Origin of the sequence: Micromonospora mangrovicola, assembly GCF_047200535.1 — a bacterium.
In the GTDB taxonomy this organism is placed as follows: Bacteria; Actinomycetota; Actinomycetes; order Mycobacteriales; family Micromonosporaceae; genus Micromonospora.
The window spans coordinates 1-57,155 of sequence record NZ_JBJZOG010000026.1; the positions used below are offsets into that span (position 1 = coordinate 1).

The window sequence follows — 57,155 nt, forward strand, 5'->3', positions numbered from 1 at the left end:
TGCGCTGGGTCAGGCCGAGTAGCCGCAATCATCTGCCGGGTTTCCTCCATGACCGCCACACCACAGCAGCGAGCGAGGTTCCGCGAAGCTACGGGTTACTTTTCTGCAAGCCCTAACTCCGCCCGCGGGAGGTCGAGGTCCGCCGGACGCCGCTGCTTCAGGGAGTGAGGTTCGGGATGTCAAACCAGCTGAACGGCGGCCACGGCAGGTTGCGCAGCACGGTGCTGTAGAGCAGGAAGGCGATGCCGTAGGCCCAGTAGACACGTGGCGAGAACCGTAGCGCGGGCAACTCCCGCCCGAACCATGCGATGCCGGCCCAGCGGATGCCTGCGTAGAGGAGGAAGGGAACGGCGATCAGGGCCGCCAGGTGATGGCGGGCCGCCTCGGGGAAGTCGCCGTGCAGCAGGTAGTAGAACATTCGGGTTCCGCCGCAGCCCGGGCCGTTGATGCCGGTCATCGCGTGCCACAGGCAGGGGCCGGTGGGGTCGGCGACCCGGTCGGTGGGGTCGAAGCGAAGGACGAAAGCCGCCGCCGCGCCGATGGCGCCCGCCAGCGCCAGAGTCGCCGCCCGGTGCGTCGCGCGATAAGGGATCACCGCCACCTGTCGCATCGCCATCTCCTCGTGTGCCCGACAGCACACGTGCCGAGGCCGGCAGGAGCGACCGATCCCGACACGTATCTACTAACCAGGCATAGTAGATAACCTGCCGCAGACGTCTGCCGAGGGGGTCCCCCAAGAAGATCACCGACACGCGGCGGCTGAGCCACGGGCACGGGACGGCGGTCGACCCGTGGTCGACCCGGACCACTTCCTCGCCTCCGACCACCCGGCGCAGGGGCGGCCCGGGTCCACTCACCTCGGTCGCACCGAGCCGGAATGGCGGCCACACCGGGCAGTCCGTCTCACTGGCCGGGCACGCCGACATTTCGACCCGGACGGTGATCCCCGGACGGCACGGGTCAGGTGGGTGGCCCGCCGGTCGGTGGCGTCAACCACCCGTCGTTGACGGCTCTGGCCCGGCCGGCGTGGCGCCGGCCGGGCCAGAGCGGGGCGTGTCAGCGCCGTCCGGGGAGGAGGCGGACCCGCCCGAGCAGTTGCGCGTTGAGCGCCACCACGATGGTGGAGGCGGACATCAGCACCGCGCCGACCGCCGGGCTGAGCGCCACGCCCGCCCAAGCCAGCGCGCCGGCCGCGGCGGGGATGGCGACCACGTTGTAGCCGGCCGCCCAGGCCAGGTTCTGCACCATCTTCCGGTAGGACGCGCGGGACAGTCGGATCACGCCGGTGACGCCGCGCGGGTCGGAGGAGGCCAGGACGACATCGGCGGACTCGATCGCCACGTCGGTGCCGGCGCCGATCGCGATGCCCACGTCGGCGCGGGCCAGCGCCGGGGCGTCGTTCACCCCATCACCGACCATCGCCACCGTCAGGCCCCGCGCCTGCAGGTCGGCGACCGCGCGGTCCTTGTCCGCGGGGAGCACCTCGGCGAACACCTCGTCCACGCCGGGGCGGAAGCCGAGATCGGCCGCCACCGCGTCCGCGACCGGGCGGGCGTCACCGGTGATCATGACGATCTTCTTGACGCCCTGTTCCCGCAGCTCGGTGATCGCCTCGCCGGCTTCCGGCCGGACCTCGTCCTCCAGCGCGAAGGCGCCGATCGCCTCGGGTCGGCCATCGGCCGGCAGCCGCAGCAGGTGCAGGACGGCCGCGCCACGGGCCGACCAGCGGGCGCTGGCCTCCGCCAGGTCGGTGGGCACGGTGGCGCCGAGCTCCCGCAACAACGCCGGACCGCCGACGGCGTAGGAGGTGCCGTCGACGACGGCCTGGACGCCCCGTCCGGTCAGGGAGCGGAAGCCCTGCGCCGTGGCGGCCAGACCGCGATCCTGGGATGCCTTCACCAGGGCCCGGGCGAGCGGGTGCTCGCTGTCGGCCTCGACCGCACCGGCGATCCGCAGCACCTCGTCGTCACCGAGTCCGGCCGTGCCGGCGATGGCGGTGACGGTGTGGGTGCCCTTGGTCAGGGTGCCGGTCTTGTCGAACAGCACCGCGTCGACCCCGCGCATGCGTTCGAGCGCCATCCGATCCTTGACCAGAATGCCCGCCTTCGCTGACACCGCGGTCGAGAGTGCGATCACCAGCGGGATGGCCAGCCCGAGGGCGTGGGGGCAGGCGATCACCAGGACGGTGACCGTGCGGACCACGGCTTCATTGACGTCGCCCAGGACCCACCAGGTGCCGAAGGTGATCAACGCGGCGGCGGTGGCGAGGTAGAACAGCCAGGCGGCGAACCGGTCGGCGAGCACCTGCGCACGACCGGCGGACGCCTGCGCCTGGGCGACGAGTCGGCTGATGCCGGCCAGGGCGGTGTCCTCCCCGACGGCGTCGACGCGTACCCGCAGGGTGGAGTCGGTGGCGACGGTGCCGGCGACCACCCGGTCACCGACCGTGCGGGGTACCGGCCGGGACTCGCCGGTGACCATGGACTCGTCGAGCTCGGCGGCCCCGTCGACGATCCGGCCGTCGCCGGGGACCCGGCCGCCGGAGCGGACCAGCACCAGGTCGCCGACGCGCAGGGCGCTGACCGGCACCCGGTGCGGCTGTCCGGCGTCGTCGAGGCGTTCGGCGTCGTCGGGAAGCAGCGCGGCGAGGGCGCCGAGGGCGCCCTGGGCCTGGCCGATCGCCGTCATCTCCTGCCAGTGGCCGAGCAGCATGATGGTGACGAGTGCGGCGAGCTCCCACCAGAAGTCGAGGCTGAACGCACCCATGCTGGTCGCCAGGGAGGCGGTGTACGCGACGGTGATGGCCATCGCGATCAGCAGCATCATGCCCGGTGCCCGGTCGCGGACCTCCCGGACGGCGCCGGCCAGGAAGGGCCAGCCGCCGTAGGCGAAGACCAGGGATCCCAGGACCGGTCCGACCCAGGTCATGCCGGGGAAGTCGAGGGTGTAACCGAACCAGTCCATGACCATGTGGCTGGTGGCCACGATCGGCAGGGTCAGTGCCAGGCTCAGCCAGAACTTGCGCCGGAACTGCTCGGGGTCGTGCCCGGCGTGCTTGTCGTGTCCGCCGCCGTGGCCGGCGTGCCCCGCGTGGTGACCGTGGTGCTGCGGCGGATCCGGCGGCCGAGGCGCGGACGCGTGAGCGTCGTGCCGCTCGGCGACCCGGGCATGAGCGGAGTGCTGCTGATCCTGCGCCGCCAGGAGCGGGGCGTGGTGGGTGTCGTGGCGTGTCATGGGATCCACCTCCGCCTTGAACCTATACCCCTAGGGGGTATCTTGCAAGCATCCGGATGCTTGCCGGGACAGCTTGCCTTTTACCGCTACCGGGCTGGGGTAGGGCCTCGCCCGGCGGAGAGGGCTGGCAGGCGGTGCCGGGGAGAAGCGTCGGCCTGGGGGCCACGAACAGGGACGCCGGTGACGAGGGCGCCATCTGCCCGCTCCACGCGATCGCCTTGGCGATCCACATCGTGGGAGCGCTGGCACTCGGCGCGCCGGGGCGTGCGGTGGCCTACGGGCTGGTCACACTCGCCTGCCCGCTGATGACACCGTTCCTGCACGGTGGCCACGGTGGTCACGGCGGCCACTCTGGTGAGTGCGCGCGGCACCACATGGCGGAGACGAACTCGTCGGGCAGGTGACCCGGCAGCGGCGGCGGGTACGCCCGGCAAGGCCGCCATATCGGGGAGTCGCCGGCAAAGGGCACGGTCTCATCGCGGAAAGGACGGGATCCACATGCATGACAATGGTTGGTTCTGGCCGATGGGGTTGATGATGGTCGGCTGGCTGCTCCTGGCCGTGATCATCGCCGCTGCGGTGTGGCTCGCCGTCGGCCGCGTCCGACGCCCCACGCATCCCAACGAGTCTGCGCGGCGCATCCTGGCCGACCGGTACGCACGCGGCGAGCTGAGTGACGAGGATTACCAGCGCAGGCTGGACGGGTTGCGATGACTCGAGACTTCCTCAACGCACTGCGTCAGCTACCTTCGTCGGGGGTGGACCTGCCCCGGGCAGCGTGACGGTGAACGTCGCGCCCCGGCCGGGGCCCTCGCTGGCGGCGGTGATCCTGCCACCGTGCTGGGTCACGATCGCGCGCGCGACGGCCAGCCCGATGCCCGACCCCCCGTGTTCGCGGTCCCTGGCGGTGTCCGCCCGATAGAAGCGTTCGAACACGTGCGGCAGGTGCCGCGCGTCGATGCCATCTCCGGTGTCGGTGACGCTGATCTGCACCCCGTCGGTAGCTCGGATGACGTGCACGCTGACACGCGCGGTGGGCGGGGTGTGGCGTAGGGCGTTCTCGAGGAGGTTCCCCAGCACCTGCCCCATCCGTTCGGCATCGGCGTCGACCAGCCCCACATCCGGCGCCACGTGCTCGTACAGGGTGACGCCCTTGGCGGCGTACCGGGGCCGGGCGGCGGCGACGGCGACGCCGACGAGTTCACCGGCGGCGACCGGTCGGGGGTGCAGGTCGAGTTGGTGCTCCTCGGCGCGGGAGACGGCGACGACGTCCTCGGCGAGGCGCCGTAGTCGGGTCGTCTGCGCCCGTAGCACCGTCCAGGTGTCCTCGCCCTCGACCGCGATCCCGTCCTCGGCGGCGTCCACGTACGCCTCGATGGTGGCCAGCGGGGTGCGCAGCTCGTGGCCGAGGTCGGCCAGGAGGCGGCGGCGGGTCCTCTCCGCCTCGGCCAGGCGGGTGGCCATGGTGTTGAAGGCGGCGGCGACCGTGTCGAACTCCGCGCCGAGGCCGGGACGGTTGACCCGTGCCGCGTAGTCGCCCCGGCTGACGTCCGCGGCCGCGGTGGCCAGTTGGGTGACGGGTCGGGCGAGGCGGCGGGCCAGGTAGGCGCTGACGCCGAGGGCGGCGAGCAGCGATACGGCGATCGCAACCCCGAGGGCCAGGGCGCTGGCCGAGGCGTACGCCTGCTCGACGTGATGAGCGGTGCCCGGGTCGACCGGGCCGCCGACCCGCTTCAGGTGGCTTCGGAAGATCGCGGGACCGACCACGGCAGCCACCAGGGCGAGGGTTCCCGCACCGACGAGCACCACGAGAGCCTGGGCGGCGAGGAGCCGGCCCGGCAGTCCGAGCTGGGGCTTCATCCCCGCACCATGCGGTAGCCGATGCCGCGGACGGTGCGGATGAATCGGGGGGCTGCGGGGTCGTCGCCGAGCTTGCGGCGCAGGTGCGCGATGTGCACGTCGACGAGGTGCTCGTCCCCCACCCAGTCGGCGCCCCACACCGCGTCGATCAGCCGGCGGCGGCGCAGCGCCGCGTCGGGCTGGGCGGACAACGCGGCCAGCAGGTCGAACTCCGTACGGGTGAGGTCCACGGATCGCCCGTCGACCCACACCTCACGGCCGGCCACGTCGACCCGCAGCGCGCCGATGGTCCGGATCGGCTGTTCTGGCACTCGGGTCGCGGCCGTACGGGGACGGCGCAGCATGGCCCGGATCCGGGCGACAAGCTCCCGCGGGCTGAACGGCTTGGTCAGGTAGTCGTCGGCGCCGACGCCGAGGCCGACGAGCTTGTCGACCTCCTCACTGCGGGCCGTCAGCATGACCACGTAGCAGTCGGTGAACGTCCGGATCTGGCGGCAGACCTCGACGCCGTCCAGCCCTGGGAGGGCAAGGTCCAGCACCACCACGTCCGGCCGGTCCCGCCGGGCGGCGGCGACCGCCGACCGGCCGTCGAAGACGCAGCTGACCTCGTGACCGTCGCGCTCCAGATAGCTGGCGACGACCTTGGCCAGGCTGCGCTCGTCGTCGACCACCAGCATGCGTACACCCATGGGATCAATCCTGCCCTGACGGTCGGGCCGGGTGTGCCCAGGTCACCGGCGGCCACTCATGAAGATTCACTGAAGAAAGCGATGCGACGTGGCTGCCGGTCCGCGGCGCAGGTCAGGCTGCAGACAGGTTCCTCGTAGGCGAAGGAGAGCCATGTCCCCCACCCTCACCCGCCGGCGACTGTTGGCCGGCATCGCCGGCACGGCCGGTCTCGCCGGTACGGCCGGCGCCGCCGCGTGGGCCGGCGGGCTGTTCGACGCCCACCTCGTGGCGCCGGACGGGAACCTGGTGGCCCGGACCGAGTCGGCGCGGCGGCGGGCCGGCGCCCGCACGGTGTCGGCGACGCTGAATCCCCGACCGGTCACCCTGGACCTCGGGGGCCGGCAGGTGCAGACCTGGGGTTACCACGACTCCGTGCCGGGCCCACTGCTGCGCGCGCGGGCCGGCGATGTGCTCCGGGTCGACGTGACCAACGGTCTCGACGCCGACACGAGCGTGCACTGGCACGGTGTGGCACTGCGCAACGACATGGACGGCGTGCCCGGGGTGACGCAGAAGCCGATCGCCGCCGGCGGCCGGCACACGTACGAGTTCACCGTCCCCGACCCGGGCACCTACTTCTACCACCCGCACTCCGGGGTGCAGCTCGACCGTGCTCTCTACGGTGTGCTCGTCGTCGACGACCCCAACGAGACCGGCCGGTACGACCAGGAGTGGATCGTGGTGATCGACGACTGGGTCGACGGCACCGGCCGCACCCCCGACGACGTGTTGGCATCGCTGCAGTCGATGGGCGGCCACGGGGACATGCCCGGCATGGACCCCGGCGACATGGGCGGCATGACCGGCATGTCCATGGGCGGCATGGAAACCATGACCTCTCCGCTGCTCGGCGGTGCCGGCGACGTCGACTACCCGCGCTATCTGATCAACGGCCGGGGCCCGCAGGCTCCCGTGACGTTGGCGGGTCGGCCCCGCCAGCGGGTGCGGATCCGCCTCGTCAACGCCGCTTCCGACACCGCGTTCCGGATCGCCCTTGGCAGCCACCGCCTCACCGTCACCCACACCGACGGCTTCCCCGTCACCCCCACCACCTGCGACGCCCTCGTGCTCGGCATGGGTGAACGGGCGGACGTCACGGTGGAACTGGCCGACGGTGTCTTTTCCCTGGTCGCGGTGGCCGAGGGCAAGAACGGCCAGGGCCTGGCCCTGGTCCGCACGGGTGCCGGAAGCACGCCGGGCACCGCCGTTCACCCCCCGGAACTGGACCGTCGTGTGCTGCTGACCGGCGGGCTGAGCGCTGCTGACGCCGTCCGGTTGGAGCGCCGCCCGGTCGATCGTGTGCACCGGCTGGTACTGGGCGGCTCGATGATGCCCTACCGGTGGACCGTCAACGGCGCCACCTTCGACAAGCTCGACCCACTGCTGGTCGGCCAGGGCGAGCGGGTCCGGCTGGAGTTCGTCAACACGAGCAGCATGTTCCACCCCATGCACGTACACGGGCACACGTTCGCCGTCACCGACACCGGTGCGCGGAAGGACACGGTGATCGTCGTGCCGAGGCAGACCGTCGCGGTGGAGTTCGACGCGACCAACCCGGGTCAGTGGATGACCCACTGCCACAACATCTACCACGCCGAGACCGGCATGATGATCAACCTGGCGTATCAGGAGTAACAGCCCTGTCCATCCTTGGCGACGGGGGCTCCCACGCCGCGGCGAGGGCGACCAGTGACCACAGCGCGTCCACCGGCTCGAATCCCGCCGAGCACCCCGCTCAGCGTTTCGGGCGAAGGGAATCCACCCGCGCGACGGACTGCTCGATGCGCTCCTCGGTGAGGCGGCCGGTCCGGACGAGGTCGGCGATCGTGTCGACCGTCTGCTCGACGATCCGCGGCTCGTAAACCTGCTGGTTGGCGAAGACGAGCAGGTCGAGGCCGGCCTGCAAGGCCAGGGCGACCGCCTCGGCGTCGCCGTACCGTCGGGTGATCGCGACCGCCTGCATGTCGTCGCTGACCACCGGCCCGCGCCAGCCCAGCCGGCCGCGCAGCAGGCCGGTCACGGTCGCGGTCGACAGCGACGCCGGATACGCCGGGTCAAGCTGCCGGTTGAGCACATGGGCGGCCATGACCGAATCGGCGAGACCGGCCTGTATCAGCCGCTGGAACGGCGCCAGTTCCACCTCCCGCCAGGTGTCACTGACGTCGACGACCTCGAAATCGGTGTTTCCGGCGCCGCTACCGGATCCGGGAAAGTGCTTCAGGCAGGTCTTCACACCAGCCGCCCGGTGCGCCTGGATCTCGTCGGTGGCATTGCTGAACACCACATCCGGGTCGGCGGAGAAGCTGCGGCCGAGCTTGCCGATCGCCCGGCTGTCGGGGTTGAGGTTCAGGTCGACGACCGGGGCGTAGTTCAGATTGACCCCGATCCGCGTCAGACTCGCCACCAGTCCTCGCGCCCAGTCGCGGGTCGCCGAGGCGGAGCTCTCCGCGCCGACGTCTGCCTCCGACTTCGTGGCCGGGAAGCCGTTGCCCGGGTTGAGGCGGGAGGTACGTCCGCCCTCCTGATCGATGGAGACGATGAGCCGGCCCGGTGCGGCATCCTTCAGGGTCTGCACCAGTCTCGTCACCTGCTCGGGCGAGCGGATGTTCCGCACCGACCTGGTCTCCAGGTCCTGATCGAAGAGGATGACACCGCCGAGACCGTCCCGCACCGCCTTGATGATCCAGTTCGGCGCCTGGGTGCCACGAAAGCCGACCACGAGCAGACTGGCGATCTTTCGCCGCAACGTGGCCACGCCTCCGCGCGACGTGCCCGACGGACGTGCGCTGCTCGTGGGCGGCGGAGTCGCGGACACGACGCGGTGCGACTCGCACCCGGCCACGGCCGCCACCGCGGCTGAGCCGGCTCCGGCGAGCAGCAGCCTACGGGGCAGGTGCACGCTGTCCACTGACCGCACGCTACGACCCTTGACCCCCGATGGGCACTCACCGACGAGATGTCATCCGTTGGTGGGACCTCACTTCAGATCGAGTCGAAGCTTCCCCGTGTCTCGCCCGTCGGCGTGGGCCGGCCCGGGAGGCGCGTGCCCGAGCTCAGCCCCTGCCGCACCCTCACCCTTCGTCCCCGGGGAGGTCATTGCCCGCCACCGTGGCGGTCGGTGGGCTGGCCGCACGCGTCCTCTCAGCGGTTCCCCGGTGTGAGGTGCACCCACCGCAAGGTCTGGGCGTTGAGCGCGACGACGATGGTCGAGGCGGACATGAGTACCGCGGCGGCGGCCGGACTGAGCCCCACACCGGCCCAGGCGAAGACGCCGGAGGCGACCGGGATGGCGACGACGTTGTAGCCGGCCGCCCAGATGAGGTTCTGGACCATTTTGCGGTAGGACGCCTTCGACAACCGGGCGGTGGCGGAGATGCCGCGCGGGTCGGAGGAGGCGAGGACGACCCCGGCGGATTCGATGGCCACATCGGTGCCGGCGCCGATGGCCAGTCCGACATCCGCGCGGGCGAGGGCGGGGGCATCGTTGACCCCGTCACCGACCATCGCCACCCGATGGCCGCGCCGCTGCAAGCCGGCGACGATCTCGTCCTTGTCGGCGGGTAGCACCTCGGCGAAGACCTCGTCCTCCCCGGGACGGAAACCGAGATCGGCCGCGACCGCGTCCGCGACCGGGCGGGCGTCACCGGTGATCATCGCGATCTTCCGGATTCCGAGCCGGCGCAGCTCAGCGATGGCTTGCCGCGCCTCCGGGCGTACCTCGTCCTCGAGGGCCAGCGCGCCGACCAGCCGGGGCGGCCCGTCGAGGCGGGCGAGGTAGAGCACGGCGGCGCCCCGCGCCGACCACCCCTCCTCGGCCCGGCGCAGTTCCGCGGGGACGTCGGTGTGCAGTTCCCGCAGCAGGGCCGGTCCGCCCACCGCGTACGTCGTCCCCGCCACGGTGGCCTGCACGCCACGGCCGGGCAGGGACCGGAAGTCCGAGCCGCTCGCCGGTCCGACCCGCTGGGCGGCGGCGACGATGGCCCGGGCGAGGGGATGCTCGCTGTCCGCCTCGACCCCGGCGGCCAGGCGCAGCACCTCGTCCTCGTCGCCACCGTCGGCGGCGGCGATGCCGGTGACCGCGTGCTGTCCCTTGGTCAGGGTGCCGGTCTTGTCGATCAGGACCGCATCCACGGTGCGCATGCGCTCCAGGGCGAGGCGGTCCTTGACCAGGATCCCGGCGCTGGCCGCCACACCGGTGGACAGGGCGATGACCAGGGGGATCGCCAGGCCGAGGGCATGCGGACAGGAAATCACCAGCACGGAGATGGTGCGCACGACAGCCTGGTCGATCTGCCCGAGCGCGGACCAGACGACCAGGCTGACCAGCGCCGCGGCCATGGCGATGTAGAACAGCCACGCGGCGAACCGGTCGGCCAGCACCTGTGCCCGCCCGCCAGCCGCCTGCGCCTGCGCGACCAGCCGCTGAATGCCGGCCAGCGCAGTGTCCTCCCCCACCGCGTCGATCCGGACGCGGATCGACGAGTCGGTGGCCACCGTGCTGGCGACCACCCGGTCCCCCAACCCGCGCGGGACCGGCCGCGACTCGCCGGTGATCATCGACTCGTCCAGCTCGGCGCCGCCCTCGACGACGTGGCCGTCGGCAGGCACCCGCCCGCCGGGGCGCACCAGCGCCGTGTCGCCGACCCGCAGATCAGCCACCGCCACCTGCTCGACGGCGCCGCCCGGGCCGAGCCGCTCGGCCTCGTCGGGCAGCAGCGCGGCCAGCGCGGCCAGGGCGCCACGCGCCTGGCCGACGGCCTTCATCTCCTGCCAGTGACCGAACAGCATGATCGTGACCAGGGCGGCGAGTTCCCACCAGAAGTCCAGGTTGAACAGGCCGACACTCGTCGCTGCGGACGCGACGTACGCCACGGTGATGGCCATCCCGATCAGCAGCATCATGCCGGGCGCCCGGTCGCGGACCTCGCGCACGGCGCCGACGAGGAAGGGCCAACCGCCGTAGAGGAACACCACCGACCCGAGCACCGGGCCGACCCACGAGACACCGGGGAAGTCCAGCGAGTAGCCCGACCAATCCATGACCAGACGGCTGGTCAGCACGACGGGGACGGTCAGCGCCAGGCACACCCAGAACCGCGTGCGGAACATCTCGGGGGTGTGACCGGCATGCTTGTCGTGCTGCGGGCGCGTCTCCGCGGCGCCACCGCCCGCGTGGCCCGGCTGCCCCTCGCCGTGGTGCACCTGCCTCGCCTCCCGAACCCGACTGCGTCCGCCAGGGCGCCCCGGGGCATCGGCGGCTGGGCCCTGGCCCTCCGGCCACCGTCTCAGGCCTTCACGATCGCCTCCGCGCCTGCCCTCCGGTGCAATCTCGGCGATTCCTTCGCTGGCTGACCTCGCCACGGATAGGGTCTGGGGGAAGCTCTGCGGCTCCTACCCCGCAACAGGGCGCAGACTTCCTCAGGTGCTGGCCGGCTTACCCGGGGTTCCACCCAAGGTGACCCGATCTCCGCAGCCACGGCAACGACGCGTGTCGGTCGTTATGTCGGGATATGCACCCTCACATCGCAGCAGCCTTGAGGGCCTGGTGACACGGTCACCCGTTCCGACCTGCTAAGACGCGAACGCCTAGTAAAAGCCCGACCGCCTATGCGAGGCCCTGTCTGTACTGGTCAACGGGGGTTTTCGCGTCGCAGGATGGGTCAGCTCCGCTCCTGCGGAACGCAGGCTTACGGGCCGCGAGGCGTTCGATCACACCAGCAGCGAAGCGCTGCCGCTTCTCGATGTGAAGACCGGCCTCGGCCACGTCATGGATCGGACGCCGCCGGAAGTGTTCACCGGCCGCCGGAACGCTGACCAGTTCGATGAGGCGTTGAACCGCTCGGACGGGACGAGTGGCGCCGACCACATGGTCGGCCAGCAGAAGCAGACCGTTCGGACGTAGGACGCGGACCATCTCCTCGACCGCTCGATGATCGTCCGGGATGGCGCAGAGTGACAGGGTGCAGACGACGGTGTCGAAGGTGGCATCGGCAAAGTCCAGGCGGTGGGCGGTACCGAGCCGCAGGTCGACCTCCCGGCCCAGTTCGGCGGCTCGCTGGCCCGCGATCTCCAGCATCCTGGGACTCAATTCCACGCCGGTGATCCGTACGCCGTCCGGGTAGTAGGGCAGATTCCGCCCCGTACCGATGGCTACCTCGAGGGTGTCGCCGGAGGCCTGTCGGCAGATCCATGCCCGCGTGTCGCGCAGGAACCGGCGCTCGATGAAGGCCATCTGCCGGTCGTAGCCGCGGGCATGCCGGTCCCAGACACGGCGCTGCTTGTCATCGTCGCTCACGGCGGCGAAGATACGTCACCTGCGCCAGCACCGCCGACGTACGGACCTACCCGCCGTTGCGGGATCTGCGCCGGCACGGGCGGCGGTCCTGCGGTGCGGGCGCGGTAGACGGCCGAGGCGAAGGTGCGGGCTTTCGCCGCCTGCTCCGAGCAACCCGGGGCACCCGGTACGAAAATGGACACGGGGGTTCTCTCCGAGCCGGGCCGAGAGCAGCCGCCAGACGGCTGCGGAATGCGCGACCGCCCGCTGTCGTTGACAAACCCCAACACCCCAACGGGGTCACCTTCCCCTCGCGGTGCGCGCCCTGACTACCAGCGTGCCGCCACCTCGACGAAAGGGAATTCCAATTATCACGTTCACTCGTCGGCTTTCTGAGAAGCTGACCATCGGGATTGTTCGTAAGGGCACCCTCGGCGTGGCCGGTCTGGCCTTCGCCGGAGGTGTCCTGGCCGGCCCGGGCACCGCTGCTGAAGCGGCAGCCCCGCAGGCGGACAAGCCGAGCACCGCCGCTCAGCCCGACAAGAGCAAGACGGACAAGCGCGCGGGTGACTACACGTTCGAGGCGCAGCCGAACTTCTACTACTGCGGGCCGGCGTCGACTCGGATCGCGCTGAGCGCACAGGGTAACCTCCCGAGCCAGGACGAACTGGCCGAGAAGTTGGGGACCACCCAGGCCGGCACGCCCTCGGCGTTCGACATCACTCGGGTGCTGAACGAGGAACTAGGAGCCGAGCTCTATCGGACCGGTGAGCTGCCGACCGACTCGGTCACCCCGGAGCAGGTGCAGCGGATGAAGGCCGACCTGAAGGCCGCCATCGACGATGACCGCGTCGCCGTAGTCAACGTCATCGGCGCCGGAACGGACCTGGACGGCATCGTGCGGTCATTTCCGGGTCATTACCTCACCGTGGTCGCCTACGAGGGTGACGGGGAGAGGGTGAAGATCGCCGACCCGTGGCAGCCGGTGGGTGACGGCACGTACTGGATGGACGTCGAGGAGCTGGCGAACTGGGCCGCCTCGCGCGGCTACTCTGCCTGACCTGCGACGGCGGGAACGCGAGGCGGCCCCTAGCGAACTCCGCCAGGGGCCGCCTCGCGTTTCGCCAGCGCACTACTCCGGCACGTACCGGTCGGTCCAGCTGGCACCGGCATCGGTGGTGGCGACGACCCGGTCACCGGCGAGCGCGACGAAGAGCGTGCCCTCATGGGTGGCGATGCTGTGCGGCTGCCCCGGCACCGCGCCGCGCCGCTGCCACCGCTGCCCGCCATCGGTCGACGACCAGACGGCTCCGTCCCGGGCCACCGCCCAAGCGCCGGTGTGGTCCCAGACCAGCAAGCCGACGGCGGGAGCGCCGGCGATCGCCTGCCAACTACGGCCGCTGTCGGTGGAGCGCTGCAGCCCGCCGCGCCCCACGGCGAGGATGGTCTGCCCATCGGTCGGGCTGACCGCGAACGCGCCCATCGCCACCCGGGACCGCTCATCCCAGGTCCGCTGGTCGACGCTGACCATGAACGCGCCGTCGGTGGAGTTGTAGCCGTACACCGAGCCGTGGGCGGCCTGCAGCCCGTGGAAGTCCGCCGCGCCGGACAGCGACTTCGCCCGCCAGGTCACCCCACCGTCGGTCGACTCGATCAGGCCGACATTGGCTGGGCCGTGCTCGGAGTGTCCGGAGGCCAGGAAGTGTCCAGGGCCGACCACCGTGAAGCCCATCAGGTCCAGGGCGTCCTTCGATACGCGCACGGCGGTGTGCGGATCGTCGAGACGGAACAGCCCGACATGGGTGGCCACGTACAGCGCCCCGCTGCCCGGATCGGTGGCGACCGCGTGCACGTGCCCGAACTCCTCGTGTCCGGCACCGGCCGTGTGGTGGTCGTCCGAGGATCCCTGGTCCCGCAGGGCGAACAGCAACACGGCGGCGAGCACAGCCAGCGCGGCCAGCGCCGTCATGACGACCTTCCGGATCGGCGCGGGCTGCGGACTGCGGGCCCGCGTCTTCCCTGCGGTTCCGGATCTGCGGCTCGGTCGCGTCGGCTGCGACGTCCTGCTCATCGGCTCCGTCCACCTTCCCATCGTTGATCAACCTGCCGGCCGGTCGCTCCTGCCATCGGGGCGGTTCAGGGTGACCCTCCGTCCGCAACAATGACGCAGAATTCGGCGGAAGAGCCGTCCGGAGACCATGAAGATTCACTGAAGAACGGGCCCGAGACCCACGCACGGGCACGCTGATCGCACCGGCGACGGACGATCCGTGCCTCGACGGCCCGTACCCCGCGGCCCCGGGGCTCGTGCGCCCGCCCCACGTCAGCTTCGACGGATCGGGCTCGCGGGCAGGGTGAGGGTGAAGGTGGCACCAGCTCCGACACCGGCGCTGGCCGCAGACAGCCGGCCGCCGTGGGCCTGGGCCAGCGCCCGGGCGATGGACAGTCCGATGCCGCTGCCCCCGGTGGCCCGACTCCGGGCAGGGTCCGCCCGGTAGAACCGGTCGAAGAGGTGTGGCAGGTGCTCGGGGGCGATGCCCTCGCCGGTGTCGGCGACCGCGACGTTCACCTCGCCGCCGCGAGGGCTCGTGCTGACCGTGACCGTGACGGTTGCGCCGCCCGGTGTGTGCCGTAGCGCATTGCCGAAGAGATTGTCCAGGATCTCCCGCAGCCGGTCGGGGTCGGCGAGCACCCGTGCCGGCACCGGGCTGCTCCGGTGCCCAAGGACGACGCCCTTGTCCGCGTAGCCGGCGGCGGCCCCGCGCACCGCCTCGTCGACCACGGCATCGACGTCCAGCGGCTCCATGCGCAGGTCTGCCCTACGTTCCTCCGCCCGCGACAGGCCGTCGATGTCGTCGGCCAGCCGGTCCAGCCGCCTGGTCTGATCGCGTAGGGTGGACCAGGTTTCGGGGCCGGCCGGAATGACACCGTCCTCGATCCCCTCCAGGAAGCTGTCGACGGTGGCGATGGGGGTACGCAGCTCGTGCGCGAGGTCGGCGAGCAGCTCCAGCCGACGGCGCTCGGTGTTCTGCAGCGTGGCGGCCATGTGGTTGAACGCGTCGTCCAGCGCGGCGAGCTCGGATCCCAACCTGCTCGGTGGCATCCGCGCGGCGTAGTCGCCGTGGCCGATGCGGGTCGCGGCTGCGGACAGTTCGCCAAGCGGGCTCGCCAGCCGTCGGGTGATGAACCAGCTGACCGCCAACGACGTCACCAGGGCGGCGCCTACCGCTACCCCGAGTGAGACGAACAGCGTGGTGAGCAGAGCTGATTCAAGATCATGGGTCATGCTGGCGGACATGCCCATCATGCGGCGCACGTGACCGCGGAACAGCCCGGGCGCGACGCCGAACGCCACCAGCACCAGAGTGATCGCCCCGGCGAGCACGATCAACGACTGCGCGATGAACAACCGGGTCGACAGCCGGTCGGCCCGTAGCCTGGGCCGCATCAGCCGGGACCCATCCGGTAGCCCACGCCGCGCACGGTGCGGATGTAGCGCGGGTGGGCGGCATCGTCGTCAAGCTTGCGGCGCAGGTTACCGACGTGCACGTCGATGACGTGGTCGTCGCCGTACCAGTCGCCGCCCCAGACATGGTCCAGGAGCTGCCGCCGGCTGAACGCGACGCGAGGCTGCGCGCTCAGGGCGTCGAGCAGGTCGAACTCGGTGCGCGTGAGCTCCACGACCCGGCCGCGCACGCGAACCTCCCGCCCGGCCACGTCGATCTCCAGGTCGCCGAAGCGGCGGGTCTTCGGCTGCGGCGCGGCCACCGCCGTACGCGGGCGGCGGAGCATGGCGCGGACTCGAGCCACCAGTTCCCGTGGCGAGAAGGGTTTCGTCAGGTAGTCGTCGGCGCCTACCGACAGCCCCACCAGCTTGTCGACCTCGTCGCTCTTGGCGGTGAGCATGATGATGTAAGCGTCGCTGAAGGTCCGGATACGCCGACACACCTCAACGCCGTCGATGCCGGGCAACATGAGGTCCAGCACGATCACGTCCGGCTCGGTGTCGCGTGCCGACTTCACGGCGGCGTTGCCGTCTCCAGCGGTGGTCACGTCGAAGCCCTCCCGGGTCAGGTACCCGGAGACGACCTGCACCAGAGGTGGCTCGTCGTCGACCACCAGTGCGCGGAACCGGGCACCTCCGGTGCCCGGTTCCACCCGTTCAGCCTGCATGCCGCCTATTCCTCGCTCATGGTGATGAACTTCCCGTGCCAGGTGTGGTCCCACACGGCCCCGGTGTACGCGTTCACCGACAACATGCCGACCGGCGTCCCGTGCCGCAGCGTGTGGAGGGTGTAGTACCCGGGGAACTCGTCGGCGTTCCCGACCGACAGTCCCCTCCCCTGCCGATCCAGCCACCGTTGGGCGATGCTGGTGGCGTCGGTCGCCGACACGCGGACCGCCCCGGTCGTCGCACCGGCGTGCATCCCGTAGCCGGTGTTCCACATCATCGCCGGACCGTACTCGATGGTCACGCCGCCGTCAGCGGGATCGATCAGCACCTCCGTGGCCCCGCGCCCCGCCGTGGTGCTCAGCTCCGCGTAGTAGCCATTGTCGAACTGCATCGTCTCCCCGACGCGCAGGCCGAGCCGGTCGGCGAACACGGCCGCGCGTTGGCGGGCCTCCGCCAGCGAGTCGATCCGCTGGCCGTCACCGGGCAGGCCATAAGCACCGCCCATCATGCCGGCGTCGCCCATCGCGCTCGCGCCGCTCATCATGCCGGGGCTGGAAGGGCCGCCCATCATGTTCCACCCCGAGGGCGATGAACCGGTCGCCCAGGCTGCCCCGGTCGTGACCGCTGCCACCGCCGCGACGATCGCCGCGGCCAGCGCCGCCCGCTTGCGCATCATCGTCCTCACCTCCGCGCCGAACGGGCTGCCGCCAGGTCCTCGCGTGCCCGCCGGTACTGCTCGACGTCGATCTCGCCGAGGGCGAACCGACGGTCGAGGATCTCCTCCGGCCGCTCCGGCCGGCCGGCCTGATCCGAGCGGGTCCGCGGCAGGAGAACACTGACGCCCCAGACGATCAGCCCGACAACCACGATCCAGAACAGGGCCATGAAGATCCAACCGCCCATTCCCATGCCCCAGCCGTAGCCCATCATCGCCGTCTCCCTACCTCGCCTTTCGAGCCTTACAGCCTTCATGCTCCAGCGGGCGTCTCAATGATCCGTGAGGCCATCAGTCAAGATTTGGTCAAACCTGGTCGAGCACCTCGGCACCGCGCCGGCCGGTCAGGAAACCGACATCGCACCTCGCTCCAGCGAGGAGGAGATCATCACCATCGTCGAGGAACTCGGAGACCTCGTGAGCGCCCTGCGAGGACGCTGAGCCGGAACACAAGCTGGAGGTCTACCACAGCCTCGGGCTACACCTGACGTACGACCCGGAAACACAAACGGGTGCGGGCAAGTTCGCCGCTGGTCGTGGCTATCCTGACGCTGTTTTCCACCAGTTGGTGGGGGTGCCCCCGTCCGGCCAGAACTCGAGCAGGTCGCCCGGCGCGAGCCCGAGCGCGTGCTCGATCTCGGCAGGCGTCGCAGATGCGAGGTAGTCCGACAACGTCTCAGTGATGTCCTTCCAGTATCCGCGCAGTGTGCTCTCGGCCGTGAAGAGGCGTCTCGCGAGTTGGCCGTAGCTGAATCCACGCGCGCGACCGTGCAGCACCTGCCGCTGCCGATCGGTGAGCACGGTGATCGCCTTGCGCCGCACCAGCACCTCGAGGAGCCCGATGACCGATTGCGGGATCACCGTTCCTCCGCCGGCGACGTCGAGAAATTTCTGCTGTGCCGCGGCGGCCGACAGCGACTTCGACACGATCCCGTGTGCGCCCGCCGCGATGCAGGCCGCCAGGACGAACCGGCGCTCCTCCTGGCTGTAGACGCAGACCCGGTACCCGCCGTCGGTCAACGCGCGGATCGCGGCGATGCCCTGCCGCACGTCGGGCTGGGTGGCGTTGGCGAGGTGCAGATCGAGGACCACCAGATCGGCCGGGGGCCTTCTTCGCACGAGCTCCTCCACCGTGGGAACGGCCGCCACGACCTCGATGTCGGACATCAGTAGAGCGATCGACTCCCGGATGACCGAGGCGTCGTCGACCACGGCGACGGCTGGCCTCATGACGCCGCCCGCGCGCGCCTGGCGAGCGGCGGTGGACCAACCTGCGCCGCGTAGGTGATCGTCACCGTCGTCCCGTCCCCCACCTGAGAGGCCACCGCCACGGAGTACCCCCTGCGTTCCAGTTCGCCGACCACGACCTCGCGCAGGCCGACCCCCTGGCTGGTCGAGGTGGAGTCGAAGCCGGAACCGTTGTCGTTGACCGTCAGGATCCACGACCCGTCGGGTTCGGCGTCCAGGTGGACGACGACCATCTCGGCCTGTGCGTGCTCGCGGACATTCAGCAGAAGGGTGTCCAGTGCTCGCGTCACGACTTCGACCTCCGCCGAGGTCATCCTGATCCCCGTGCCGAGATCGAGTGCGAGCTCGATCGGCAGGTCCCTGAACCTGGCACAGGTTTGGCGGACCGCGCCCGCGAGTGAGATCGCGCCCACCTGCGACTGATGTGGGTCGGGACGATCGGCGGGTTGCGTCGTCGTGTCGGGCGACGACTGGCGGCTCAGGTAGGCACGCATTCGCTGTAGTTCCACCTCCGCATGCTCAAGCAGGCGTATCCGGGTCGCGTCCGGAAGGTTGGGCTCGGTGAGGAGGCGCATCACGGCCACGCCGTTGTGCATGAGAACCTGGGCGTGGCGTTCCTCCTCACGACGGGCCAGCTCGGCCGCGATGGCGCGGGACGCGTCGGCGTCCCGCGCGATTCGCCGCATGTACGTGCTGAACATGCGGCACACCAGCGCGTAGACCACGAACGTCAGCTCGTTGCCGATGACCGTGGTGAACCCCGGCCCCTCAAGGGTGGCGCCGGACACATGGACCACGTAACTGCCCGTGACGGCGAGCAGGCCGGCCGCCAGCACGAGCGGTGATCTCGCCCCGACGGCGGTGATGATCACGGACAGTGCGTTGCCTGGCTGGAATCCCACCCAGGTGCCGACGCGATTCTCGGGGCCGACGACCATGGGTCCCACGAGCATCACGACGCTCGCGAATGCGAAGTCCGCGAGAATGTAACCGGCACCCAGCGCCCGGCCCTTCACCAGCGATGCCACGCTCACCGACAGCGCGGCGAGCGTCGCGACCAGCCAGGTCGTGAGGTACAGACCTGGCCGTGGGGATGACTGCATGCCCGGATAGAGGGTCGGGACCATCTGAGCGACGGTGCCCAGGCGGACGCCGGCGATGAAGATGGTGAACGCACGCTCCACACCGGCCGTCGTCGTGGGCAGCGCGCCGAACCTGTTCCGGGCGACGTACCCCCTCATGGCCCTCCTGACTCCCTGCGCGGCCGCGCAGCCGTCCGGCCGATCCCCGGCGGTGCCAAGATAGCTGCGCGGCCGTGGCATCACGAGCCTGGGCTCGGCGGGACCGGGTTCCACGGCACGTTGGGCACCGGGGCGGCCAGGGCCGCGTTGATCCCCGCCGCGTAGGCGGTGGTGCCCTGGTCGTTCGGGTGGAACGAGGCCATGCTCGGTGAGTTGTCGCCGTCGCCCTGCTTCGCCAGCGCCAGTCCGTTGATCCAGTTGAACCCGAGTGGCTCGCAGGCGTCGTGCCGGAGGAACCAGTCGTCGACGGGGGCGAATGTCACGTTCAGCCCGTCGGTCGCCCACAACTTGAGGACCAGATCCCCCTGGCTCCGCGTCAGATACGTCTGCAGCGGAAGGATCGCATTCAGCTCCCAGGGTTCGACCCAGCAGGCCTCGGCATCGTCGATCCGGAACACCGTCGGATACGTCGCGAGCACGATCCTGGCATTCGGCGCCTGCACGGCGATCTTGCGTAGGAGCTTCTCCGTGTCGGGGATCGTGCGGTCGTCCAGCTGGTCGTACACGGTGTCCCAGATCGAGGACTCCTGACACAGCGGCAGGCTCACGCAGGTGGTGAGCACGTTCGAGAAGAGGTCGCCGTCGTTTCCGCCGATGGTCAGGATGACGTAGTCCGTGTCCGCGCTCAGGACCCCGGAGTAGACCTGCGGGAACTCCGACCACTGCCCCTTTCCGCGATATCCGTCCTCCTCGTCCGTGACCCGGGAGTACCAGGGCACGGTCAACTGCTCGGTCACCGCGCCGGAGCACGCGACGAAGCCCAGTTCGACAGCGGAACTCCACTGGTCCTCCAGCGTGCCCACCGACTGGCTCATGCCCGGCATGACCAGCTTCCTCGCCCACGCCTCGGGGCTACGCCGGCACGAGTTCTGCCATTTCAGATCGCCACCGTCAATGTTGGTCTCGGCGTAGTAGCCCGCCGGCCCCGAGCCGGCCGGGTCGCCGGTCCCCTCGCCCGACGAGTAGGAGTCACCGAGCACGGCCACCTTGACGGGTTCGCGGGTCAACGGCTGGAACGCGACCGCGTCCCACGCCACGTTCTCGGTGCCGTCGCCGTCGAGGGTGACGTTGGTGAGGCTCACGCTCGGCACCCCGTCGAACGCGAACGCGCCCAGCGAGACCCAGTTGTTGGCCTGCCGCTTCTGGTTGAGGTAACGCACGGTCGAGCGGCCGTCGCCCAGGTGGATCGTGTACTTGGCCTGCTGGGTCCGCGCGCCGTGGTCGGGCAGGTGCACCGCCACCCGCATCCAGCCGTGCACCGAGCGGTTCAGCGTCCAGGTGCCGACCACTTCGAGCCGGTCCTGGATTCCGCCGGGGCTTCCCGACCGGGTGTGGCCGAAGATGAAGCGCCCGCCGAAGCCGGCGCCGAGCTGGTGGATGTCGACCTTCGACGGCATCGTGCCGTCGGGGTCGCTGGCGAAGCTCATGGTGAAGGCGCCGTCGCTCGCGATGTCCGCGCATGGCCGGACGGAGGGCACCCCGTCCACGTCGTTGTCGACGATGTACGCGCCCGGCGGCGCGGCATTGCCCGACGCCGACGCGCTGCGGCTGCAGTTCGGCGGGTACGCGGTCCCATTCGCCTCCTCCGGCCAGTCCTCGGGGAACCGGATGAACTCATACCCGCACTCGACGCTGCAGTCCTTCCACGTCGCGGGACGGTTGTACCAGCAGCGATAGTCGGGGGTGCCCTGCTCGGTGCTCAGGCAGGGCCCGGGGATGTCCGGGTGATCCTCTTCACTCCATGGGAACGTACCGACCAGTTCCTTGGCGCACCGGTTCGTCGTGTCGCAGAACGTGTCCATCGGGGGCTTGACCGCGTACCGGTAGCCCTCGGTGTTCCACCAGGCACCGCGGAACGCGGGCACCTCCTTACCAGGCGCCTCGTACAACCCCATGGGCCAGGCCGCCCAACCCATGACCCGCTCCGGGTACGGCCACCAATTCGGGTGGACGGCATCCGAGAAGTGGTTGTTGTGGAGGAACGGTGCGCGCTCAGGGTCGTACTTGGGGTTGGCGGGGTTGTTGTGCCAGCCGACCCCCCAGGCGCCGTTGTTCGTCGCGGCGTCCGACTGCGGGTAGAACCCCGAGTTGTACGCCCAGGCGGCGTAGAACCAGTTCTCGATGTTGCGCGGATTCCCGTTGTTGATGATCAGGCCGGCGTTGTACGTCTGGTTCCACTTCTGCACGAGGATCTGCAGTCCGGCGGCGATGTTGGAGGCGTAGTCCAGCGCGATCGCGTGCTGCTGCTGATACGTGCGCTCGCCGATCCGCATCCCGTCGGTCACCTGCATCACCCCGTAGCCGCAGTCCGCGTCGGCCATGGAGATGTCCCAGTCGTCGTCCTCCGTGCCGTTGTAGATGTCGATGCCGTAGTAGTTGCCGATGAGCGGGTTTCCGGTGACGCCGGGCATGGCGTACCTCGCGGCCTGCCACAGGTTGGATTCCTGCATGGCGATGCCCAGGACGACCTGCGCCGGGACGCGGCTGGTGGGCCAGCCGGCGATCGCCGGGGTCGGGAAGAGGTCCAGCGGCCTGGTGCTGCCCAGCTCGACCCGGGTGCGCCAGCCGTCCACGCCCGTGGGATTCCACAGCGTGTTGAGGTTTCCGGTGACCGCCTCGTTCACCGCCCATTCGACCTGCCGGGGCTTCGGCTGCATGGCCTGCCGCCGGTGGTCGTTGCGGGCGATCGCGCAGGTGCGTTCACCGGCGGACTCGGGAAGGTCGTCCTCCACCAGAGCGCCCGAAGCGGTCGTCGTCGACACGAGGTTCAGCGCCGGCGAGATTTCGTCTCCGGGTCTACCACGGCGGGCAGTGCCGGCGGCCGGCGGAGATTTCCGGTCGGGTGGCGTGCCGGCGGCCGTGGGGTGGGCCAGATCGATGCCCAGCCGGACCGTCTCGTCGGTGGCCGGCACGGTGAGCGACAGCTCGATCGAGGCCGCCTCGTCCTCGGTCTGCGGGACGCGGCCCCTGGTCCAGTCGACGTCGTGAACGAAGGTCGCGGCGGTGGTGCTGGCGCTCGCGCCAGGTGGGACCCCAGGGGCGTGCTTGAGATAGCGTGCGGAGCCTCGAACCTTCGCCGGGCCGAGAATCGCGATCGTGCCGTGCGCGGCCGGGGTGAGACTGAATTCGCCGAAGGCGCCGCGGGCGATCTCCGCCGGCCTGGTCGCCGGGGCGTCGCCGGTGGCGGCGGACCGGGGCGAGCCGCTGCGCGCGAGTTGCTCCCGACTCAGGCGCAGCGCGACCAGTTCGTCCCGTGCCGGCTTGCCCGCGTTCGGCGGGGTGGGCGGGCGCGTCGCCTCGCCAGCCGGTGCTGCCGCCGGAATGCGGTCCAGGAGCACCACACCGCCGTCGGCGTCGGCGGTCAGCCGGAAGGGCACGCCGGTGCTCCTGGCGACCGTCGCGACCGTGCCGTGGTCGTCGACCCGTACGACGTGTGCGCCCTTGGCCGCGACGATCTCGGTCCTGCTCAGGGGAATCGCCGAGGTAACCTGCCCGTCGACCTCGACCGGCTTCGCCGCGACCCTGCCGCGGCGGGCGTCGACGATCGCCAGACGGGTTCGCCCCTGGTCGTCGTGTGCTCTCGCCTGCGTCAGGACGGCCAGGTCGCCGGTGCCGCACCCGGGGTTGAAGTAGGCGAGGGAGGCGGTGACCCCCAGCTTGGTCACCCTGCCGGTCGGCAGGTCGACCACCGCGGTGAAACCGCCTCGGTCGTAGAGGTCGGGTTTGTTCGTGAACGACCGGGGCGCGTACACGGCGACCACCCTGTCGCCGGAGGACGTCAGGCACGCCTGTCCGACCCACTGGTCGACGTCGACCAGGCTCTCCCGCAGGGTCGCGACGACCCGCCACGCGTATCCTTCGGCCGCCTCGGCCTTGAGGATGTGGAACCCACGCCCGTCGGCCGCGGTGGCCCAGGCGACGTCGTTCGAGGTCTTCCAGGCCGGGGTGAGCACGCGGTCACGGCTCTGTTCCGGAACTGCCTGTGGGGCGAGCCGTTCGCCCCGGGACTCGGACTGCTGGCCGTCGGGCGTCGCACGGCTCCGTCCGGGCTCGGTGGGCGGCGCCGCCTGGGCGGACGCGGCGGAAGGGCTGAGAAGCCCGGCCACGAGCAGCAGTACGGCGTACGTGCGGGCGCGGACAACCTTGGGACGGGTCTGCATGTGCGTCTCCGGAGGTGGGAGGGCTACGGGGTCTCGCGTTCACGCCGTCGAGGTACAGGTGGCACGGGTTCCGCTGGTCGACCGAGGACCGCCGTCGAGCGAGGGGGCCGAGGATCGGCGTGGGTGCCGGGCCGATGGCCGCCGGCCCGGCACCCGCGTACCACCTGTCAGAGTCCGAACCACTGGATACGGATGGCCTTGTCGAAGCCGCGCCAGGTGTTGGGGCCCGGGATGCCGTCGACCGGGCCCTCGTAGCCGCCCTCCTGGGCGACGCGCTGGATGCCCTTGTAGGTGTTCGTGCCCGGGATCCCGTCGATCGGGCCGCTGTAGAACTTCCTGGCCGTCAGGTACCGCTGGACGCCCATCCACGTGTTCACCCCGGGGTACCCGTCGGCGGGTCCCGTGTAGCCGTGGGCCGCGGCCGGTCCGGCCTGGACGCGGCACCACATCGGCTGGTCGGTGGCGCTGCCGCTGTTCGTCAGCCGGGACATGTTGTCCTTGCAGTACTGGGTGATGTAGGAGTTGGCGGCCTGGGCGGGCTGGGCGATCGCCAGGCCGGTGAGTGACATGCTCAGCGCGACGGCCACCGCGGGGATTCGCTTCCAGTTCATGTTGTTCCTCTCCTAGAACGTTCGCATGGTCCGGACGCCGCCATGGACATGGCGGCGTGCAAGGGACTGCTGTGTCCGCGACCGGCTGCCGGCACGTGCCTTGATTTCCTTGGCCCTGCGGGCAGCTACGGTGTCGGCAACCTCTGATTCCTCGTGCTCTGTGCGATCTTGGTGACCGCGCTTACCGCGATCGATCTGGCTGCGACGCTAGTCATCGTGCGCGGTCGCCCGCACCCAACGAATCCGCGAAAACCGCGGCACCACATCCATTACGGCGACGCCACCAACGACGACCCCTGGCTGTTCTCGGATCAAGGGGCTCGGATCGGGAGGCTGTCGCCGGCGCCATCGCCGCGCGTCTCGCTGTTCCCTCCACCTGTCCGGTGGACGCCGTCCAAGCCGAGAGGTGAACGGGTTGCGCCCAACTCGCAGGCGAAGACCGCCGCGCCCGGCCGTCCTGTCGCGACGAAGCGCGAGCGACTCAGTTCGCCGTCACGGTGCGTAGCCGGGCTCATCGGTGAAGTCCGGGCCGCGCGCGGGGTGACGCGTTCGACCCGCCGAAGAGACTGGTGTCATTATCGGGCGCAGATTAGCGTCATCGGTCATGAAGGTGGCCGTGGTATGTGAGACGCTGCCCGACGAACGGCGCGTGGCGCTGGTCCCCGACGCCGTACCGCGACTGGCCAAGGCGGGCCTGACCATCGGCGTCGAGACCGGCGCGGGTGATGCGGCGGGCTTCCCCGACGACGCCTACCGCGATGCTGGCGCCGAAGTGGGCACCGACGTCTTGGACGGTGCCGGGGTCCTGCTTGCGGTCCAGCCGCCGGCGCCGGAGCAGGTCGACCGGCTGGCGGAGGGTGCGCTCGTCGTCTCGTTCCTACCCGCCCCACGCGAGCTGCACCTCATCGCGGCGATCCGCGACAGCGGCCGCACCGCGCTGGCGATGGAACTGATTCCTCGGATCTCTCGGGCGCAGAGCATGGACGCGCTGTCGTCGCAGGCGCTCGTCGCCGGCTACCGGTGCGCGATCATCGCGGCTGAGCGGCTGCCCCGGTTCTTCCCGATGTCGATGACAGCCGCGGGCAACGTGCCACCGGCCAAGGTTCTCGTCGTCGGGGCCGGGGTCGCCGGGCTCCAGGCCATCGCCACCGCCCGGCGGCTGGGTGCGGTTGTCAAGGCGTACGACGTGCGGACCGCCGCCGCGGAGGAGGTGCGCAGCGTCGGCGCGGACTTCATCGACCTGGACCTGCCGGCGCTGGACGGTGCCGCCGGCTACGCCCGGGAGATGAACGAGGAGCGTGCCCGGCTGCAGCGCGAGCGACTGACTCCGCATGTGGCAGCTGCGGACGCGGTCATCACCACAGCCGCGGTACCGGGACGCCCCGCCCCGGTGGTGGTGACCCGCGAGATGGTCGCGGCGATGCGACCCGGCGCAGTGGTCGTCGACCTCGCCGCCGAGCAGGGCGGCAACGTGGAAGGGTCGCAGCCGGGTCGGGAAGTGATGATCGGCAACGCGCGGGTCTGGGGTGGACGGAACGTGCCCAGCCAGATGCCGGGCCAGGCCAGCCAGTTGTACGCCACCAACCTCACCAACCTGCTGTTGCTGATGACGGAGGACGGCAGCGTCCGCCCTGATCTGGACGACGAGATCGTGGCCGGGTGCTGCGTCGTGCACGCCGGCGAGGTCCGGCACGAACCCACCCGCGACCTGCTCGCGGCGAAGGAGGCCTGATGGACGGCGTCGCTCTGCTCACCGTGCTGGTGCTCGCCAGCTTCACCGGGTACGAGGTCATCGCGAAGGTGTCATCGACCCTGCACACTCCGCTGATGTCGGGCTCCAACGCCATCAGCGGGATCATCCTCGTCGGCACGGTGGTCATCGCCGGGCAGGCGGACTCGCCACTCGTGCTCGGATTTTCCCTCCTCGCCGTCGCGCTGGCCGCAGTGAACCTGGTCGGCGGGTTCGTGGTCACCGACCGGATGCTCCGGATGTTCGGCAGCCGCAAGCAGACCGTCCGGGAGCCGGCCAAATGAGCAACGACGTCGCCGACCTTGCCTACCTGGCCGCCGCGGTCTGCTTCATCGCGGCGCTCAAGGCGCTCTCCTCGCCCCGGCGCGCCCGATTGGGCAACGCGGTCGGCGCGGCCGGTGCGCTGATCGCGGTCATCGTGGTGTTCGTCGCCGAGCGCCCCGACAACCTGCTGCCGATCCTCGGCGCCCTGCTCGTCGGGGGCGCGGCCGGGCTGGTCAGCGCGCAGCGGGTGGCGATGACGGCCATGCCCCAGATGGTGGCCGTCTTCAACGCCCTGGGCGGGGCGGCCGGGGCGATCGTCGCACTCGTGGAGCTCTACCACAACGCGGAAGGCGCATCGCGCGGCCAGCTGGCGGTGGCCGGTTTCACCATCCTCATCGGCTCGGTCGCCTTCTCCGGCTCGATGATCGCGTTCCTCCGCCTGCAGGCGCTGATGACGGGACGCCCGCTGATCTTCCCCGGCATGCGGTGGATCTTCGGGGCTCTCCTGGCCGCGGCGCTGGTGGCCGGGGTGTGGATTCCGTTCGGTGCGTCGCTGTGGGTCGCGGTTCTGCTCACCGTCGTGAGTCTCGCCGTAGGGGTGCTGTTCGTGCTGCCGGTCGGCGGCGCGGACGTACCCATCGTCATCGCCCTGCTCAACGCCTTCAGCGGCATCACCGTCGCCGCCAGCGGCTATGTCCTGAGCAACAGTCTGCTGATTGTGGCCGGGACCCTGGTCGGTGCCTCCGGAGCCCTGCTCACCCAGCTCATGGCCAAGGCCATGGGCCGGTCCGTGGGAAACATCCTCTTCGGCGCGTTCGCCGGCGGGTCGACGCTCGGCGCCGCCGCCGTCTCCGAACGGCCGGTCCGAGCCGCGGGGCCGGAGGACGTCGCCATCCAACTCGGATATGCCCGGCGGGTCGTCGTCGCTCCCGGCTACGGGCTGGCGGTTGCGCAGGCCCAGCACGCCCTGCGAGACCTCGCCGACGAGTTGGAGTCGCGCGGTGTGGAGGTGCTGTACGCGATCCACCCGGTCGCGGGCCGGATGCCAGGTCACATGAACGTGCTGCTGGCCGAGGCGGACGTGCCCTACGACAAGCTCAAGGACATGGAGCACATCAACCCGGAGTTCCGGACCACGGACGTGGCCCTGGTCGTCGGAGCCAACGACGTCGTGAACCCGGCGGCGCGCAACGCGCCCGGCTCCCCCATCTACGGCATGCCGATCCTCGCCGCCGACGAGGCTCAGTCGATCGTCTTCCTCAAGCGGTCGATGCGGGCAGGCTTCGCGGGAATCGAGAACGACTTGATGCACGACCCGAAGACGACATTGCTCTTCGGCGACGCCAAGGAGTCTCTGCGCAAGCTGGTCGCCGCGGTCAAGGCGCTGTAGCCGGTCGGTTACGAGCGCCGGCTACGGGGCCTGCTCGTACTCGTGGACCAACCCGTACGCACCTTCGTGCGTCGCACCGCGCCCAGATCGACGACCGAGGGACCTTGCTTTCGGGCTTGACCTTGACGCAGCGTCAACCCTGCATGCTGGCGCCATGTCCAGAGATCCCCAGCTGACAACCGAGCAGGTCCGCGGACCTGCGATCCAGGTCCAGGGCCTGAAGAAGTCATACAAAGAGCTCCACGTGCTCCGCGGCGTGGACTTCGACGTGGCGCGGGGCAGCATCTTCGCCCTGCTCGGCTCCAACGGGGCGGGCAAGACCACGGTCGTGCGGATCCTGTCCACGCTGCTCAAGCCGGACGCCGGGACGACCAGCGTCAACGGCTTCGACGTCGCCACACAGGCGGCGAACGTGCGGGAGTCCATCAGCCTGACGGGACAGTTCGCAGCCGTCGACGAGATCCTCAGCGGCCGGGAGAACCTGGTGCTGATCGCCCGGCTGCGGCATCTGAGAAATCCGGGCCGGATCGCGGATGACCTGCTGGCCCGCTTCTCACTGACTGACGCGGCCGGCCGGAAGGTGTCGACGTATTCGGGGGGCATGCGCCGCCGCCTCGACATCGCGATGAGCCTCATCGGGGACCCGCCGGTGATCTTCCTCGACGAGCCGACGACCGGGCTCGATCCCCAGGCACGTCTCGAGGTGTGGCAGGCCGTCAGGGAGCTCGCCAGGCAGGGCACGACCGTGCTGCTCACCACGCAGTACCTCGACGAGGCCGAACATCTCGCCGACCGGATCGCGATCCTTCACCAGGGGCGCATCATCGCCGACGGCACCCTCCCCCAGCTCAAGCAACTGCTCCCGCCCGCCAAGGTCGAGTACGTCGAGAAGCAGCCGACCCTCGAGGACGTCTTTCTCGCCATCGTCGACGACGAGGGCACCGACAGCAGAGTAGGCGCCGCCAGCCCCGACGGCACGAACAACTAAGGACCCTCGATGACCAAGCACTTCCTCGGTGACACCGCCGTCCTGCTGGGGCGATCCCTGCGCCACATCAGCCGCAGCCCGGACACCATCATCACGACCGCGATCATGCCGATCGCATTCATGCTGCTGTTCGTCTACGTGTTCGGCGGCGCGATCCAGACCGGATCGGACAGGTACGTGAACTACCTGCTGCCTGGCATCCTGCTGATCACGGTCGCCTCCGGCATCTCCTACACCGCCTACCGGCTCTTTCTGGACATGAAGGGCGGCATCTTCGAGCGGTTTCAATCCATGCCGATCGCACGCGCATCCGTGCTGTGGGCGCACGTGCTGACCTCGCTGGTCGCCAACCTGATCTCGCTCGTCGTGGTGGTGCTGGTCGCCCTCGTCATGGGCTTCCGCTCGAGGGCCGGCGCGCTGGACTGGTTCGCGGTCGCCGGCATCATGGTGCTGTTCACCCTGGCCCTGACCTGGCTCGCCGTCATCCCGGGCCTGACCGCGAAGTCCGTGGACGGCGCGAGCGCATTCTCCTATCCGCTCATCTTCCTGCCGTTCATCAGCTCGGCCTTCGTACCCACCGAAAGTATGCCCGGCCCCGTACGCGCCTTCGCCGAGAACCAGCCGGTGACGTCCATCGTCAACACCATCCGCGGCCTGTTCGCTCAGCAGCAGGTCGGTGGCGACATCTGGATCGCCCTCGCCTGGTGTACCGGCCTCCTCATCGTCGCGTATGGCGTCGCCTTGGCCGTCTACCACCGCAAGATCAGTTGACCCACCCACCACCGGACCAGTTGACGATGGGTCTCCTTCGTGCAGGCTGAAGCCATGCTGACGATCGGACGGCTGGCGTCATACGCCGGGGTGACCATCCGCGCGGTGCGGCACTACCACCAGATCGGACTGCTCCGGGAGCCGGAACGCGACGCCTCCGGCTACCGAACGTACGACGCGGTCGCGGTCGTCAGACTCATTCGGATCCGGACCCTGGCCGAGGCCGGCGTCCCGCTGGCCCGGGTCCGCGAGCTACTCGACGCTGACCCCGAGACGTTCGCCGCCGCGACCACCGAGATCGACCGGCAATTGCGGGCGCAGATCCGCGCGCTGCAGGAGCACCGGCGGCGGATCGCGCGACTGGGCTGCGGCGATTCCTTGGCCGTCCCTGAGGAGGTGATCGACTACCTGAACCGCCTGCGTGCCGCCGGAGCGCCGGCGGCACTCGTGGAGGCTGAGCGCGACGGGTGGATCCTCATGGCGGCGCGATGGCCGGAAGCGATCCCGGCGTTCATGGCCGACAAGGTGGCCCAGCTGGCCAACCCGAAGGTCATCCGACTCTACCAGCTCATCGGTCGGATCGCGGAGAACTGGAAGGACGAAGAGCTGCTGCGCGAGACGGCCGACCTGATGAGCGAGCTGTTCGAGGAGGCGGCGGCCAGCGGGGAGCTGGACCGGCAGGACGAGGTCATGCCCGACGCGGCGTTCATCGGCCTGATGGACTCGTTCGCCGATGCTGCCCACCCCGCCGTCGCGCGGCTGCGGGACCTGATCGCCGAGCGTGGTTGGACCGGTTGGACCCGGATCGAGAAACGCGAGCCCTGAGACGTCACGCCGTGCCCGCATTCGCCTCTGCTCAGGCGCACGCACTTGCCGGAGATCACCACGGTACGCGGCGAGGGGCATCGATGCCTGGCGCGGTCGCGCCGACGTGCGTGCGTCGACGCCCCCTTGAGGAGAGGGCCGTAGATGTTTGCCGGAGCGGGCGGACTCCGCCGATAGAGGACCCGAGGCGTCCTGACGCAGCGGTCGGGAACGCCCGGGGCGGGCGAAGCCGCCGCCGCCCGAATGAAGCGCGGACGTCGTCAGCGCGGCAGCGGTGCCCGGGCGCGCAGCAGCGCCGCGGCCCGCTCGCACCACTCGCGGTTCTCCTGCTCGAACCGCCGGCCGCGCAGACACGTCAGATACGGCCCGATGCGGTCGCCCTCGCGCAGGAACGTCTCCTCGTCCAGTTCGCCGCGCAGCCGCTGGAGCATCCGGTCGAAAATTTCCACCTTCGCCGCCGCCGTGACCGCACGCTCCTCCAGCTGGGCGATGACCGGGGCCGGGTCCAGCCGGTCGACCGCCTGGACCATGACGAGCAGATCCTCCCGGATGGACGACGGCTTCGACGGCGTCGCAGCGAACGCGGCCAGCTCCGCGAGGCCGGCGTCGGTGACGGTGAACAGTCGCTTGTTGGGCCGGTCCCGCTGGATGACCTGACGGCCGGCGATCAGCCCCTCGCGCTCCAGCTTGGTCAGCTCGGCGTAGAGCTGCTGGGGCACCGCGTACCAGAAGTTCGACAGCGACACGTCGAAGGTCTTGGCCAGCTGGTACCCGCTGTACTCACCGTCGAGCAGCGCCGCCAGCACCGCGTGGCGCAACGCCATCAGCCACACCTCCCACTTCCCTCGCTGCATAGTCAGTGATATGACTACTCCTATCGTTGACTATACGGGAGGCCGCCGTGACGACCGTCGAGCGGTTCCGTGCCGCCGTCGAGGCCCGGGACCTGGCCGCGTTCGACGGGCTGTTCAGCCCGGACGTGCGCTTCTTCAGCCCGGTGAAGTTCACGCCGTTCGAGGGGGCGCAGGCCGTCCACGGGCTCCTTCGCGTGCTCCTACGCACGTTCGAGGATTTCCGGTACGTCGGGCAGCTGGCCGGCGAGGTCGAGCTCGGCACGGCGGGCCGGCCGGCCGAGTCGCACATCCTCATCTTCCGCGCGACCGTACGCGGCAGGCAGATCCACGGCCTCGACCTGCTCCAGCTCGGCGACGGCGGCCTGATCGAGGAGTTCACGGTCATGGTCCGCCCCCTGTCCGCCGTCAACACGTTGAGCGAGGCGGTCGTCGCCGGTCTCGCCGCCGACGGCATCACCCCGTGACACGGAAGGTCGCACGATGAAACTCGGATACACCACCGGCTACTGGTCCTCCGGCCCACCCGCCGGCGTCGCGGAGGCCATCGCGGAGGCCGACCGCCTCGGCTTCGACTCGGTCTGGGCCGCCGAGGCGTACGGGTCGGACTGCCTGACCCCGCTCGCCTGGTGGGGCGCCAGCACCTCCCGCGTGCGGCTGGGCACCAACATCATGCAGATGTCGGCCCGTACGCCGACCGCCGCCGCGATGGCGGCGCTCACCCTCGACCACCTGTCCGGCGGCCGGTTCATCCTCGGGCTCGGCGCCTCCGGCCCGCAGGTCGTCGAGGGATGGTACGGCCAGCCGTACCCGCGGCCGCTGGCCCGCACGCGGGAGTACATCGAGATCATCCGCGCCGTCCTCGCCCGCACCGGCCCGGTCCGGTACGACGGTGACTTCTACCAGCTGCCGCACCGCGGCGGCACCGGCCTCGGCAAGCCACTGAAGTCCACCGTCCACCCGCTGCGCACCGACATCCCGATCTTCCTGGCCGCCGAAGGACCGAAGAACGTGGCGCTGGCCGCCGAGATCGCCGACGGCTGGCTGCCGTTGTTCTTCTCCCCCAAGGCGGACGGCTTCTACCGCGCCGCGCTGGCCGACGGATTCGCCCGACCGGGCGCCCGCCACGGCCCGGACGAGTTCGAGACCGCCGCGACAGTGCCGATCGTCGTCGACGACGACGTGGAGCGGGCGGCCGACCGGATCCGCCCCTTCGTAGCGTTGTACGTCGGCGGCATGGGTGCCAAGTCGGCCAACTTCCACCGTGACGTCATCGCCCGCCTCGGGTACGAGCGGGAGTGCGACGTCATCACCGAGGCGTACCTGGCGGGCAACAAGCAGGAGGCCATCGCCGCCGTGCCGACCGCACTGGTGGAGGACATCGCGCTGATCGGGCCGGCCGCGAAGATCAAGGACGAGCTGCAGCGGTGGCGGGAGAGCGTGATCACCACCCTGCTGGTCCAGGGCGGCCCACGGCAGCTGCGCCAGATCGCCGAGCTGGCCGGCTGACCACACGGGTTCGCCTTGGAAGACTTCGCCGCTGCGCCCCTGTGCTGACGCCACCGTACCGGGAGCACCAGGCGGGGGCACCGCTGGACGTCGGTGGACGAGTCGGCCCAGCGTCGTCGGCAGCCTCGCCCTCCCGCAGGGCAAGCCATCTCAGGCGTCACCTACCGGTGCAGCAGACCCGTGCGGTCGTCGCGCAACCTGTAACTTGCGAACGGACGAGATGAGGAGGAACAGGTGGCTGCTGGTGGCTTCTCGTCGAAACGGCTGGCTCGGGTGCGGGAGCTGCTCGAGCGTCACGTCGAGTCCGGCTTCGTCCCGGGTGTGGTGGCTGTTCTCGCCCGACGCGGCGAGGTGCACATCGAAGCAACCGGCAATCTCGCGTTCGAGGGCGCAGGGGCGCAGACGCCGATGGCAGGCGACACGATCTGTCGGATGGGCTCGATGACGAAGCCGATCGTCGCCGCGTGTGCGATGACGCTCGTCGAGGACTGCACCCTGCGCCTCGATGACCCGGTCGACGACCTCCTCCCGGAGCTGGCGGGCATGTCCGTGCTCGCCGATCCCCACGGGCCGATCGAGGACACCGTTGCGGCGAAACGCCCGGTAACGCTACGGGATCTGCTGGCCTACACCCTTGGCACCGGCATGGTCCCTGTCGAGCCGGGAACGGTCCCGATCGCCGACGCGCTGAACGCACTCGGACAGCCGCCGCCGGACGAGTGGGTCCGCCGGCTCGGCGCCCTTCCACTCGTCCACCAGCCAGGTGAGCGCTGGATGTACGACACCGCCGCCAACGTGACGGGCGTGCTCATCGCCCGGGCCACCGGCATGTCATTCGGGGATGCCTTGCGCGAGCGGATCTGCGATCCGCTCGGGATGACCGACACCGCCTTCAGCGTGCGCGACGAGAGCCTCGACCGGCTGGCGGCGGCGTACGAGCGCGACAGTGCCGCCACCGGTGAGCCGGTCGTCGAAGACGCCCCCGACGGGCGGTGGAGCCGGCCACCGACGTTCGAAAGCGGTGGCGGCGGGCTCGTCTCGACCGCCGATGACTACCTCGCCTTCGCTTCGGCTCTGCTCGCCGGCGGCGCCCACCACGGCGGGCGGGTGCTCTCCCGGCCGTCGGTGACGCTGATGACGAGCGACCACCTGACCCCGGCACAGAAGGCGGTCTCCGGGTTCTGGCCGGGGTACTTCGACACCATGGGCTGGGGTTTCGGGATGTCGGTCCGCACCCGCCGCACACACCTCGGCCCCTCGGTCGGCAGCTACGGATGGCCCGGCTTCTACGGCACCGCCTGGTACAACGATCCCGCCGAGGACATGACGACGATCTGCATCATGCAGCGGGCCCACGCGGGCGACCAGAGGCTGCCGATGTGGCACGACTTCTGGACCGCTGTTTACCAGGCGATCGACGACTGACCGCAGGAGCCGGAGACCGCCGAGCCGGGCAGCGGTGTCGCATGCGGCGCCCGCAGGCCGGACCAGTTCGGCTGAAGGTGTTCTCCCGGCTGCGGCAGGACCTGCCCGCGATGACGAAAGGCCGCACTCTCCTGGCCGCCGTCCGGACGCTCAATGGGGAAACGCGCGGGGGATGCGTGCGCTGAGGAGTTCGTCGCGGAACGCTTGGATGCGCGTGATGACCTGTCGCCTGCCGATGGTGTTCTCGATGTGGTCGAGGTACAGGCAACGGGCGGCGAGTTTGTCGAGGTCGACGGTGAAGTAGACCGCCATCAGCGGGTTGACGAACAGGTCGCCGCCGCCGGTGCGCCGGGTGAATCGGACGTCCCCGAAAGCGCCGCTGGTGGCGGCGGCGATCTGTCCCTGAACGATGCTCGGCCGGTCCGGGGTGGCGGCCTGGGCGTCGGCTACGGCGTCTCGGTACAGCGCCGCCTCCCGGCTGGCACCGGGGATGGACAGGGCGCCGAGGTAGCCGCCGTCGCGGTCGAGCGCGGCGAGATTCTCCAGCACCTGGACGTGGTTGACGCCGTCGTAGGCGTCGATGCCGAAGCCGAGACTGGTCACCAGCTTGACCGGTACGTCCACCGCGGCCACGGCGGCCAGACTGGTGATGTCCTCCACCGGGGTGCCGAGGTCGCTTTCATCGCCACGCAGCAGGACATCGGTGCCCCCGTCGACCAGCACCACCGCATCGATGTTGAGTTGTTCGACCAGGTACCGGTACGCCGCCCGTAACGGCTGGACGCCGAGCGGCGGAAAGGCGTACACGGTCGACGGCAACTCCTGAGTCGCCAGCCACCGGGCGAGCGTGCGTTCGGGGAAGTACCAGTCCGGGCTGGTGGTGTCCGGCTGCACCGCCGCGACGTGCTCCGCCACCCACGCCTCCCGATCGATCAACTCGAGCTGGGAGAAGGACAGGCTGGCCAGGTGCACCTGGGCGCCGCCACGCCACAGGGCGAACGCCAGGGGCAGGCCGGCGTACACATCGAACCCCCCGCCCGCTCCGGCGATGAGGATGCTCCGCGCTGGAGCCAGCACGGCAAACAGCGGCGGAACGGCCAACGAGAACGTACCGGGGTCGGCCGGCAGCGCGGCAGGTTTCATCACCGCTCCATGATCAACTGAGGAGGCTGTCGAATCCGCTGGCCAGGTCGGCAACATCGGGAACCCTCGTGGCGTTGCTCCACGTCCCTCAATCAGCGGCGCGAGCAGAGTCAGGGCTGACGCTTGGTTTCGGCTGCTCACGTGCCCAGAACTGGCGGCGCCTACGAACCATGAGCGGAACGGTAGCGCCGCCGATCCCCATAGCCACGAGCGTCAAGACCCATACCGGGGCTTGAGGCAGTATTAACCACATGCCGAAGAACAACATCGGTATGAAAAGGGCGGCATCCCAGTACACGTGGTTCTTCGACCACTCCTGGATTGTCGCGGGCAAAATCGCAGAGCCAACGAACATCACGCCGTAGAACAGCCGGCCGCCATTCCGATGACCCACCCACGGTGGTTACCCACGCCGAAAGCCATCAAGGCAGCTGGCGGCGTGCACACCGTCAGACGCGACCACCGTGGCACTCCCTCGAACCATCGGATCCAGGCGAGAACGAACGAGGTAAACGGGCCGTGGGCTCGGGCATCGCTGGACACCGCGGTAGTGTGCAGCACCGCGCGCGGCGCAGCAACCCGGTGTCGCTGCGTCAGGAATGAGTGCTGGCCGGCAGTCGAGCATCCCCTCATCGCCGGTGCGGGCATCGATACCCGTCCGGCCGCCTTCGGAATGGGGAACCGTGTAACGTCCGGATCTAGCCGCGAGTCGAGCGCTACACGACGTCACGGCACCCGTTCGGGTCGGCCGTCCGGTCGTGCCACCAGTAGATAAGTAGCCGATGTGCGAGCACGGAGGCGCGCCGACTCAACTCACCGCTCGGTTGCGATTGCCGCGATGGCGGCATGTGGCCGATGATTGCCTTCGCTGGGCCGCTGCAGGCGCTCAACTTCCGTGAAGCCGGCTCGCGCCAGTCGCTCGGAGAACTCGTCGACGGGCCAGCGATAGGCGGTCGCGACCTTGTGGTCGAAGGCGGCGACCTCGTCGCCCACGAAGAGACCAAGCACCAACGTTCCGGCCGGGGCCATTACGCGCCGGAACTCAGCGAGCACGTCGTCGAGTTCTTGCGGCGGCAGATGGATCAACGAGCCCCAGGCCAGGATGCCGGCGATGGAGTGGTTGGCAACGGCGAGATTCTCCATCGACCCGAGTTGGTAGCTACCGTTCGGGTGGACTGCCTGCGCATGGGCGATGAACTCGGGGACCAGGTCGATTCCCGTGGCGTTGACGCCCAGCGAGCAAAGGTAGTCGGTGATATGGCCAGGCCCACAGCCCAGATCGAGCACCGGGCCAGGCCGGCCCGCCAGATGGCGCCCGATGAAGGCGAGGTCGTCGGCGTGTACCTGCTGGCTTGTACCGAACAGCTCGATGTAGAGCCCCGCGACGGACGCATATGCCTGTCGAACCTGCTCCATGTTCACCACGTGACCTTATGGGCTCTCGGATTGGCAGAGCAGGCCGGGGCCAGCGCGGGGAAGCGCGTCGGTTCTCGCGGTGCCCGCATCCGGCGACGAGCGCAAGGTCAGCTGCGCACTTCTGCCGCTGACCGCCCAGCACGCAACATCACAGTCGGTCAGTCGAGGCGGGGATCGGCCTGGTCGACTGGAGTGCTGCTGAGCACGAACCACGGCAATGTCCCAGCCCTCGATGGTCCGGAGCGCCAGCGGCGCTGGCGGGCCGTCCGAGGCGATCAGCACCGGGATCAGCACGAGGATGGCGTACGGGCCGAGCGTGCGCGGCAGGAACCGGGGCGACCAGGCCCAGACCGCCGCGCGGACGATGGCCACGCCGGCGGTGACCGGGCCGACAACGGTCACGATCGGGGAGACGCTGGACGGCATGTCGCCGAGGTCCCGGTTGCTCGGCCAGATCACCTCGGCCCCGGCGATGATGAGCTGACCGACGATCGCGCTGGCCAAGCCCACCCCGGGCGACGCGGCCGTGGCCACCGGCGGCTGAGAGCGCCAGGCCGCTGCGGCGGTCGTTTGGGGGTCCGGCACCCGCCGGAGGTACCCGGCACGCTCAAGGCGGTCGAAGGATCTCAGCCCGCGGCGGACGACAAAAGCAAAGGCAAGGAGATCCCACTCCTTGCCACTTCTAACGTATAGCGCACCGGGGGGCTTGCGGCAAGACCCCGGTCCTGCCACAGAATCGGCGGCCGGAGACAGCACCGCCGAGGAAACGGGGGCACGACGTGAGTGCGTTGTCGATGGGGGGACGCGGCGACCTCGAACCGCCGATGAGATTGGCGGTGCATTCGCGAGGGCTTGACGCGGAGGTGCGGGTGTGCGCTCCGCCCGACCGGGCGCAGCGGCCAGCTGATCCGACAGAGGGAAGCCAACCAGACATGAGGACGTGCCCGACAGAAGCGACACAGCTCAAGACGCCGGTGATTCGATCGGCCGGTGCAGTGCGAGGGAGCACGGCTGCGTCGGAGGTGTCGCAGTGATCGAGCCGTACGTGTTGGATCTTCAAGATGTTGACGAGACGCAGGTCGCGGTCGTTGGCGGCAAGGCCGCGCACCTGGGCGGGCTGACGCGGATCGACGGCATCCGCGTGCCGGCCGGGTTTTGCGTGACGACGGCCGCCTTCCGGCGGATCATGGCGGAAGCGACGTCGATCGACGATCGGCTCGATCAACTGTCGCGGCTGAACCCGGATGACCGGGAGGCGATCCGCACGCTCAGCGCGGAGATCCGCCGGACCATCGAAGGGATTGCCATCCCGGGCGATCTGGCGGCAGCGATCACCCGCGCGCTCGCCCAACTCGGCGAGCAGGCCGCCCACGCCGTGCGATCCAGCGCGACCGCAGAGGACATGCCGACGGCCTCCTTCGCGGGCCAGCAGGACACGTACCTGAACGTCGTGGGGCCGGCGGCGATCCTCCAGCACGTCAGCCGGTGCTGGGCGTCGCTGTTCACCGAGCGGGCCGTGACCTACCGCCTGCGGAACGGCTTCGACCACCGGAAGGTCCACATGGCCGTGGTCGTGCAGCAGATGGTGTTCCCGGAGGCGGCCGGCATCCTGTTCACAGCCGACCCCGTCACGGGCAACCGGAAGGTCGCCACCGTGGAGGCCAGCTTCGGCCTCGGCGAGGCCCTGGCTTCCGGGCTGGTGAACCCGGACGTCTTCAAGGTGCGCGACGGCGCGATCGTCGCCGAGGCGGTCGCCGCCAAACAGCGTGCCGTTCACGCCCTGCCGACCGGCGGGACGCAGGACGTGGCGATCGACCCGCAGCGGCAGGAGCAGCCGGCGCTGACGGATGCGCAGGTCGTGCGGCTCGTGCAGCTCGGGCGGCGGATCGACGCGCACTTCGGCCGCCCGCAGGACATCGAATGGTGCCTGGTCGACGATGACTTCCAGATCGTGCAGAGCCGGCCAATCACCACGCTGTTCCCCATCCCCGCGGCCCGCGACCGGGAGAAACACGTCTACCTCTCCGTCGGTCATCAGCAGATGATGACCGACCCCATGAAGCCACTGGGGGTCTCGGTGTGGCAGCTGACGGCCATGGCGCCGATGCACGAGGCCGGCGGGCGGCTGTTCGTCGACGTCACCATGCGTCTGGCCGCACCGGCAGGCCGCGCCGGCCTCTTGGAGATGGCGGGGAGGTCCGATCCGCTGACCAGGGACGCGCTGGAGACCGTCCTCGACCGCGGCGACCTCATCCCGGCGCTCCCGGACGGCGGTCCCGGCGGGCCGCCGGTCGGCGGCGCGTCCGCTCCGATCGAGACCGATCCGGCCATCGTCACCGAGCTGATCGAGCGCAGCCAGGCATCCATCGCCGCCCTGCGGCGCGACATCCGGACGAAGACCGGACCGGCGTTGTTCGACTTCCTGCTGGAGGCATTCCAGGAGCACAAGCGGGTCCTCAGTGATCCGCTGAGCATCCAGGCGATCATGGCGGGGATGGAGGCCACCTGGTGGCTCAACGACCGGCTGCGGGAGTGGCTGGGTGAGAAGAACGCGGCCGACACGCTCACGCTGTCCGCCCCCGGCAACGTCACGTCGGAGATGGGACTGGCGCTGCTCGACGTCGCTGACGTGATCCGCCCGCATCCGGAGGTGGTGGCGTTACTGCAGGGCGTGGCGGACGACGGCTTCCTGGACGAGCTGCCGAAGTTCGCGGGCGGGACCGAAGCGCGGGACGCCATCGAGGCCTACCTCGACCGGTACGGCATGCGCTGCGTCGGCGAGATCGACATCACGAGGCCGCGTTGGCGCGAGCGCCCCACCACCCTCGTGCCCGTGATCCTCGACAACGTCAGGAACTTCGAGCCGGGCGCCGCCAGGCGGCGCTTCGAGCAAGGACGGCAGGAGGCGCAGAAGAAGGCGCAGGAGGTGCTCGAGCGCCTGCGGGCCCTGCCGGACGGGGAGCAGAAGGCCGGCGAGACCAAGCGGATGATCGACCGGGTCCGGACCTTCATCGGCTACCGGGAGTACCCGAAGTACGGCATCGTCAGCCGCTACTTCGTCTACAAGCAGGCCCTGCTAGAAGAGGCCGAGCGCCTCGTGCGGGCCAACGTGCTCCCCGAGCGGGAGGACATCTTCTACCTCACGTTCCAGGAGCTCCACGACGTTGTGCGCTCGAAGCAGGTGGATGACAAGCTGATCCAGCAGCGCAAGGACGCGTTCCGGTCGTACCACGCGCTCACGCCGCCCCGGGTGCTGACATCGGATGGCGAAGCCATCGCCGGGGCGTACCGACGCGACGACGTGCCGATCGGCGCCCTGATCGGCCTACCGGTCTCCGCCGGGACCATCGAAGGGCGCGCCCGCGTCATCCTGGACATGGCCCAGGCTGATCTCGAACCGGGTGACATTCTCGTCACGGCCCACACGGACCCGAGCTGGACGCCCCTCTTCGTCGCCATCACGGGCCTGGTGACGGAGGTCGGCGGATTGATGACGCACGGCGCGGTGATCGCACGGGAGTACGGCCTGCCGGCTGTCGTCGGTGTGGTAGATGCCACCCGGCTGATTCCCGATGGGAAGCGGATCCGCGTGCACGGAAGCGACGGTTACGTCGAGATTCTGCCCTGACCGACCACTCACCGAGAAGTGAGCCTTGCCGAGCACATATTCTCCAAGCGGCACCGACCTGCTCGGCGACCGGATCCGCCGCACTCCGCACGTCACGCGGCGGGGTCGACCGTCATGGCCGCTCGGAGGCCCAATGACGCGGGTCATAGCGGCCGGCCGATGACTCCGGGGCGCCGGACGCTGGCGGCCGTCGGCCCGTCCAGGTCGAGCAGGAACAGGACCTCGACGCGCAGGCCGCCGCCGGGGTGGGCCTGCGCGGTGAGGTGGGCGGCGTGCGCGAGCGCGATGGCGCGCACGATGGACAGGCCAAGGCCGTGGTGGCCGTCGTCGGCGACGCGGTGCAGGCGCTGGAACGGCTCGAAGAGCCGGTCGACCTGCTCGGCCGGCACGAGGGCGCCGGTGTTGGCCACGATGAGGCGGGCGTGGCCGTCGATGGCGCGGACGCTCACCTCGACGGTGCCGCCGGGCTCGTTGTAGTGGATGGCGTTGTCGAGCAGGTTCGCCACGAGCCGGGCCAGCAGCATCCGGTCGCCGAGGATCGTGGTCGGGCGGATCACAGCCTCGACCCGCAGGTCGTGCGGCTCGAGCTCAGCGGACCGCTCGGCCAGCGCCGCGGTGACCACCTCGTCGAGGTGGACCGGCTCGCCCTCGTCGCGGGCCGACTCGCTGCCGGCGAGCGTCAGCAGCGACTCCAGCAGCTCGCCCCGGTGCCGGTTGACCGCCAGCAGCTGCTCGAAGTTGGCGCGGTACGACTCCACCGTGGCGCCGGGGTCGATGAGCGACTCCTCCAAGAGGGCATGCTCCACGGTGAGCGGCGTGCGCAGTTCATGGGCGGCGTTGGCGACGAACCGCTTGTGCCCGTCGAGGGCGACCTCGAGCCGCCCGAGCAGTCCGTCGATGGTGTCGGCGAGGTCCTTGAACTCGTCGCGGGGGCCGGCCAGCGCGAGCCGTTCGTGGACGTTGCGGCCGGAGATCCGCTGCAGCGAACCGGTCATCGTGCGGATCGGGCGCAGCATCCGCCCGGCGATCAGCCAGCCGAATCCGAGCGACAGCGGCACCATGAGCAGCAGCGCGGCGCCGGGCACGATGAGCACCTTGTCGGGAAAGGCGTCGTCGAAGACGCCGGGGTCGGGGAGGGGGCCGGTGTGCACCGCGTCCCGGCCGGGTGCGGGCGCCGGCGGTGCCGGCGGCGCCACCGGGATGCCGGGCAGCGCGATCGTCCGGTCGGACGGCAGGGTGCGGGCCAGGCTGGCGACGAGGATCAGCAGCACGGCGCCGGAGATGAGGGTTACGAGGCTGTACAGCAGCGTCAGCCGCCACCGCAGCCGGTTCGTGGGGCGCACGGCGCTCAGATCCGGTAGCCGGCGCGAGCGACGGTCTCGATGAGCGGCGGGTCGCCGAGCTTTGCCCGTAGCCGGTTGATGGTGGCCTTCACCGTGGTGGTGAACGGGTCGGCGGCCTCGTCCCAGACCCGGTCGAGCAGCTCCTCGGCCGACACGACCCGGCCCCGGCCGGCCAACAGGTACTCCAGCACGGCGAACTCCTTCGGGCGCAGCGGCAGCCGCGCGCCGGCCCGGATGGCGACCCGCTGCGCCGGGTCCAGCCGCAGGTCGCCGTGGATGAGCACGGGCGGTACGGCCGGGTGGGTGCGGCGGCCGACGGCCCGGATCCGGGCGACCAGCTCCGCGTAGGCGAACGGCTTTGGCAGGTAGTCGTCGGCGCCCAGGCCGAGCCCCTCGACCCGCTGGGCGACGGTGCCCGAGGCGGTCAGCATGAGCACCCTGCTGGGCGACTCCCGGGCGACGAGCGCGCGGCACACCTCGTCGCCGTGGACGGCGGGCAGGTCCCGGTCGAGCACGACGACGTCGTAGTCGATGACGTCCGTGCGCTCCAGCGCCGCCGCGCCGTCGTAGGCGACGTCGACGGCCATGCCCTCCCGCCGCAGCACCCGGGCAACCGAGTCGGCGAGCTGCCTCTGGTCCTCGACCACCAGCACTCTCACCCCGCCGAGCCTAGCCGTGGCGCGGTCACAGCCCGGTCACAGTCGCGCGGACCGGGCTGTGACCGCTCGCCGGCTACACCTGTCGTCGACCTCACCAGACGGGAGAGCATCCATGACAGCCGTCATCGAGACGGAACAGCTGAGCAAACGGTACGGCAGAAAAACCGCCCTGTCCGAGTGCACCATCCGGGTGCCGGCGGGACAGATCGTGGGCCTGGTCGGGCCCAACGGGGCCGGCAAGTCCACGCTGCTGTCGCTGACCTGCGGGCTCATCGCGCCCAGCGAGGGCCGCATCGAGGTGCTCGGCGCGCCGCCGGCCGGTAGCGCCGCGCAGTTGGCGCGGGTCGGCTTCGTCGCGCAGGACGCGCCAGTCTACCCGGGTCTGTCGGTCGCCGAGCACCTGACGCTCGGCGCGCGGCTGAACCCGCGCTGGGACCAGGCGCTGGCGCGGCGGCGCATCGAGCGGTTAGATCTGGACCCGGCGCAGAAGGCGGGCCGGCTCTCCGGCGGCCAGCGCGCCCAACTGGCCCTGACCGTCGCCGCGGCCAAGCGCGGCGAGCTGCTGATCCTCGACGAGCCGGTGGCGTCGCTGGACCCCATCGCGCGCCGGGCGTTCATGCGCGACCTGCTGTCGTTCGTCGACGAACTCGGGGTGAGCGTCGTGCTGTCCTCGCACCTGCTCAGCGACCTGTCCCAGGTCTGCGGCCACCTGGTCGTGCTGGCCGGCGGGCGGGTGCAGGTCGCCGGTGACGTCACCGAGCTGCTGTCGGTGCACCACCGGCTGCGGGTGGACGGCGGCGGTCTCGACGGGCGGCTGCCGGTCACGGCGCGGGTCGTGCACACCGAGCGCACGGTCGCGGGCAGCACGGCGATCGTCCGCTCGACGGAGCCGGTCCCCGGCGCCGAGCGCGCGGACCTGGAGGACGTCGGCCTGGCGTACATGATGGCGATGGAGGCGCAGCGATGATCTGGCTCACCTGGCGGCAACTGCGCACGCAGCTCCTCGTCGCGGCGATCGGGCTGGCAGTGCTCGCGGCCTACCTGGTCTACCTCGGCGTCCGGATCCGGCACGACTACACCGTCGACGTGGTCAACTGCGTGCCGAGCGACTGCGACAACACCCGGCGGCTGTTCACCGACCGCTACGTCGCACCGGTCTCGCTACTCGGCCTGCTGCTGCTCGCCCTGCCGGGACTCGTCGGCGCCTTCTGGGGTGCGCCGCTGGTGGCCCGGGAGCTGGAGACCAGGACCGACCTGCTGGTGTGGAACCAGAGCGTCACCCGCGGCCGGTGGCTCGCGGTGAAGCTGGTGCTGGTCGGCGCCGCGGCCGTGGCGGTCACCGCGGCGTTGAGCCTGCTGCTCACGTGGAACGCGAGCCGCTACGACCAGTGGGTCGGCGACCGGTTCGCCGCGATGAGCTTCGCCGCACGCAACGTGGCCCCGCTGGGCTACGCCGCGTTCGCGTTCGTCCTCGGCGTGCTCGCCGGGCTCCTGGTGCGCCGCACGGTGCCGGCCATGGCGATCACCCTCGGCGTGTTCGCCGTCCTGCAGATCGTGGTGCCCACGGCGATCCGCTCCCACATCCTGCCGCCGGTCACCACCACCGTGCGGTTCACCGCCGACGCCATGCAACACGCCAGGGGTTTCGGCATCAACCCCGACACCGGGGCCAGCGTCCACGGCTACGTCATGCCGGGCACGTGGCCGATGCAGTCGGAGAGCAGGGTGTACAACGCGGACGGCACGCCCTACACCGGAACCCAGGCCCGCCAGTGCATGACCGGCGCCGGCGACTTCGGCAAGGACATGGAGTGCATGGAGCGGCAGAACCTGCATTTCTCGTACACATACCAGCCCGGCAGCCGCTACTGGCCGTTCCAGTGGATCGAGCTGTCGGCGTACATCCTCCTGGCCCTGCTCCTGGCCGGCTGCGCCCTATGGCGGATTCGCCGCAGGGCCGGCTGACCCGGCTTCCCAGCAGCTCGGCGGTCGCCGCGCACGGCCGCTGAAGCTGCGCCATGTCGTGGCCGGCCCGGTGAGGCTGGCCACGGCGTCGGCGTGTCAGTCGCTTCCGCGAGTGTGGCCACGGCGGATCGCAGCGCGTCGCGCAACGTCTCGTTGTGCCAGGGGATATCGTCGTCGGTCCTGGCCATGACGACGCGCACGTCGCGTTCGGCCACTGGAGGCGGCCGGTGGTCCGGGGGTCGACCCGGCCATGGTCGCCGGCTGGATCGCCGAAGTTCAGGCCGAACGCCGCCGCAGGCTTACCAGGGGGAAGGTGCCACCGGCGGAGAAGGCCACGTCCAATGTGGTGGCGCCTGGAGCCACCATGGCGGACGAGGTGGGCCGCAAGTTGGTGTCAACCGGCACCCAGCCGGTCCCGCGGCGGACCCGCACCGGGACGACGAACTGCTGCAGGGTGAAGGTGCCGTCGGGGTTGGCGAAGACCTGTTGCCGGTCGGTACGCAGAGCGGTGGCCTCCACCCGGTGACCGGCGGCTACCGCGGCCGACCGGGCTGCCGCTTCCCCCACCTCGCCCTTTCCGGGCGGTGCCGCCGCCGCGGAGAGCGGTGTGACGGCCACCAGGGCCGAGGCCATGGTCACCATGGCTGACCAGTGACGCGAGTGGGGCCGACATGTTCCGGGCACGCATCGCAGACCCTTCCGCAGGCATCAGTTGGCGGCAGCGTCCCGGGCGGCGCTCTCGCCGCACTACCGTGCGGATATCACGGCGCTCATCGACTCCGGCGATCTCGTCGGATCGGCTGATGCTGCCCGGGACCGACCGGACGTCCTGTCTCGGCGTGGCCTTGAGACGACCCGGCGGAGCTTGTCGGCGCGCGGCGCACGCCAGCCTGTCATGATCTCGCTGGCGGCGAAGCCCGACCTCCTGTTCGTCGGCGAAGGCTCGGTCCGGCGCGCTTCATGTACGGCCATTTACAGTAGGCGGGCGCGCCAACGGCGCCTCGGCGGGACAGGAGGAACAAGCGCGGGCCCCAGGCAGGTCGGAGCCGGCCCTCCGGCGGATGTGGGGACAGTTGCGGGCTCAGGAGTTCCCCACGCATGTCGCACTGCCCGCCGACGACATCGCGCGCCGGTTCCACGTGAGCCGGCAGACGGTATGTTGAAGGTGCCGACCCCACTCGGGCCGGCCGTTGATCCCACCTCCGCAAGCAGACTCCGCCTCCGCGATGACCGGGTGGCGAAGACGGCGTGCGGCTCGACATCGACAACAGCCCGGCGGGGCGGCACGACTCTGCCGATCAGGGGATTCGCGGACAGATCGGCCCCGACGGCCCCTTCACGAGGAGCAGACGGTTGGCTTCCCTCGCCCATGTACTGGCGGACTGGGCCGCGGACCTCGCGCCGACGCCCGACGACCTCGCCCTGGCCGATCGCGCGCTGCTCGACACCGTCGCGGTGGCGGTCGCCGCCCGCGAACACCCTGTGACCCGCCTCGCCGCGGACCTGCCCGACTCCGCGCGCTGGTCGGCCGCCGCTCACGTCCTCGACTTCGACGACCTGCACATGGCGTCCACGACCCACGTCAGCGCGGTGTGCGTGCCGGCGACTCTCGCCTGCGGCGGCGGAGCGCGCGCGTACCTGGCGGGAGCCGGGGTAATGGCCAGGTTGGGCATGGCCCTCGGTTGGCCGCACTACTCCGCAGGCTGGCACGCGACCTGTACCGCAGGTGCCCCGGCCGCCGCGGTCGCTGCCGGCATCGCCTTGGGCCTCGAGGCCGAGCAGCTCGCCACGGCCATGGCCCTGGCCGTCCCGGCGGCGGGTGGCGTCCAGCACGCGTTCGGTACCGACGCCAAGTCGCTGCAGGTCGGGTTCGCCGTCGAGGCCGGCGTCCGGGCGGCACGGCTGGCTGCCGGCGGCGCCACTGCCGACGCCGCCGCTCTCAGCCAGTGGTTCCGGCTCGTCGGTGGCAGTTCAGGAGGGCCGCACCTCGGTGGCGCCGCGGTGCCGGGAGGTCTGGCGATCAAGCTGTTCCCCTGCTGCTACGCCCTGCAGCGTCCGATCAGCGCGCTGGCGGAGCTGACCAGCGGAGGGATCGACCCGGCCGCCGTGAGCAGGGTTGTACTGCGCACGCCCCGGGTAACCGTCGCGCCGCTGATCCACCATCGACCGCAGACCGGCCTGCAGGCCAAGTTCAGCATCGAATACGCCGTCGCGACGGCCCTGCTCGACGCGCGCCAGGGGTTCGCCAGCTTCACCGACGAGGCGGTGCGCCGCCCCGAGGCCCGGCGCCTCATCGACCTTGTCGAGGTCGAGCTGTCCGAGGGCGGTGACTGGCTGCTCGCCGGCGAGTTCGAGGCAGAGGTCCAGGTCGGTGGAGAGGTTTTGCGCGGGCACCTCCAGCTGCCGCCGGGCTCACCGGAGCGCCCTCCCACGGCCGCCGAGCTCGCCGCCAAGGTCGGCGACTGCCTCGCCGGTGCTGACGTGGACCCGTCCGCCATCACCTGGTCCGGTGCCGCGGACATCCTGCGGCGCTGGTTCTGACCCGTCCGCGCGACCGAGAGGACACCCGCGAGCACCCACCGCTGGCCCGAGACCGCTGGCGCGAGGTGGACTCCCCCGTCGGCCCGGTGCGCTCGATGCTGCCGCCGGTCACCGTTTCCGGCCGGGAGGCGGCCATGCGGCCATCCCGGCGGTGGGCCAGCACCCCGAGGTGCCCCGGCCCGGACGGCCGGAGTTCGGACGACGGCGCGACAACGGCCCCGCCGGGGACGGGCTGCCGCCGCTCTGGCACTGGGTCTACCTGCTTGAGCGGCGGCGCGACCGGCTGGTCGCACCGATGTTCGGGGCCCAGCGGCTCACGGTGACGGCCAGGGCGGGCAGGGATGGCGTCAAGGCGCAGGTGCGCGACGAGGCGGGTAACCGCACCGCGACGGGCGCGCTCCCCGCCAGCCGGTGGTGCGGCGGGAAGCGGGATCCGCGGCCACCGGGGATCGACCGCTGAGGTCCTCAGGCGATGCCCAGGTAACTCTCCTGGATCCGCTCGTCGGCGAGCAGCTCGCCGGCCTTGCCGGACAGCGCGACGCGCCCGGTCTCGAGGACGTAGGCGCGCTCGGCGACGGTGAGCGCGGCGTCGACGTCCTGCTCGACGAGCAGGACCGACGTGCCGGCCGAGGCGATGTCCGGCAGTCGGGCGATGATCTCGTCGACCACCATGGGGGCGAGCCCGAGCGACAGTTCGTCGATCATCATCAGCTCGGGCTGGCTCATCAGGCCGCGCGCTATCGCGCACATCTGCTGCTCGCCTCCCGACATGCTCCCGGCCACCTGCTCCAGGCGGTCCGCGAGCTGGGGGAACAGTTCGAGCACCCGGTCCAGGTCGGTGCTCCTGGTGCGCCAGCCGCCGAGTTTGAGGTTGGCGCGCACCGTCAGCCCGGGGAACAGCCGCCGCCCCTCCGGGACGTGTGCGATCCCGAGGTCGACGATCTGCTCGATGGACAGGTCGCGCAGCGACCTGCCCCGGAACTCCACCGCCCCCTCGCGAATCTCCGCCATTCCGGACAGCGCCCGCAGGAGGGTGGTCTTGCCGGCACCGTTCGGACCGACCAGCGCCACAATCTCCCGCTCCCGTACCTGCAGGTCGACATCCCACAGCACCTGCACGCGGCCGTAGCCCGCGCTCAAGTTCCTGACCTCGAGCATCAGGCACCTCCTCCGCGACGTTGCGCGTAGCGGTGGCCGAGGTAGGCCTCCACCACGCGCGGGTCGGACAGCACCTCGCGCGGTTCGCCTGAGGTCAGCACCTTTCCCTCGTGCAGGACGAGTACGTGGTCGCTGATCGCGAGGATCGCCCGCATGACGTGCTCGACGACGATGATCGTGATGCCCCGCGCCTTGAGCTTCCTGATGAGTTCGAGGCTGGGCTCGATCTCGCTGGACCGCAGGCCCGCCATCACCTCGTCGAGCAGGAGCAGCCGTGGGCGCAGCGCGAGCGCCTTGGCGAACTCCAGCCGGCGGGCATCGGCGACCGAGAGCTCACCGGGGGCGCGTTCCGCGAGGTGGGCGATGCCCACCTCGCCGAGCACCTCCTCGGCGTCGGTGCGGGCCCGGGACATTTGTCGTGTCCCGTGCGGGCCGTAGAGGATGCCGACCGCGACGTTGTCGCGCACCGTCATGCCACGGAACGGCTTGACGATCTGGAACGTGCGGGCGACGCCCGCATGTGCGATCACCCACGGCCGGGCTCCGGTAAGGTCCCTGCCGTCGATCAGCACCCGGCCGGAGGTGGGCTTGAGGTGACCGGTGACCAGGTTGATGAACGTGCTCTTGCCGGCGCCGTTGGGACCGATCACGCCCAGTGTCTGTCCCTGCGGGACGTTGAACGAGACGTTCGAGACGGCGTGCAGCCCCCCGAATCGGCGGCCCAGGCCCTCGGTCTGCAGGACGGGGGTCGCGGGTGTGAGGCTCACAGGCGGTACCTCCGGACGTTCGCCAGCAGTGAGTACTGCCCGGTTCGTCGGGCTTCGCGCAGGTAGTTGACCGCCCCCTGTGGCAGCAGCACCACGGCGAGGATGATGATCGCGCCCAGCAGGAAGGTGTGGACGCTCGTGTAGTTCTGGCGCAGGTACTCGGACAGGAACTGCAGCGCCACCGCGCCGAGCAGCGGGCCGAGGACGGTGCCACTGCCGCCGATGACCACCATCACCACCATGAGGACGGTGATGTCGACGTCGAAGAGGCGCTCGGGGAAGATCGTCACCTGCTGGAACGCGTAGGTCGCGCCCACCAGCCCGGTGAGGAAGCCGGACAGGGCGAAGGTGGCCACCTTGGCACGGGTGGTGTTGATGCCCATCGCCGCGGCAGCGTCCTCGTCCTGGTGGATCGCCTTGAGCGCGAAGCCGAACTTGTTGCCGGCAACCAGACCGTTGACCAGGACAGCCAACGCCGCCAGACCGAGGAACAGCAGGTAGAACCCGTCATTACCCAGGTACGGGGTGGTCGCCTGGTTGCCCACCGTGGGCAGCGTGATGCCCGCACCGCCGCCGGTGAGGTCCGGCAGGTTGGTGACAACTTCCCGCATCCCCTCCGCCACGCCGAGGGTGGCGATGGCGAAGTAGTGCCCCCTCAGGCGCAGCAGCGGTACCCCGATCAGCGCGCCGAACAGCGCTGCGGCGATGCCGCTGAGCGCCAGCGACAGCCAGAAGCTGAAGTGCCAGTGGCTCATCGCGACAGCGGTGAAGTAACCGCCGATGCCGAAGAAGACCACCTGGCCGAACGACGCGTATCCCGCGAGCCCGCCGATCAGGTTCCACGCCTGGGCCAGCGCCACGAACATGAAGATCGCCGAGACGGTGCGCTCCTGCCCGGTGTACAGCTGGCTCTGCAGCCCGAGCGCGGCGAGCAGGAGCAGCAGCCCCAACGCCCACGGCACGAGCGGGCGCCAGCGTGGTGTCGTGGCGGCCCTGTCCGGGGCGCTCGCCTCGGCCTCGGTCCTGATCTGGGTCGTCATCACACCTCCAGCCGGGCCGCGTAGTAGGCACGTCCAACCAGACCCGAGGGCCGGAAGATGAGCACGATGACGAGAACGAGGAACGCCAGCGCGTTCACCCAGGTTCCGGGCAGGTACTGGCCGGCCCAGGCTTCGACCAGCCCGATGACGAGGCCGCCCACGAGCGCGCCGTACATGTTGCCCAGACCACCGAGTACGGCGATGACGAAGGACAGCAGGGTGAATCCGCCGGCAGTGGCGGGGTTGAACGTGCCGACCGTGCCGACCATGGTGCCGGCCATGCCGGCCAGGGCGGCGGCGATGCCGAAGGTGAGCGCGTAGACGTGCCTGGCTCGGATGCCCATGAGGCGGGCCGCCCCGCGGTCCATGCCGGTCGCCATGATGGACATGCCGGTCCGCGTACGGTTGACCAGCGCCACCAGTACCAGTGTCACCGCGACGGCCACGAGGAAGGCGAACAGCCGACCCAACGGCACCCGCACGGCACCGAGCGAAAGGCTGTCTCCGGCGTACGAGGTCTGGATGCTGCGGTAGTTGGCGGAGAAGGCGATGTTCATACCCTGCACGATCAGCAGGTCCAGCCCGAACGTCAGCAGCAGCGTGATGAAGATCGGGCCGTTGACCACCAGGTTGATCAGCCATCGCTGCAGGACGTAGCCGATCGCGAAGAGGACCGCCGCCGCGACGAACATGCCGAGGAACGGGTCGAGCCCGAGCCCGGCGTTGAGCTGCCAGCCGATGTAGGCGCCGAGGATCACGAATGAGCCGTGCGCCAGGTTGACGACGTTCATCACCCCCCACACGAGGGAGAACCCGACCGCGATCAGGGCCAGCAGACCGCCCTGCAAAAGCCCGTAGAGGGTGGCCTGGAAAAAGGCATTCACGGCTTGGTACCGGGCCAGATGAGCTTGGCCTCGGCGGAGTCGGTGGGCCACACGGTCACGGCCTTGCCGTTCTGGACCTGGATGACGGCCATCGGCTTGTAGATGTTCTGGCCGGTGGAGTCGAACTTGATCTGCCCGAAGAACGACTGGGTGTCCAGCCCCGCCAAGGCGTCACGGATCTTGTCCGGGCTGGTGTCGCCGGCCTTCTCGGCGGCCATGACGAGCGCGAGGCAGGCGGCGCTGGCCTCGGCGTCGTGGTAGTCCGGGTCGTGGCCGAACTTGGCATTGATGTCCTCGGCGTACTTCTGGGCCGTGCCGAAGTACTTGTCCTCGCCCTTGGTGGCGGTGGTCCACTGGCTCGAGCCCAGGACGTTCTCGGCGGCGGGGCCCAGGGTCTTGGCGAAGTCGGGCGTGGGCGGGGCGACGGTCTCGCCGAACCCGGCCGGGATGACCCCGAGTTCCTTGGACTGCTTGACGATCGCGATGCCCTCCACCAGGTGGACGGACCCGATGATCACGTCGGGCTTCTGACCCTTGACCTTGGTCAGGGAGGAGCTGACGTCGGAGGCACCGTTGGGGAAGTACTGCGGGCTGAGGACGGTGAAGCCCTTTTCCTGGGCGGTCTTCATACCGCCCTCGGTGACCGTCTTGGAGAAGCCGTCGTCGGCGGAGAGGAAGACCACCGTCTTCGGCACGGGCTGGGCCAACTCCGCGATCGCCTTGACGATGGACGACGCGTACTCCGTCGCGGGCGACAGCACGGCGAAGGTCCGCTTGTAGCCCTTGCTGAAGATCTTGTTGTCGGCGCCGGCGGAGTCGACCATGACCTGCCCGTTGCGCTCGACCACCGCCGCCTGGGCCTCGGTGTTGGCCGAGCCGTAGGAGCTGAGGATCAGCTTGACGCCCTTGTCGTTGAACTGGTCGACGAGCTGGGCGGCGGTGTCCGGTTTGGACGTGTCGTCCTGGTACTGGATGTCGAGCTTGAGCTTCTTACCGCCGACGTCGACCCCGCCCTGACCGTTCACCTTGTCCTGGCAGAGCTGGTAGCCCTCCTTGGTGAGTTGGCCCTCGCGGGCCAGCTTGCCGGTGAGCGACAGGGAGGCACCGATGGTGAGCGTACCGCTGTCACCGGCGCCCCCGGACGTGTCCTCGCCCTTGGAACCGCAGGCGGTGAGGGCGAGGGAGGAGACTGCCACGAACGCGGTTATGACGACTTTCTTCGACCTCACGGCGAACACCTCATCCGGATAAAAGCTATGGGGGCCAAGCACTGTATACAGTGACCTGCACCACAAGGCAAGGCTTTGAATATTGGATCCGAAGAAGCGCCGGACGCCGCGAAACGGGTCCTCAGACGTCCGAACCATCCCGCATCGGCAACGACCCCATCGACGCCACGAGTTCTTCGCGCGCGGTGCGGATGCTCTGCTCGATGAGCTCCCGGACGCGGCCGGCGTCGGCGTCGCGGAGCGCCTGCACCATGTCGACCCGCTCCTGCTGCATCTGCGGGCGTGAGCCGAGCACATGGGCGTGGACCCGTGCGTACGGCTCGACGAGGTTGAGGACCTGCACGACGAGACGCACGGCGTGCCGCCGACCGGACAGCTCGTACAGTCGGCGATGGAAGCGGTAGTTGAGGCTGGACCACTCCTCGGACTGCTCGGCGTCGAGGATCCGCATCGCCCCGACGAGCCGGGCGAGGTCGTCGATGTCGCGCCTGCCGAGGTGCTCGACGACGTCCGCCGCCAGTGGCGGCTCGAGCTGCAGTCGCAGGCCGTGGAGTTCCTGGACCTCGCCGGCGTCGAGCTCGGTGACCACCGCCCCGAGGCCGGGCCGCATGATGATCAGACCCTCGCCGACGAGGGTGCGCAGCGCCTCCCGCAGCGGGATCCGGCTCACGCCGTAGCGGCGAGCCAACTCGTCCTGATTGAGCGCCTGCCCTGGCGCGATGGCGCGCTCGCGGAAAGCGCGGCGCAGAGCGGAGGCGATCTCGTCAGGACGCATCTGGTTCCTCCCGTGACCCGGCTTGGTTCGGCAGACGCAGGGCAGCCACGACGCCACCTGCCAGCAGAATGATGACCGTACCGACTTCGCCGGACCAGCCGTAGACACCGAAGAACAGCCCGCCGATGAACCCGGCCACGCTCGACCCGAGGTGGTAGCCGAAGAGGTAGAGGCCGGAAGCCTGGGCGCGCTGCCTCGTCGCCCACGCGTTGACCCAGCCGCTGGTGACAGAGTGCGAGCCGAAGAAGCCGAAGACGAGGGCCGCCGTACCCGCGAGCACGAGTGGGAGCGATCCGGAAAGGCTGGCGAGCGCACCGGCGGCCATGATGGCGAGGCCCAGGTAGAGCACACTGCGCCGGCCGTGCCGGTCGGTGAGCCGGCCCATCCAGTTGGCGCTGACGGTGCCGAAGACGTAGACGGCGAAGACGAGCGCCACCACCGACGGCGGCAGGCGGAAAGGCGCGTCGGAGAGCCGGTACTGCAGGTAGTTGAAGTAGGAGACGAGGCTTCCCATGAGCACGAAGCCGCAGCCGGCAAGGCGGATGATCACCCAATCGCCCAGCGGCTCACGTAGCGCGGCGATGCGTGAACGCAGGCCGCCGGGGACCGGAACGAAGTTGCGCGACGACGGCAGGCGCAGTGCCACCCAGATCCCACCGAGCAGGCAGCTGCCGCCGACCATGGCGAGCGCCAGACGCCAGGACAGCGCGCTGGCGAGCAGCCCGCCGGCGAGGCGGCCGGCCATGCCGCCCAAGCCGGTGCCACTGATGTAGAGGCCCATGGCGGTGCCGAGACCCGACGGGTGGAACTCTTCGGCGACATAGGCCATGGCCACCGCCGGAAGCCCGGCGAGCACGAGCCCGGTCAGGATGCGCAGCACGAGCAGGATGCCGAAGGTGGGACTGGCTGCGGCCCCCACGGTGAGCACCGCAGCGCCGAGAAGCGCGCCGACGAGCAGTGACCGCCGGCCCATCCCTTCCGACCACGACGCGGCGACCACGACGGCGACCGCGAGCGGCAGGGTGGTGAAGGACAGCGTGAGGCTGGCCGTCGCCGGCGAGACGCCGAATCCGGCGCTGACCGCGGGCAGCGTGCCCTGCACCACGTAGAGCAGCGAGAACGCCATGAACCCGGCGGCGAACAGCACAGCGCTGGTCTGGCGGTACTCCCGAGTGCCGCGGTGCAGTCGGGTGGTGGCCGGGGTGCTGTTCACGGCTTGGCGGACCCTCCTCGCCGGAGGATTGTATACAGCGCATACGTTGCGGTACAGACTCAAGGCCGGCGGCAGGCGAGAGGTGTCAGATTGGATCCAGTATTCGGTAGGCTGGCGCGGTGACTGCGCCAGGGCCGTTGGACGGTATCGTCATCGCCGACTTCAGCCGCGTGCTGGCCGGACCCTACGCAACGATGCTCCTCGCCGATCTCGGCGCCACCGTCATCAAGGTGGAGGCCCCGTGGGGCGATGACACCCGCCACTGGGGACCGCCGTGGACGGCGGACGGGCAGAGCACCTATTTCCAGTCCATCAACCGCAACAAGCGGAGCATCGTGCTCGACCTCGCCCTCCCCGAGGGCCGCCGCCGCGGCCTGAGCCTCGTCCGCCGGGCCGACGTGCTCATTGAGAACTTCCGCGCCGGCAGCCTCGACCGGCTTGGCTTCGACCACGCGACGCTGAGCGAGCTCAACCCACGCCTCGTCCACTGCTCGATCACCGGCTTCGGCTCCGGCGCGGGCCGGGACCTACCGGGCTACGACCTCGTCGTACAGGCGGTCTCGGGCCTGATGAGCCTGACCGGCCCGGACGCGGCCACCCCGACCAAGACCGGCATCGCAACCGCCGACGTCCTCACCGGCCTGCACGCCGCCATCGGTATCCTCGCCGCCCTGCAGCACCGGAACGCCACCGGACTCGGGCAGCACGTCACGCTCAACCTGCTTGCCTCGATGCTCTCGGGCCTGGTCAACTTCGGCGCCAGTTACGCCCTGACCGGCGACCTCTCACACGGCATGGGCATCCGGCATCCCAGCATCTGCCCCTACGAGGAGTTCCAGACCGCGGACCGCCTGCTCATCATCACAGCCGGCAACGACCGTCAGTTCCGCGCGCTGTGCGACTGCCTGGGACTGGCCGAACTAGCCGACGATCCGCGCTTCGTCAGCAACGGCCGGCGGGTGAACCACCGCGAGGAGTTGCGGGCGCTGCTCGGTCAGGTGCTACGCACCCGCACCGCCGACGATTGGTTCACCACTTTGACCAGAGCGGGCGTACCCAGCGGGCCGGTCAACGACGTGGGCCAGGGAATGGCGCTGGCGGCCTCCCTGGGGCTGGAGCCGATCGTCGGCGTCGACGGCTCCGCCCAGGTCGCGAACCCGTTGCGCTTCTCCGCCACCCCCGTCGGCTACCGTCGACGTCCGCCGGGTCTCGGCGCTGACGAGGAGGAGGTCCTCGCCTGGCTGGACCACGACGAGGAGCTGACGTGAGCCCGTTCCAGAAGCCGCCGACCGCCCAGGAGGCGGTGCTCGCCGAGCTGCGTCGGTTCATCGCCACCGGCCGGCTGCGCCCCGGCGAACAGATCGTCCAGGACGCCCTGGCGCTCGAACTCGGAGTGAGCCGGGTCCCGCTGCGCGAGGCCCTGAAGATCCTCGAGGGCGAGGGCCAGGTCACCTACGTGGCTCACCGGGGATACTTCGTCACCCGGCTCTCGCTGGCGGACCTGCTCGAGGTCTACCGCATTCGCGAGATCCTCGAGGCCGAGGCCGTACGGGTGGCCGTCCCACAGATGACCACCGAGGACGTCCAGCGGCTCGAGGAGGCCGAGCGCGAGGTGCAGGCCGCGGCGGAGGTGGTGGACGTGGTCGCCATGACGCAGGCCAACCGGCGGTTCCACTTCTCGCTCATCGAGGCATGTGGCCTGCCGCGGCTGGTCCGGATCATTCGGCTGCTGTGGGACGCCACCGAGGTGTACCGCTCCGTCTACTACACCGAGCCGCACAACCGGGCGCTCGTCGAGGCCGAGCACCGGAGCCTGGTCGCCGCGGTGAAGGCCGGCGACGTCGAGCAGGCCCTGCACATGCTCGACGAGCACCGCCGGCATGCCATCGCGGCCCTGCGGCCGGTACTCGAGGCCGTCGCTCCCCAGCCCGACGGCGCCGCGGACGCGGTCGGCGCCGGCCCCGGGCGGGACGGGCTCAGCCCGACGCCGGAGGAACTGAACCTCGGCTGAGCATGATCTTGCGTTGGTCGACGAATTGACGCCACTCGCTCCGCCGCCCGAACCGATCGCCGCCCCGGACCGGCTCGTCTACCTGCCCATCCAACGACCTGACCGCCTCGGCGGCAGGTCCGGCGCTGCCCGGGGTCAGGTCGGAGCACTATCGTTCTGGCGTGCACATCCGTTTTGACGTCCCAGCCGATCCCACCTACCCGGGCCGCGTGGCCGCGGCGCTCAGCAGTGTCCGGCTGCGCATGTTCGGCTATATCGGCGCGGTGCTGGCGGCGGTGGGGGCGATCGGGTTCGCCGTCTCGCGGGGGTTCGCGTGGGGCGACCGGGTCTCGCCGCTGTGCATGGTGATGGTCGTGGGTGGCCTGCTGTCGATGCTGTATCCGCCGTGGGTGCGGTCGCGCGCCCGGCGCCGCTCCGGTCGCTACGCTGTCGAGGGCGCCTACGACATCACCGACGACAACATCATGATGCGCAGCGGCTCGGAGTCCGGCGGCATCGCCTGGGACGGGGTCGCCCAGGTGCGGGACACACCTGAGTTCTGGATCGTGTACGTCGGGCGGATGCCGGCTACCGTGATCCCACGCTGCTTGATGTCCGCCGAGGACGCCGAGACGTTGCGAGCCTTCATGGTCAAACGTGGGCTGCTCCAGCGTCGGTGAACTCGGTAGCCGCAGGTCGGCACCGGGGCCGGCCGGCGCCCGCCACCATCCTTAGCGGCTCTGCTAGCCGGCCGACAACAAGCTCCACCGACGGAGTGCGGGTTCCCTCGTCTCCGGCGAATGAGCCGGTGCAGTACCAGCGCCTGGCGGTCGTTCGGATACCGAGATCCCGGACGTCGCCGCCCCCGGTGGCCCTCACTGACGTCGATGCCGTGCGAGCCGGCGAGCGGTTCGGCGGGTTTGGGTTGATCAACAGTTGGGTAGTTCTGCCACCGCAACGGCTTCTGCCCACAGCGGTGAGGAGAAGGCAGGTCAGTCAGTGGTGAACTCGTGGGCCAGTCCGACCATGTCGAGGACGGCGACAGTGATCCGGGACGGCTGGCGCACCACCAGGGTGCGACCACCCGAGGCGACCCGCCGACGCACCGTCAACAGTGCCGTGACCCCGGCGGCACAGAAGAAGCTCACCCCGCTCAGATCGAGCACCAACACCGGCGGCGGCTGGCCCGCCATCACGCCGTCGACCAGGCCCACCAGTGAGCCGACGGTGTCCATGTCGAGTGGCCCTCGTACCTCGACCACGACCGACCGGCCCTGCCGGAGGACCGTGAGCGACAGGACCGGCTGCTGGGCGGCGTCCTGCAT

General features: G+C 70.2%; 52 protein-coding genes and 1 pseudogene (1 of these 53 running past the window's edge). 22 read left to right on the plus strand and 31 right to left on the minus strand.

Annotated elements, in window-relative coordinates; all coding sequences use genetic code 11:
• Positions 1–157: 157 nt before the first annotated feature.
• Both ACL02O_RS13115 and ACL02O_RS13120 read right to left on the minus strand, forming a co-directional pair.
• Complete coding sequence (locus ACL02O_RS13115) at positions 158–610, minus strand: DUF2752 domain-containing protein (RefSeq protein ID WP_412818316.1); 453 nt, start codon at positions 608–610, stop codon at positions 158–160.
• A 446-nt stretch (positions 611–1,056) separates the two neighbouring features.
• Positions 1,057–3,234 (minus strand): heavy metal translocating P-type ATPase, encoded by a 2,178-nt coding sequence (locus ACL02O_RS13120; RefSeq protein ID WP_412818317.1) that lies wholly within the window; start codon positions 3,232–3,234, stop codon positions 1,057–1,059.
• A gap of 56 nt (positions 3,235–3,290) precedes the next feature.
• Here ACL02O_RS13120 and ACL02O_RS13125 point away from each other — a divergent pair, with 56 nt between their 5' ends.
• Together ACL02O_RS13125 and ACL02O_RS13130 are read left to right on the plus strand one after the other, a co-directional pair.
• Entirely contained in the window at positions 3,291–3,638 is a 348-nt protein-coding gene (locus tag ACL02O_RS13125; protein ID WP_412818318.1) for a DUF2933 domain-containing protein, read from the plus strand.
• A gap of 94 nt (positions 3,639–3,732) precedes the next feature.
• Positions 3,733–3,948 (plus strand): SHOCT domain-containing protein, encoded by a 216-nt coding sequence (locus ACL02O_RS13130; protein WP_412818319.1) that lies wholly within the window; start codon positions 3,733–3,735, stop codon positions 3,946–3,948.
• Positions 3,949–3,960: 12 nt separating this feature from the next.
• Here the strand turns inward: ACL02O_RS13130 and ACL02O_RS13135 are convergent, their stop codons facing one another.
• Together ACL02O_RS13135 and ACL02O_RS13140 are read right to left on the minus strand one after the other, a co-directional pair.
• Complete coding sequence (locus ACL02O_RS13135; RefSeq protein ID WP_412818320.1) at positions 3,961–5,094, minus strand: sensor histidine kinase; 1,134 nt, start codon at positions 5,092–5,094, stop codon at positions 3,961–3,963.
• Entirely contained in the window at positions 5,091–5,783 is a 693-nt protein-coding gene (locus ACL02O_RS13140; protein WP_412818321.1) for a response regulator, read from the minus strand. The genes ACL02O_RS13135 and ACL02O_RS13140 overlap by 4 nt, the downstream gene beginning before the upstream one ends.
• 151 nt (positions 5,784–5,934) lie before the next feature.
• On the opposite strand from ACL02O_RS13140, the gene ACL02O_RS13145 reads away from it, so the two are divergent.
• Complete coding sequence (locus ACL02O_RS13145) at positions 5,935–7,458, plus strand: multicopper oxidase family protein (RefSeq protein WP_412818322.1); 1,524 nt, start codon at positions 5,935–5,937, stop codon at positions 7,456–7,458.
• A gap of 100 nt (positions 7,459–7,558) precedes the next feature.
• Here the strand turns inward: ACL02O_RS13145 and ACL02O_RS13150 are convergent, their stop codons facing one another.
• The 3 genes from ACL02O_RS13150 to ACL02O_RS13160 form a co-directional block, all read right to left on the minus strand.
• Positions 7,559–8,674 carry a glycoside hydrolase family 3 N-terminal domain-containing protein gene (locus ACL02O_RS13150; protein ID WP_412818323.1) on the minus strand — a complete coding sequence of 372 codons (1,116 nt, stop codon included), beginning with the start codon at positions 8,672–8,674 and terminating at the stop codon, positions 7,559–7,561.
• Positions 8,675–8,964: 290 nt separating this feature from the next.
• Positions 8,965–11,025: a heavy metal translocating P-type ATPase gene (locus ACL02O_RS13155; RefSeq protein ID WP_412818324.1), complete on the minus strand. Its 2,061-nt coding sequence runs from the start codon at positions 11,023–11,025 to the stop codon at positions 8,965–8,967.
• A 403-nt stretch (positions 11,026–11,428) separates the two neighbouring features.
• Positions 11,429–12,118 (minus strand): class I SAM-dependent methyltransferase, encoded by a 690-nt coding sequence (locus ACL02O_RS13160; protein ID WP_412818325.1) that lies wholly within the window; start codon positions 12,116–12,118, stop codon positions 11,429–11,431.
• Between the two features lie 295 nt (positions 12,119–12,413).
• On the opposite strand from ACL02O_RS13160, the gene ACL02O_RS13165 reads away from it, so the two are divergent.
• Complete coding sequence (locus ACL02O_RS13165) at positions 12,414–13,157, plus strand: C39 family peptidase (RefSeq protein ID WP_412818326.1); 744 nt, start codon at positions 12,414–12,416, stop codon at positions 13,155–13,157.
• A gap of 72 nt (positions 13,158–13,229) precedes the next feature.
• On the opposite strand, the gene ACL02O_RS13170 is transcribed toward ACL02O_RS13165, so the two are convergent.
• The 5 genes from ACL02O_RS13170 to ACL02O_RS13190 all read right to left on the minus strand — a co-directional run bounded on the left by ACL02O_RS13170 (position 13,230) and on the right by ACL02O_RS13190 (position 17,201).
• Positions 13,230–14,168: a F510_1955 family glycosylhydrolase gene (locus ACL02O_RS13170; protein ID WP_412818327.1), complete on the minus strand. Its 939-nt coding sequence runs from the start codon at positions 14,166–14,168 to the stop codon at positions 13,230–13,232.
• A 252-nt stretch (positions 14,169–14,420) separates the two neighbouring features.
• Entirely contained in the window at positions 14,421–15,545 is a 1,125-nt protein-coding gene (locus ACL02O_RS13175) for a sensor histidine kinase (RefSeq protein ID WP_412818328.1), read from the minus strand.
• The gene (locus tag ACL02O_RS13180) at positions 15,545–16,270 is read right to left on the minus strand and encodes a response regulator (protein WP_412818329.1); all 726 of its coding nucleotides are present in this window, start codon (positions 16,268–16,270) and stop codon (positions 15,545–15,547) included. Before ACL02O_RS13180 ends, ACL02O_RS13175 begins: the two co-directional genes overlap by 1 nt.
• A 5-nt stretch (positions 16,271–16,275) precedes the next feature.
• Positions 16,276–16,947: a hypothetical protein gene (locus ACL02O_RS13185; RefSeq protein ID WP_412818330.1), complete on the minus strand. Its 672-nt coding sequence runs from the start codon at positions 16,945–16,947 to the stop codon at positions 16,276–16,278.
• Positions 16,948–16,952: 5 nt separating this feature from the next.
• The gene (locus ACL02O_RS13190) at positions 16,953–17,201 is read right to left on the minus strand and encodes an SHOCT domain-containing protein (RefSeq protein ID WP_412818331.1); all 249 of its coding nucleotides are present in this window, start codon (positions 17,199–17,201) and stop codon (positions 16,953–16,955) included.
• 67 nt (positions 17,202–17,268) lie between these two features.
• Here ACL02O_RS13190 and ACL02O_RS13195 point away from each other — a divergent pair, with 67 nt between their 5' ends.
• On the plus strand, positions 17,269–17,427 hold the full coding sequence (locus ACL02O_RS13195) for a hypothetical protein (RefSeq protein ID WP_412818332.1): 159 nt from the start codon (positions 17,269–17,271) through the stop codon (positions 17,425–17,427).
• 99 nt (positions 17,428–17,526) lie between these two features.
• On the opposite strand, the gene ACL02O_RS13200 is transcribed toward ACL02O_RS13195, so the two are convergent.
• The 4 genes from ACL02O_RS13200 to ACL02O_RS13215 form a co-directional block, all read right to left on the minus strand.
• Complete coding sequence (locus ACL02O_RS13200) at positions 17,527–18,198, minus strand: DNA-binding response regulator (RefSeq protein WP_412818333.1); 672 nt, start codon at positions 18,196–18,198, stop codon at positions 17,527–17,529.
• A 14-nt stretch (positions 18,199–18,212) separates the two neighbouring features.
• Positions 18,213–19,475: an ATP-binding protein gene (locus tag ACL02O_RS13205; protein ID WP_412818334.1), complete on the minus strand. Its 1,263-nt coding sequence runs from the start codon at positions 19,473–19,475 to the stop codon at positions 18,213–18,215.
• Between the two features lie 80 nt (positions 19,476–19,555).
• The gene (locus ACL02O_RS13210; RefSeq protein WP_412818335.1) at positions 19,556–23,695 is read right to left on the minus strand and encodes a golvesin C-terminal-like domain-containing protein; all 4,140 of its coding nucleotides are present in this window, start codon (positions 23,693–23,695) and stop codon (positions 19,556–19,558) included.
• 167 nt (positions 23,696–23,862) lie between these two features.
• Positions 23,863–24,306 carry a peptidoglycan-binding domain-containing protein gene (locus tag ACL02O_RS13215; protein WP_412818336.1) on the minus strand — a complete coding sequence of 148 codons (444 nt, stop codon included), beginning with the start codon at positions 24,304–24,306 and terminating at the stop codon, positions 23,863–23,865.
• A gap of 604 nt (positions 24,307–24,910) precedes the next feature.
• Between ACL02O_RS13215 and ACL02O_RS13220 the strand changes: the two genes are divergently transcribed.
• From ACL02O_RS13220 to ACL02O_RS13245, 6 genes and pseudogenes are all read left to right on the plus strand, one after another.
• A complete protein-coding gene (locus tag ACL02O_RS13220; protein WP_412818337.1) occupies positions 24,911–26,038 on the plus strand; it encodes a Re/Si-specific NAD(P)(+) transhydrogenase subunit alpha in 1,128 nt (375 codons plus the stop codon).
• Positions 26,038–26,340, plus strand: a complete 303-nt coding sequence (locus tag ACL02O_RS13225) for an NAD(P) transhydrogenase subunit alpha part 2 (protein ID WP_412818338.1) — start codon at positions 26,038–26,040, stop codon at positions 26,338–26,340. The genes ACL02O_RS13220 and ACL02O_RS13225 overlap by 1 nt, the downstream gene beginning before the upstream one ends.
• Positions 26,337–27,710, plus strand: a complete 1,374-nt coding sequence (locus ACL02O_RS13230; RefSeq protein WP_412818339.1) for an NAD(P)(+) transhydrogenase (Re/Si-specific) subunit beta — start codon at positions 26,337–26,339, stop codon at positions 27,708–27,710. Before ACL02O_RS13225 ends, ACL02O_RS13230 begins: the two co-directional genes overlap by 4 nt.
• Before the next feature lie 154 nt (positions 27,711–27,864).
• Positions 27,865–28,711, plus strand: a pseudogene (locus tag ACL02O_RS13235) (ABC transporter ATP-binding protein).
• Positions 28,708–29,469 (plus strand): ABC transporter permease, encoded by a 762-nt coding sequence (locus ACL02O_RS13240; RefSeq protein ID WP_412818340.1) that lies wholly within the window; start codon positions 28,708–28,710, stop codon positions 29,467–29,469. The pseudogene ACL02O_RS13235 and the gene ACL02O_RS13240 overlap by 4 nt, the downstream one beginning before the upstream one ends.
• A gap of 54 nt (positions 29,470–29,523) precedes the next feature.
• Positions 29,524–30,294: a MerR family transcriptional regulator gene (locus tag ACL02O_RS13245; protein WP_412818341.1), complete on the plus strand. Its 771-nt coding sequence runs from the start codon at positions 29,524–29,526 to the stop codon at positions 30,292–30,294.
• A gap of 260 nt (positions 30,295–30,554) precedes the next feature.
• On the opposite strand, the gene ACL02O_RS13250 is transcribed toward ACL02O_RS13245, so the two are convergent.
• Positions 30,555–31,118: a PadR family transcriptional regulator gene (locus ACL02O_RS13250; RefSeq protein WP_412818342.1), complete on the minus strand. Its 564-nt coding sequence runs from the start codon at positions 31,116–31,118 to the stop codon at positions 30,555–30,557.
• 77 nt (positions 31,119–31,195) lie between these two features.
• Between ACL02O_RS13250 and ACL02O_RS13255 the strand changes: the two genes are divergently transcribed.
• From ACL02O_RS13255 to ACL02O_RS13265, 3 genes are all read left to right on the plus strand, one after another.
• Positions 31,196–31,612 (plus strand): nuclear transport factor 2 family protein, encoded by a 417-nt coding sequence (locus tag ACL02O_RS13255; RefSeq protein ID WP_412818343.1) that lies wholly within the window; start codon positions 31,196–31,198, stop codon positions 31,610–31,612.
• A gap of 16 nt (positions 31,613–31,628) precedes the next feature.
• Positions 31,629–32,654: an LLM class F420-dependent oxidoreductase gene (locus ACL02O_RS13260; protein ID WP_412818344.1), complete on the plus strand. Its 1,026-nt coding sequence runs from the start codon at positions 31,629–31,631 to the stop codon at positions 32,652–32,654.
• A 234-nt stretch (positions 32,655–32,888) separates the two neighbouring features.
• Positions 32,889–34,079 carry a serine hydrolase domain-containing protein gene (locus tag ACL02O_RS13265; protein WP_412818345.1) on the plus strand — a complete coding sequence of 397 codons (1,191 nt, stop codon included), beginning with the start codon at positions 32,889–32,891 and terminating at the stop codon, positions 34,077–34,079.
• A 150-nt stretch (positions 34,080–34,229) separates the two neighbouring features.
• On the opposite strand, the gene ACL02O_RS13270 is transcribed toward ACL02O_RS13265, so the two are convergent.
• From ACL02O_RS13270 to ACL02O_RS13280, 3 genes are all read right to left on the minus strand, one after another.
• Entirely contained in the window at positions 34,230–35,222 is a 993-nt protein-coding gene (locus ACL02O_RS13270) for a DUF1152 domain-containing protein (RefSeq protein ID WP_412818346.1), read from the minus strand.
• Between the two features lie 813 nt (positions 35,223–36,035).
• Complete coding sequence (locus ACL02O_RS13275) at positions 36,036–36,644, minus strand: class I SAM-dependent methyltransferase (protein ID WP_412818347.1); 609 nt, start codon at positions 36,642–36,644, stop codon at positions 36,036–36,038.
• Positions 36,645–36,653: 9 nt separating this feature from the next.
• A complete protein-coding gene (locus ACL02O_RS13280) occupies positions 36,654–37,142 on the minus strand; it encodes a hypothetical protein (RefSeq protein ID WP_412818348.1) in 489 nt (162 codons plus the stop codon).
• A 526-nt stretch (positions 37,143–37,668) separates the two neighbouring features.
• Here ACL02O_RS13280 and rph point away from each other — a divergent pair.
• Positions 37,669–40,266, plus strand: a complete 2,598-nt coding sequence (gene rph, locus ACL02O_RS13285; RefSeq protein ID WP_412818349.1) for a rifamycin-inactivating phosphotransferase — start codon at positions 37,669–37,671, stop codon at positions 40,264–40,266.
• A gap of 143 nt (positions 40,267–40,409) precedes the next feature.
• On the opposite strand, the gene ACL02O_RS13290 is transcribed toward rph, so the two are convergent.
• The gene (locus ACL02O_RS13290) at positions 40,410–41,609 is read right to left on the minus strand and encodes a sensor histidine kinase (RefSeq protein WP_412818350.1); all 1,200 of its coding nucleotides are present in this window, start codon (positions 41,607–41,609) and stop codon (positions 40,410–40,412) included.
• Positions 41,610–41,614: 5 nt separating this feature from the next.
• On the minus strand, positions 41,615–42,268 hold the full coding sequence (locus tag ACL02O_RS13295; RefSeq protein ID WP_412818351.1) for a response regulator transcription factor: 654 nt from the start codon (positions 42,266–42,268) through the stop codon (positions 41,615–41,617).
• 112 nt (positions 42,269–42,380) lie between these two features.
• Here ACL02O_RS13295 and ACL02O_RS13300 point away from each other — a divergent pair, with 112 nt between their 5' ends.
• A complete protein-coding gene (locus ACL02O_RS13300) occupies positions 42,381–43,235 on the plus strand; it encodes an ABC transporter ATP-binding protein (protein ID WP_412818352.1) in 855 nt (284 codons plus the stop codon).
• Positions 43,232–44,233 carry an ABC transporter permease subunit gene (locus tag ACL02O_RS13305; RefSeq protein ID WP_412818353.1) on the plus strand — a complete coding sequence of 334 codons (1,002 nt, stop codon included), beginning with the start codon at positions 43,232–43,234 and terminating at the stop codon, positions 44,231–44,233. Before ACL02O_RS13300 ends, ACL02O_RS13305 begins: the two co-directional genes overlap by 4 nt.
• A gap of 276 nt (positions 44,234–44,509) precedes the next feature.
• On the opposite strand, the gene ACL02O_RS13310 is transcribed toward ACL02O_RS13305, so the two are convergent.
• Positions 44,510–44,866 carry a hypothetical protein gene (locus tag ACL02O_RS13310; RefSeq protein ID WP_412818354.1) on the minus strand — a complete coding sequence of 119 codons (357 nt, stop codon included), beginning with the start codon at positions 44,864–44,866 and terminating at the stop codon, positions 44,510–44,512.
• A gap of 720 nt (positions 44,867–45,586) precedes the next feature.
• Here ACL02O_RS13310 and ACL02O_RS13315 point away from each other — a divergent pair.
• Together ACL02O_RS13315 and ACL02O_RS13320 are read left to right on the plus strand one after the other, a co-directional pair.
• Entirely contained in the window at positions 45,587–46,774 is a 1,188-nt protein-coding gene (locus ACL02O_RS13315; protein ID WP_412818355.1) for an MmgE/PrpD family protein, read from the plus strand.
• A 151-nt stretch (positions 46,775–46,925) separates the two neighbouring features.
• Entirely contained in the window at positions 46,926–47,234 is a 309-nt protein-coding gene (locus ACL02O_RS13320; RefSeq protein ID WP_412818356.1) for a hypothetical protein, read from the plus strand.
• Between the two features lie 5 nt (positions 47,235–47,239).
• On the opposite strand, the gene ACL02O_RS13325 is transcribed toward ACL02O_RS13320, so the two are convergent.
• The 7 genes from ACL02O_RS13325 to ACL02O_RS13355 form a co-directional block, all read right to left on the minus strand.
• Entirely contained in the window at positions 47,240–47,932 is a 693-nt protein-coding gene (locus tag ACL02O_RS13325; protein WP_412818357.1) for an ABC transporter ATP-binding protein, read from the minus strand.
• On the minus strand, positions 47,932–48,699 hold the full coding sequence (locus ACL02O_RS13330) for an ABC transporter ATP-binding protein (RefSeq protein ID WP_412818358.1): 768 nt from the start codon (positions 48,697–48,699) through the stop codon (positions 47,932–47,934). Before ACL02O_RS13330 ends, ACL02O_RS13325 begins: the two co-directional genes overlap by 1 nt.
• The gene (locus tag ACL02O_RS13335; protein WP_412818359.1) at positions 48,696–49,739 is read right to left on the minus strand and encodes a branched-chain amino acid ABC transporter permease; all 1,044 of its coding nucleotides are present in this window, start codon (positions 49,737–49,739) and stop codon (positions 48,696–48,698) included. The genes ACL02O_RS13330 and ACL02O_RS13335 overlap by 4 nt, the downstream gene beginning before the upstream one ends.
• Positions 49,739–50,623 carry a branched-chain amino acid ABC transporter permease gene (locus ACL02O_RS13340; RefSeq protein ID WP_412818360.1) on the minus strand — a complete coding sequence of 295 codons (885 nt, stop codon included), beginning with the start codon at positions 50,621–50,623 and terminating at the stop codon, positions 49,739–49,741. The genes ACL02O_RS13335 and ACL02O_RS13340 overlap by 1 nt, the downstream gene beginning before the upstream one ends.
• Complete coding sequence (locus tag ACL02O_RS13345) at positions 50,620–51,819, minus strand: amino acid ABC transporter substrate-binding protein (RefSeq protein WP_412818361.1); 1,200 nt, start codon at positions 51,817–51,819, stop codon at positions 50,620–50,622. Before ACL02O_RS13345 ends, ACL02O_RS13340 begins: the two co-directional genes overlap by 4 nt.
• A gap of 154 nt (positions 51,820–51,973) precedes the next feature.
• Entirely contained in the window at positions 51,974–52,627 is a 654-nt protein-coding gene (locus ACL02O_RS13350; protein WP_412818362.1) for a GntR family transcriptional regulator, read from the minus strand.
• Positions 52,617–53,840, minus strand: coding sequence for an MFS transporter (locus tag ACL02O_RS13355; protein WP_412818363.1), 1,224 nt, complete (start codon positions 53,838–53,840; stop codon positions 52,617–52,619). The genes ACL02O_RS13350 and ACL02O_RS13355 overlap by 11 nt, the downstream gene beginning before the upstream one ends.
• Positions 53,841–53,959: 119 nt before the next feature.
• Between ACL02O_RS13355 and ACL02O_RS13360 the strand changes: the two genes are divergently transcribed.
• From ACL02O_RS13360 to ACL02O_RS13370, 3 genes are all read left to right on the plus strand, one after another.
• On the plus strand, positions 53,960–55,108 hold the full coding sequence (locus ACL02O_RS13360) for a CaiB/BaiF CoA transferase family protein (protein ID WP_412818364.1): 1,149 nt from the start codon (positions 53,960–53,962) through the stop codon (positions 55,106–55,108).
• On the plus strand, positions 55,105–55,851 hold the full coding sequence (locus ACL02O_RS13365) for a GntR family transcriptional regulator (RefSeq protein WP_412818365.1): 747 nt from the start codon (positions 55,105–55,107) through the stop codon (positions 55,849–55,851). The genes ACL02O_RS13360 and ACL02O_RS13365 overlap by 4 nt, the downstream gene beginning before the upstream one ends.
• A 161-nt stretch (positions 55,852–56,012) precedes the next feature.
• Positions 56,013–56,510, plus strand: a complete 498-nt coding sequence (locus ACL02O_RS13370; protein ID WP_412818366.1) for a YcxB family protein — start codon at positions 56,013–56,015, stop codon at positions 56,508–56,510.
• Positions 56,511–56,822: 312 nt separating this feature from the next.
• On the opposite strand, the gene ACL02O_RS13375 is transcribed toward ACL02O_RS13370, so the two are convergent.
• Positions 56,823–57,155 carry the 3' portion of an STAS domain-containing protein gene (locus ACL02O_RS13375; protein ID WP_412818367.1) on the minus strand. Its footprint extends 30 nt past the window's final position, so 333 of the gene's 363 nt are visible here — the last part of the coding sequence; its start codon lies off the right edge, out of view; the stop codon is at positions 56,823–56,825.

Coding starts and splice junctions, on each gene's coding strand:
- ACL02O_RS13115 (WP_412818316.1), bottom strand. CDS start 610: ATGCGACAGGTGGCGGTGATCCCTTATCGCGCGACGCACCGGGCGGCG.
- ACL02O_RS13120 (WP_412818317.1), bottom strand. CDS start 3,234: ATGACACGCCACGACACCCACCACGCCCCGCTCCTGGCGGCGCAGGAT.
- ACL02O_RS13125 (WP_412818318.1), top strand. CDS start 3,291: ATGCTTGCCGGGACAGCTTGCCTTTTACCGCTACCGGGCTGGGGTAGG.
- ACL02O_RS13130 (WP_412818319.1), top strand. CDS start 3,733: ATGCATGACAATGGTTGGTTCTGGCCGATGGGGTTGATGATGGTCGGC.
- ACL02O_RS13135 (WP_412818320.1), bottom strand. CDS start 5,094: ATGAAGCCCCAGCTCGGACTGCCGGGCCGGCTCCTCGCCGCCCAGGCT.
- ACL02O_RS13140 (WP_412818321.1), bottom strand. CDS start 5,783: ATGGGTGTACGCATGCTGGTGGTCGACGACGAGCGCAGCCTGGCCAAG.
- ACL02O_RS13145 (WP_412818322.1), top strand. CDS start 5,935: ATGTCCCCCACCCTCACCCGCCGGCGACTGTTGGCCGGCATCGCCGGC.
- ACL02O_RS13170 (WP_412818327.1), bottom strand. CDS start 14,168: ATGAGCAGGACGTCGCAGCCGACGCGACCGAGCCGCAGATCCGGAACC.
- ACL02O_RS13175 (WP_412818328.1), bottom strand. CDS start 15,545: ATGCGGCCCAGGCTACGGGCCGACCGGCTGTCGACCCGGTTGTTCATC.
- ACL02O_RS13180 (WP_412818329.1), bottom strand. CDS start 16,270: ATGCAGGCTGAACGGGTGGAACCGGGCACCGGAGGTGCCCGGTTCCGC.
- ACL02O_RS13185 (WP_412818330.1), bottom strand. CDS start 16,947: ATGATGCGCAAGCGGGCGGCGCTGGCCGCGGCGATCGTCGCGGCGGTG.
- ACL02O_RS13190 (WP_412818331.1), bottom strand. CDS start 17,201: ATGATGGGCTACGGCTGGGGCATGGGAATGGGCGGTTGGATCTTCATG.
- ACL02O_RS13205 (WP_412818334.1), bottom strand. CDS start 19,475: ATGAGGGGGTACGTCGCCCGGAACAGGTTCGGCGCGCTGCCCACGACG.
- ACL02O_RS13210 (WP_412818335.1), bottom strand. CDS start 23,695: ATGCAGACCCGTCCCAAGGTTGTCCGCGCCCGCACGTACGCCGTACTG.
- ACL02O_RS13215 (WP_412818336.1), bottom strand. CDS start 24,306: ATGAACTGGAAGCGAATCCCCGCGGTGGCCGTCGCGCTGAGCATGTCA.
- ACL02O_RS13220 (WP_412818337.1), top strand. CDS start 24,911: ATGAAGGTGGCCGTGGTATGTGAGACGCTGCCCGACGAACGGCGCGTG.
- ACL02O_RS13225 (WP_412818338.1), top strand. CDS start 26,038: ATGGACGGCGTCGCTCTGCTCACCGTGCTGGTGCTCGCCAGCTTCACC.
- ACL02O_RS13230 (WP_412818339.1), top strand. CDS start 26,337: ATGAGCAACGACGTCGCCGACCTTGCCTACCTGGCCGCCGCGGTCTGC.
- ACL02O_RS13240 (WP_412818340.1), top strand. CDS start 28,708: ATGACCAAGCACTTCCTCGGTGACACCGCCGTCCTGCTGGGGCGATCC.
- ACL02O_RS13245 (WP_412818341.1), top strand. CDS start 29,524: ATGCTGACGATCGGACGGCTGGCGTCATACGCCGGGGTGACCATCCGC.
- ACL02O_RS13250 (WP_412818342.1), bottom strand. CDS start 31,118: ATGGCGTTGCGCCACGCGGTGCTGGCGGCGCTGCTCGACGGTGAGTAC.
- ACL02O_RS13260 (WP_412818344.1), top strand. CDS start 31,629: ATGAAACTCGGATACACCACCGGCTACTGGTCCTCCGGCCCACCCGCC.
- ACL02O_RS13270 (WP_412818346.1), bottom strand. CDS start 35,222: ATGAAACCTGCCGCGCTGCCGGCCGACCCCGGTACGTTCTCGTTGGCC.
- ACL02O_RS13300 (WP_412818352.1), top strand. CDS start 42,381: ATGACAGCCGTCATCGAGACGGAACAGCTGAGCAAACGGTACGGCAGA.
- ACL02O_RS13305 (WP_412818353.1), top strand. CDS start 43,232: ATGATCTGGCTCACCTGGCGGCAACTGCGCACGCAGCTCCTCGTCGCG.
- ACL02O_RS13310 (WP_412818354.1), bottom strand. CDS start 44,866: ATGGCCTCGGCCCTGGTGGCCGTCACACCGCTCTCCGCGGCGGCGGCA.
- ACL02O_RS13325 (WP_412818357.1), bottom strand. CDS start 47,932: ATGCTCGAGGTCAGGAACTTGAGCGCGGGCTACGGCCGCGTGCAGGTG.
- ACL02O_RS13335 (WP_412818359.1), bottom strand. CDS start 49,739: ATGACGACCCAGATCAGGACCGAGGCCGAGGCGAGCGCCCCGGACAGG.
- ACL02O_RS13350 (WP_412818362.1), bottom strand. CDS start 52,627: ATGCGTCCTGACGAGATCGCCTCCGCTCTGCGCCGCGCTTTCCGCGAG.